Annotated in this window: 46 protein-coding genes and 4 tRNA genes (1 of these 50 running past the window's edge); 29 read left to right on the top strand and 21 right to left on the bottom strand. The window is 59.1% G+C overall.

Annotated features, from left to right (window positions below; genetic code table 11):
* The 4 genes from PMX21_RS04915 to PMX21_RS04900 all read right to left on the bottom strand — a co-directional run.
* A protein-coding gene (locus tag PMX21_RS04915) for a twin-arginine translocation signal domain-containing protein (RefSeq protein WP_271758408.1) crosses the window boundary here: on the bottom strand, positions 1-1,117 show its 5' portion. The gene continues 95 nt to the left of window position 1, outside the view; 1,117 of the gene's 1,212 nt are visible here — the first part of the coding sequence; the start codon lies at positions 1,115-1,117; the stop codon falls past the left edge of the window.
* Positions 1,117-1,380, bottom strand: a complete 264-nt coding sequence (locus PMX21_RS04910) for a TIGR03905 family TSCPD domain-containing protein (RefSeq protein WP_117848466.1) — start codon at positions 1,378-1,380, stop codon at positions 1,117-1,119. The genes PMX21_RS04915 and PMX21_RS04910 overlap by 1 nt, the downstream gene beginning before the upstream one ends.
* 128 nt (positions 1,381-1,508) lie before the next feature.
* Positions 1,509-2,855 (bottom strand): adenylosuccinate lyase, encoded by a 1,347-nt coding sequence (gene purB, locus PMX21_RS04905; RefSeq protein ID WP_055251306.1) that lies wholly within the window; start codon positions 2,853-2,855, stop codon positions 1,509-1,511.
* A gap of 555 nt (positions 2,856-3,410) precedes the next feature.
* A tRNA-Gly gene (locus PMX21_RS04900) sits at positions 3,411-3,485 on the bottom strand.
* Positions 3,486-3,782: 297 nt separating this feature from the next.
* Between PMX21_RS04900 and PMX21_RS04895 the strand changes: the two genes are divergently transcribed.
* The gene (locus PMX21_RS04895; RefSeq protein ID WP_271758406.1) at positions 3,783-7,214 is read left to right on the top strand and encodes a SpaA isopeptide-forming pilin-related protein; all 3,432 of its coding nucleotides are present in this window, start codon (positions 3,783-3,785) and stop codon (positions 7,212-7,214) included.
* Between the two features lie 66 nt (positions 7,215-7,280).
* Here PMX21_RS04895 and PMX21_RS04890 read toward each other — a convergent pair whose 3' ends face one another.
* Positions 7,281-7,499, bottom strand: a complete 219-nt coding sequence (locus tag PMX21_RS04890; protein ID WP_022094153.1) for a hypothetical protein — start codon at positions 7,497-7,499, stop codon at positions 7,281-7,283.
* A gap of 21 nt (positions 7,500-7,520) precedes the next feature.
* On the bottom strand, positions 7,521-10,697 hold the full coding sequence (locus PMX21_RS04885) for a hypothetical protein (RefSeq protein ID WP_271758404.1): 3,177 nt from the start codon (positions 10,695-10,697) through the stop codon (positions 7,521-7,523).
* A gap of 198 nt (positions 10,698-10,895) precedes the next feature.
* Here PMX21_RS04885 and PMX21_RS04880 point away from each other — a divergent pair, with 198 nt between their 5' ends.
* The gene (locus PMX21_RS04880; protein ID WP_006236202.1) at positions 10,896-11,918 is read left to right on the top strand and encodes a helix-turn-helix transcriptional regulator; all 1,023 of its coding nucleotides are present in this window, start codon (positions 10,896-10,898) and stop codon (positions 11,916-11,918) included.
* Positions 11,905-12,822 carry a helix-turn-helix transcriptional regulator gene (locus PMX21_RS04875; RefSeq protein WP_271758401.1) on the top strand — a complete coding sequence of 306 codons (918 nt, stop codon included), beginning with the start codon at positions 11,905-11,907 and terminating at the stop codon, positions 12,820-12,822. The genes PMX21_RS04880 and PMX21_RS04875 overlap by 14 nt, the downstream gene beginning before the upstream one ends.
* On the opposite strand, the gene PMX21_RS04870 is transcribed toward PMX21_RS04875, so the two are convergent.
* Entirely contained in the window at positions 12,819-15,713 is a 2,895-nt protein-coding gene (locus tag PMX21_RS04870; RefSeq protein WP_271758399.1) for a helicase C-terminal domain-containing protein, read from the bottom strand. The genes PMX21_RS04875 and PMX21_RS04870 overlap by 4 nt on opposite strands.
* Positions 15,707-16,672, bottom strand: a complete 966-nt coding sequence (locus tag PMX21_RS04865; RefSeq protein WP_271758397.1) for a D-alanine--D-alanine ligase family protein — start codon at positions 16,670-16,672, stop codon at positions 15,707-15,709. Before PMX21_RS04865 ends, PMX21_RS04870 begins: the two co-directional genes overlap by 7 nt.
* Positions 16,673-16,757: 85 nt before the next feature.
* Here PMX21_RS04865 and rlmN point away from each other — a divergent pair, with 85 nt between their 5' ends.
* Positions 16,758-17,810: a dual-specificity RNA methyltransferase RlmN gene (gene rlmN, locus PMX21_RS04860; protein ID WP_055287295.1), complete on the top strand. Its 1,053-nt coding sequence runs from the start codon at positions 16,758-16,760 to the stop codon at positions 17,808-17,810.
* 199 nt (positions 17,811-18,009) lie between these two features.
* Here rlmN and PMX21_RS04855 read toward each other — a convergent pair whose 3' ends face one another.
* From PMX21_RS04855 to rpmH, 9 genes are all read right to left on the bottom strand, one after another.
* A complete protein-coding gene (locus PMX21_RS04855; RefSeq protein WP_117848459.1) occupies positions 18,010-18,264 on the bottom strand; it encodes a hypothetical protein in 255 nt (84 codons plus the stop codon).
* A complete protein-coding gene (locus PMX21_RS04850) occupies positions 18,254-19,159 on the bottom strand; it encodes a ParB/RepB/Spo0J family partition protein (protein ID WP_198019880.1) in 906 nt (301 codons plus the stop codon). The genes PMX21_RS04855 and PMX21_RS04850 overlap by 11 nt, the downstream gene beginning before the upstream one ends.
* Positions 19,152-19,952, bottom strand: coding sequence for a ParA family protein (locus PMX21_RS04845; protein WP_022093800.1), 801 nt, complete (start codon positions 19,950-19,952; stop codon positions 19,152-19,154). Before PMX21_RS04845 ends, PMX21_RS04850 begins: the two co-directional genes overlap by 8 nt.
* A 134-nt stretch (positions 19,953-20,086) precedes the next feature.
* A complete protein-coding gene (rsmG, locus tag PMX21_RS04840; RefSeq protein WP_271758395.1) occupies positions 20,087-20,824 on the bottom strand; it encodes a 16S rRNA (guanine(527)-N(7))-methyltransferase RsmG in 738 nt (245 codons plus the stop codon).
* 96 nt (positions 20,825-20,920) lie between these two features.
* Entirely contained in the window at positions 20,921-21,490 is a 570-nt protein-coding gene (locus PMX21_RS04835) for a Jag family protein (protein WP_022093802.1), read from the bottom strand.
* Between the two features lie 44 nt (positions 21,491-21,534).
* A complete protein-coding gene (locus PMX21_RS04830; RefSeq protein WP_006236192.1) occupies positions 21,535-22,305 on the bottom strand; it encodes a YidC/Oxa1 family membrane protein insertase in 771 nt (256 codons plus the stop codon).
* Between the two features lie 29 nt (positions 22,306-22,334).
* A complete protein-coding gene (yidD, locus tag PMX21_RS04825) occupies positions 22,335-22,559 on the bottom strand; it encodes a membrane protein insertion efficiency factor YidD (RefSeq protein WP_082222962.1) in 225 nt (74 codons plus the stop codon).
* On the bottom strand, positions 22,556-22,894 hold the full coding sequence (gene rnpA, locus PMX21_RS04820) for a ribonuclease P protein component (RefSeq protein ID WP_006236191.1): 339 nt from the start codon (positions 22,892-22,894) through the stop codon (positions 22,556-22,558). Before rnpA ends, yidD begins: the two co-directional genes overlap by 4 nt.
* Before the next feature lie 20 nt (positions 22,895-22,914).
* Positions 22,915-23,049 (bottom strand): 50S ribosomal protein L34, encoded by a 135-nt coding sequence (gene rpmH, locus PMX21_RS04815; RefSeq protein WP_019127408.1) that lies wholly within the window; start codon positions 23,047-23,049, stop codon positions 22,915-22,917.
* Between the two features lie 345 nt (positions 23,050-23,394).
* On the opposite strand from rpmH, the gene PMX21_RS04810 reads away from it, so the two are divergent.
* The 12 genes from PMX21_RS04810 to typA all read left to right on the top strand — a co-directional run bounded on the left by PMX21_RS04810 (position 23,395) and on the right by typA (position 38,399).
* Positions 23,395-24,747: an ATP-binding protein gene (locus tag PMX21_RS04810; RefSeq protein ID WP_271758393.1), complete on the top strand. Its 1,353-nt coding sequence runs from the start codon at positions 23,395-23,397 to the stop codon at positions 24,745-24,747.
* A gap of 15 nt (positions 24,748-24,762) precedes the next feature.
* Positions 24,763-26,499, top strand: coding sequence for a DnaA ATPase domain-containing protein (locus PMX21_RS04805; protein WP_334204074.1), 1,737 nt, complete (start codon positions 24,763-24,765; stop codon positions 26,497-26,499).
* A 238-nt stretch (positions 26,500-26,737) separates the two neighbouring features.
* Positions 26,738-27,841: a DNA polymerase III subunit beta gene (dnaN, locus tag PMX21_RS04800; protein WP_271758391.1), complete on the top strand. Its 1,104-nt coding sequence runs from the start codon at positions 26,738-26,740 to the stop codon at positions 27,839-27,841.
* Positions 27,842-27,850: 9 nt separating this feature from the next.
* A complete protein-coding gene (recF, locus tag PMX21_RS04795; protein WP_271758389.1) occupies positions 27,851-28,957 on the top strand; it encodes a DNA replication/repair protein RecF in 1,107 nt (368 codons plus the stop codon).
* Positions 28,944-29,507 carry a DciA family protein gene (locus PMX21_RS04790; RefSeq protein ID WP_271748703.1) on the top strand — a complete coding sequence of 188 codons (564 nt, stop codon included), beginning with the start codon at positions 28,944-28,946 and terminating at the stop codon, positions 29,505-29,507. Before recF ends, PMX21_RS04790 begins: the two co-directional genes overlap by 14 nt.
* Positions 29,508-29,612: 105 nt before the next feature.
* Positions 29,613-31,643, top strand: a complete 2,031-nt coding sequence (gyrB, locus tag PMX21_RS04785; protein ID WP_117769723.1) for a DNA topoisomerase (ATP-hydrolyzing) subunit B — start codon at positions 29,613-29,615, stop codon at positions 31,641-31,643.
* A 185-nt stretch (positions 31,644-31,828) separates the two neighbouring features.
* Positions 31,829-34,537, top strand: coding sequence for a DNA gyrase subunit A (gene gyrA / locus PMX21_RS04780; protein ID WP_271758412.1), 2,709 nt, complete (start codon positions 31,829-31,831; stop codon positions 34,535-34,537).
* A gap of 300 nt (positions 34,538-34,837) precedes the next feature.
* Positions 34,838-34,914: transfer RNA gene (locus tag PMX21_RS04775), tRNA-Ile, on the top strand.
* 158 nt (positions 34,915-35,072) lie between these two features.
* Positions 35,073-35,573 (top strand): bifunctional nuclease family protein, encoded by a 501-nt coding sequence (locus PMX21_RS04770; RefSeq protein WP_138374279.1) that lies wholly within the window; start codon positions 35,073-35,075, stop codon positions 35,571-35,573.
* A 33-nt stretch (positions 35,574-35,606) separates the two neighbouring features.
* Positions 35,607-35,963, top strand: coding sequence for a hypothetical protein (locus PMX21_RS04765; protein WP_271758387.1), 357 nt, complete (start codon positions 35,607-35,609; stop codon positions 35,961-35,963).
* Positions 35,964-35,993: 30 nt separating this feature from the next.
* On the top strand, positions 35,994-36,443 hold the full coding sequence (locus PMX21_RS04760; RefSeq protein ID WP_089572580.1) for a hypothetical protein: 450 nt from the start codon (positions 35,994-35,996) through the stop codon (positions 36,441-36,443).
* A gap of 117 nt (positions 36,444-36,560) precedes the next feature.
* On the top strand, positions 36,561-38,399 hold the full coding sequence (gene typA / locus PMX21_RS04755; RefSeq protein ID WP_006235837.1) for a translational GTPase TypA: 1,839 nt from the start codon (positions 36,561-36,563) through the stop codon (positions 38,397-38,399).
* A 127-nt stretch (positions 38,400-38,526) separates the two neighbouring features.
* Here typA and PMX21_RS04750 read toward each other — a convergent pair whose 3' ends face one another.
* Positions 38,527-39,672: a DUF8173 domain-containing protein gene (locus tag PMX21_RS04750; RefSeq protein ID WP_195239984.1), complete on the bottom strand. Its 1,146-nt coding sequence runs from the start codon at positions 39,670-39,672 to the stop codon at positions 38,527-38,529.
* A 106-nt stretch (positions 39,673-39,778) separates the two neighbouring features.
* Positions 39,779-40,468, bottom strand: coding sequence for a trimeric intracellular cation channel family protein (locus tag PMX21_RS04745; RefSeq protein ID WP_226812580.1), 690 nt, complete (start codon positions 40,466-40,468; stop codon positions 39,779-39,781).
* 304 nt (positions 40,469-40,772) lie between these two features.
* Here PMX21_RS04745 and PMX21_RS04740 point away from each other — a divergent pair, with 304 nt between their 5' ends.
* Complete coding sequence (locus PMX21_RS04740; RefSeq protein WP_271758384.1) at positions 40,773-41,780, top strand: PDDEXK family nuclease; 1,008 nt, start codon at positions 40,773-40,775, stop codon at positions 41,778-41,780.
* Positions 41,781-41,962: 182 nt separating this feature from the next.
* Here the strand turns inward: PMX21_RS04740 and PMX21_RS04735 are convergent.
* Both PMX21_RS04735 and PMX21_RS04730 read right to left on the bottom strand, forming a co-directional pair.
* Positions 41,963-42,053: transfer RNA gene (locus tag PMX21_RS04735), tRNA-Ser, on the bottom strand.
* A 48-nt stretch (positions 42,054-42,101) separates the two neighbouring features.
* Positions 42,102-42,192: transfer RNA gene (locus PMX21_RS04730), tRNA-Ser, on the bottom strand.
* Between the two features lie 504 nt (positions 42,193-42,696).
* Here PMX21_RS04730 and rpsF point away from each other — a divergent pair.
* The 12 genes from rpsF to carB all read left to right on the top strand — a co-directional run bounded on the left by rpsF (position 42,697) and on the right by carB (position 57,487).
* Positions 42,697-42,990: a 30S ribosomal protein S6 gene (rpsF, locus tag PMX21_RS04725; RefSeq protein WP_006235831.1), complete on the top strand. Its 294-nt coding sequence runs from the start codon at positions 42,697-42,699 to the stop codon at positions 42,988-42,990.
* 48 nt (positions 42,991-43,038) lie between these two features.
* On the top strand, positions 43,039-43,491 hold the full coding sequence (locus PMX21_RS04720; RefSeq protein ID WP_271758382.1) for a single-stranded DNA-binding protein: 453 nt from the start codon (positions 43,039-43,041) through the stop codon (positions 43,489-43,491).
* Between the two features lie 72 nt (positions 43,492-43,563).
* Positions 43,564-43,830 carry a 30S ribosomal protein S18 gene (gene rpsR, locus PMX21_RS04715; RefSeq protein WP_006235829.1) on the top strand — a complete coding sequence of 89 codons (267 nt, stop codon included), beginning with the start codon at positions 43,564-43,566 and terminating at the stop codon, positions 43,828-43,830.
* A 15-nt stretch (positions 43,831-43,845) separates the two neighbouring features.
* Positions 43,846-44,385: a 50S ribosomal protein L9 gene (gene rplI / locus PMX21_RS04710; RefSeq protein WP_022094073.1), complete on the top strand. Its 540-nt coding sequence runs from the start codon at positions 43,846-43,848 to the stop codon at positions 44,383-44,385.
* Positions 44,386-44,603: 218 nt separating this feature from the next.
* The gene (gene dnaB / locus PMX21_RS04705; RefSeq protein ID WP_006235827.1) at positions 44,604-46,001 is read left to right on the top strand and encodes a replicative DNA helicase; all 1,398 of its coding nucleotides are present in this window, start codon (positions 44,604-44,606) and stop codon (positions 45,999-46,001) included.
* A gap of 93 nt (positions 46,002-46,094) precedes the next feature.
* Positions 46,095-47,381, top strand: coding sequence for an adenylosuccinate synthase (locus PMX21_RS04700; RefSeq protein ID WP_118260035.1), 1,287 nt, complete (start codon positions 46,095-46,097; stop codon positions 47,379-47,381).
* A gap of 118 nt (positions 47,382-47,499) precedes the next feature.
* Entirely contained in the window at positions 47,500-48,804 is a 1,305-nt protein-coding gene (purD, locus tag PMX21_RS04695) for a phosphoribosylamine--glycine ligase (protein ID WP_035136518.1), read from the top strand.
* Between the two features lie 21 nt (positions 48,805-48,825).
* Entirely contained in the window at positions 48,826-49,521 is a 696-nt protein-coding gene (locus tag PMX21_RS04690; RefSeq protein WP_271758380.1) for an NUDIX domain-containing protein, read from the top strand.
* 82 nt (positions 49,522-49,603) lie between these two features.
* Positions 49,604-51,376 carry an ABC transporter ATP-binding protein gene (locus tag PMX21_RS04685; protein ID WP_271758378.1) on the top strand — a complete coding sequence of 591 codons (1,773 nt, stop codon included), beginning with the start codon at positions 49,604-49,606 and terminating at the stop codon, positions 51,374-51,376.
* A gap of 19 nt (positions 51,377-51,395) precedes the next feature.
* Entirely contained in the window at positions 51,396-52,361 is a 966-nt protein-coding gene (locus PMX21_RS04680; RefSeq protein ID WP_006235822.1) for a hypothetical protein, read from the top strand.
* Positions 52,362-52,568: 207 nt separating this feature from the next.
* Positions 52,569-54,074: a glutamine-hydrolyzing carbamoyl-phosphate synthase small subunit gene (gene carA / locus PMX21_RS04675; RefSeq protein WP_271758377.1), complete on the top strand. Its 1,506-nt coding sequence runs from the start codon at positions 52,569-52,571 to the stop codon at positions 54,072-54,074.
* Between the two features lie 98 nt (positions 54,075-54,172).
* Positions 54,173-57,487 carry a carbamoyl-phosphate synthase large subunit gene (gene carB, locus PMX21_RS04670; protein WP_271758375.1) on the top strand — a complete coding sequence of 1,105 codons (3,315 nt, stop codon included), beginning with the start codon at positions 54,173-54,175 and terminating at the stop codon, positions 57,485-57,487.
* Positions 57,488-57,671: the final 184 nt, after the last annotated feature.

The raw sequence follows: 57,671 nt of genomic DNA, 5'->3' as shown, positions 1-57,671 counted from the left end.
TAGCTGGATAATCGCCATACTCCAAAGCGCGGTCGGGCGACAGCAGTGAGCCATAGGTCTTGGCAGAGGTGTCGATCAGGAAATGCGACGCCTGTACCTTAACAAGGTATTTATTCTTCTTGCCAGCCGCACATGCGAGCGGCTCGCGTGACAGGAAGAGGTACGGCCCTCCCTCATTACCGATATACGTGCCCATATTGCCCAGGCTGCCCACGCCACTATAGGCCGCCTCGATAGAAAACACGAAGGTATCGCCCATATATACGGCCTCGAAAGGCAAAACTGACGAAGGGAGGACCAGCTGGGCACGCTTGGTGTTGTTGCCGTCGGTCAGATCGATTGCCGTTATGCCGTAGTAGACGCCCTCGTCGTTGCGGACACGCGGCGAGATGGTCAAAATGCCGTCGCTCGCGCGCGGGGCCGATGCAAAGCGGCCCGTCGATTTGCAAATTGCCTCGGCCTTGGATTCATCAAGCGAGCGACGATAGCAAAACGAATCACTACTCGTTTTATTGCCGCCTGCCGAAGGCATTTTATACCAGATGACTGATGACCCGAACGCCGTGAACAGGGGCGGATCATAGTCCTTGCCACCTCGATCGAGCTCAACCACATCGCCAGAGAGCGAAGCGCCCGACAGATTTTGAGCGTAGAGCTTCCATGATGAATTGGCAAAGTTCATCTCAACCCACGCGAATACGCCGTCGCCGGCACGGACATCGTAGAATGCATATCCCGTGCCCTCGATAGGATCCTCGATTAATGTGGTAAGCGAGCCATCGCCCAGGTTGAGCACACCGAGTGTGTTGGCGTGCAGTGCCGATGCGGGCGCCATCATCGCCGCGGCGTAATCGCCGTCGCAGTAGTACAGCAGCGTACCCAGAGGCAGCGTCCACGACGCCGCCGGCTCAAGATCGATGTCGACTGCCTCGTACTCATCCGTAATCGAGATGATTTTGGAATCGTCCTTGATAACCTGCGGCTCGCCGGCGGCATCATCGCTGGTACCCGTTTTTTTCGAGCATCCGGCAAGCACCGTGGCAGCGCCCGCGGCAGCCCCACCGAGTACAAAGCCGCGACGCGATATTCCGTTCTTGATGTGATCGGCGATACCCATTAGGCGATCTCGGCGCGAGCGGCCTCGATAGCGCGCGTAAGCTGGTCGGCGCAGGAGGTCTTTTTCATACCGCAGGTATTACCGGCGAGAACCTCGATTACGCGATCGGCAGGAGCGCCCTCGACCAGCTTGGAGATTGCCTTGAGATTGCCGTCGCAGCCACCGGTAAACTCAACGCCCATCACCTTGTTGCCGTCATCGGAAAGGTCAAGGTGAATATTGCGAGCACACACGCCCTGAGGCTTGTAATCAAACGAAATCATGCGATCCCCTCTCAGAATGTTATTCGAGACGACTATTATCCCCGTCTTTCCCTAAATGCAACGAGGCGCTTTGCCGGCAACACACATTACCAGCAAAGCGCCCTAAAAAGCTAACGTTATGCCCGAACCTACTCGAAGCTCAGCTGCTCCAGACGATCAAAGACTGTGTCGATACGAGTGAGGAAGTCCCACGGATCAAAGATCTCGTCGAGCTTCTCCTGGCTGACGGTGCAGCGCGGGTCGGCCTCGAGACGCTCCTTAAAGGTGGGGCCGGAGACACAATCCTGTACCTCGTGCCAGGTTGCCATGGCGTTCTCCTGCACAATGGCGTATGCGTCCTCGCGGGTGATACCCGTGTCGACGAGGGCCAGCAGCACCTTGGAGGAGAAGATGAGGCCGCGGGTCTTATTGAGGTTGGCCATCATGCGGGCAGGGTACAGCTGCAGGCCGTCGATAACGCGAATGAGGCACTGGAACATGTGGTCGAGGGCGATGAAGCTGTCGGCCTGGGCGACGCGCTCGGCAGAGGAGTGCGAAATGTCACGCTCGTGCCACAGGGCGACGTTATCGAAGGCGACCTGGGCGTTGGACTTCACGACGCGCGACAGACCGCAGACCTTCTCCATGGTGATGGGGTTGCGCTTGTGCGGCATGGCGGAGCTGCCCTTTTGGCCCTTACGGAACGGTTCCTCGGCCTCGAGCGTATCGGTCTTCTGCAGGTTGCGGACCTCGGTAGCGATGCGCTCGCAGGTGGCCGCGGTGGTGGCGAGAACGCCGGCGAGATAGGCATGGTGATCGCGGCTGATGACCTGCGTGGACAGAGGATCGTGGACCAGGCCCAGGTGCTCGCAGACGTACTCCTCGACGAATGGCTCAATGGAGCTGTAGGTGCCGACGGCACCGGAGATGGCACCGAAGGCAACATTCTTGCGGGCGTCCTCAAGACGATCCAGATCGCGCTTGAGCTCCCAGGCCCAAGAGCCAAACTTCATGCCAAAGGTCATCGGCTCGGCATGGATGCCATGAGTACGGCCGGCGCAGAGCGTGTTGCGCTCCTCGAAGGCACGACGCTTGCAGATCTCGCCGAGTTTCTTGACGTCCTCGATGATCAGGTCGCAGGCCTGGGTGAGCTGGTAGCACAGGGCCGTGTCGCCCAGATCGGAGCTGGTCATGCCATAGTGAACCCAGCGGCTGGGCTTGGGGTCGCCCTCGGGAACATCGGCATCGATGTACTCCTTCATGTTGGTCAGGAAGGCAATGACGTCGTGGCGCGTGACTTCCTCGATCTCATCGACCTTCGCCTTCTCAAAGTTGGCATGGTCGCGGATCCACTGGGCCTCGTCTTTGGAAATACCGATCTTGCCGAGCTCCGCCTGGGCCTCGCAGGCCAGAACCTCGATTTCCTGCCAAATGGCGTACTTGTTCTCGAGGGAGAAAATGTGTCCCATCTCCGGGCGGGTATAGCGATCGATCATAGCGGCTCCTTTTTGGTTATTGGCACGTTGGTCGTAACCCAACCATTGTACCGTGCGCAGGTGCAAGTATGGGCAGCAGGCATTAACCTAACATTTTGCCGCAAGAGCGGCCATGGGGACATCCGCGTATTTGCTTCGCAAATACGCACCGGCTTCAGCGGCATACCGAGACCCGGGGAAGTGCGGGGGCAAAGCAGGCTGAATCTACCATTCCCGAAATCTTCCTTGCTCCATGGAGCGGGCAACGGGACGTCCGCGCGCCCGCGTCGCGGACGCGCACCGGCTGCGGCGATCTCCTCGGATTCACGGAGACGATGGGGGAGACTTTGTTGAATTGGCCGTCCCGAGGTCTTCCGCGCTCGGTGGAGCGGGCAACGGGACGTCCGCGTATTTGCTTCGCAAATCCGCACCGGCTTCAGGCGCCTGTCGGCGCCTTCGCCTGCTCGCTACAAACGCTTCGCGTTTGCTTAACGCTCGCACCCTGTCGGGTTCGAGTCCCGGCACTTTATTGAAAAAAGCACGGCACCGTGATGGTGCCGTGCTTGTGCTCTTAACTGGAGCGGGCAACGGGACTCGAACCCGCGAGTGTCAGCTTGGGAAGCTGATGCCTTACCACTTGGCGATGCCCGCATATGTGGAGGATAGTATAACGCGGTTGTCTTGTTCGATACAAGGGTGGCGATGCTTGTTTTAGCTGTGGAGATTCGTTTGAAAATCGCGTCAATTGTGGAGACGAGGACCTTTAACCTCCTATTCTCCCTATCTTCTACCTGCACTTTTGCTTGATTGTTGTATTTGAGCTCAATTTGTCAGGAATTGGGCAAGCTTTTGGTCAGGCTCCGGTACTTACCCGCATGAACCTCGGGGGTAGCCTCATCCTACGCGTCGCAGCCTCCCCGTGCGGCGCACGAGGGATAAGGAGCAGCCATGTCCAACGCACCCACGCACTCTGTCCACAGCGCAATCGCAACAGGTCCGCTGCTCCTGCTCCTCTTCCTGCTTTTCGGCTGCCTGGCACCGGGAGCCGCATTTGCCGTCGATGGCTACGACCAGCTCGGCTTCCGCACTATTAGCGATGATTGTGGGCCCTTCTTCATCGGCAAGTATGAAGCTCAAGACGCCTCAATTGCCTACTGCATGAACCAGGAGCGCCCCGGCCCCACCAAACCGGGCGGCCCATGGCTCAACTTTGATCAAGGCTGGGTGTGGCTCGACGACGAGTTCGCGGCAATCGTTTGTCACGGATATCCCACCACCACGTCGTTTGGCGGTTACCATCTTTCACCCGATCGCGCCCGCGCCGCCACCCAGCTTGCCGTATGGATGCTCAACGGCACTACCCATGTCGACGGCACCTACTCCTACACGACCGCTCAGGGTAAAACCAAGAGCGGACACTTTACCGCCGACAATGAAGTCGTGGCGGCTGCGCGGTGGCTCCACGACAGCGCAAAATCAGGAGGCATCAAAGCCGCTCCGCACCGCGCGCGACGCTATCTAGGGGCCGTATCGGGCGGCAGCAAACGTCAAGACATGCTCTATGTACTGCCGGCGGTCTCTGTTTCCTTCCAAAAGCAGTCTGCTAACACCGTTATTACCAGCGGAAACAATACCTATCAGTTTACCGGGGCAACATTCGATATTTTTGAGAGCGCCAGCGGCGCGCGTGTCGGCACCATCAAGATGGACAGCAGCGGTCGAGCGCAAGCAACACTTCTGCCCAACACGGCATACTACCTAGTTGAAACGAAGGCGCCGGCCGGCTATGTCCCCCGCCACGATCGTATTGCCTTTACCACGGGGAATGACGGCGGGCGGGTCGCCATTGATGAACAGCCCGGCACCATCAACCTGCGTATCGTAAAACTCGATGCCGCGACGAATGCCGGCCCCCAGGTGGGATCTTCACTCGCAGGAGCAGAGTTCACGTGTGTGTCGCAATCAACCCCTGGATGGGCACAAATCCTCACGACCGACGAAAGCGGTCGGGCCGCCCTCGCCAATGTCCCCTTAGGAACCTTTACCATCTACGAATCAAAAGCCCCCGAGGGCTACCTGCCATCCAACGACAGCTGGACCTATACCGTTGGAGCCGACCAGCTCGGCGATTCAGGCGTGGTCGAGATCGAATCTCGCGTTTCCGATATCCCCATTGCGTTTAACCTTGAGATTTCCAAATTCAAGGATTACGGCAATAGCGACCAATCCGGCCTGGAGCAGCCGGCGGGTGGTGTTGTCTTTGAGGTTGTCAGCAACAGCTCTCAGCAGGTTGTTGGCACACTGACCACAAACATCTATGGCTTTACCTCCACCAAAGATCAGCCCGAAGCATGGTTCGGCACAGGTAAGCGACCCGCCGGTGTCCACGGAGCCGTCCCATACGATCGTGCCGGCTACACGGTTCGCGAGGTTCCGGAAACCGTCCCCGAGGGTTTTAAACGTGCAGAGGAATGGACCGTCGGGGCCAATCAGATTTCCAACGGCGCCGAGCTTCAATATATCGTGGACAACCACGCTCTGTCGACGCATCTCCAGATTGTAAAACGCGATGCCCAAACAGGCGCTTCTGTTCCACTAGCCGGATTCACCTTCCAACTCCTCGACAGCAATCACGAACCTGTCTCACAAACTTGCTGGTATCCAGCACATAACGTAATGGACACCTTTACGACTGACGCGACCGGGACCGTCACACTGCCCGAATCGCTCGTGCCGGGCACCTATTATGTACGCGAAACCTCGGCCAAAGAGCCCTATCTTGTCGGCGAAGAGATCGAGGTAAACATACCCGCCGACATGAACCTAACTCCCGTTGCAATCGCCTCGTATTATGACCACGCCGCGACCGGAAACATCAGGATCGTTAAAACCGATGCCATAGACGGCAGCAGCCTCGCGGGCGCCGTCTTTGAGATCCGTGCCTCGGGTGATATCGTGCGCCCCGACGGTAGCATTGCCGCGCTCGACGGTGAGACTGTCGCTACCGTCACGACGGATGAAACTGGAGAAGCACGCGCGGACAACCTCCCGCTGGGACCTGGCGCCGCACGCTACGAGGTTGTCGAGACTCAAGCGCCGGCAGGCTTCTTGCCCGATCGGACAACCCATATTGTCGACCTTACTTATGCCGACCAGAAAACACCCGTTGTAGAAGCACGGCTTAACGTATCCGACGATTACACCAAGGTAGATATCTCCAAGGTCGATGCAAGCGGCGAGCAGGAAGTGGAAGGCGCACAGCTCACCTTATATGGTCCCGATAAAACCGAAATAGACTCCTGGACCTCATCCGACAAGCCACACCGCGTCGAACATCTTGCACCCGGCACCTACTCGTTGCGCGAAATGATGTCTCCGCGGACCTATGACCTTGCCGAGGAGATAACGTTTGAAATAAAAGATACGGGAGAAGTCCAATCCGTCGCGATGAAGGATGCGCCCATCGAGATCAAGGGGCAGGTCGACAAGCGTCAGGAACTTGTCCAACCTATCGAAAAGGGCCTGTTGGCTAACGGCGATGGTAAAAACCGCGCCACGACGCAAACCAATAGTGATGGGCTTTTCTCCTATACCATCGATGCTCGAAACGATTCCGCTACTTGGGTTGATGAGTTTACGATTACCGATGATCTTGAGTGCGCCAAAGACGGCACGGCGAGATTCATCTCAATCGAAACCCCCGTCGCCATCGGCGACCTCAACGGTCTGTGCAACGTGTGGTATCGCACGACGCCGTTGGACTCGACAGACGTCGATGAACCGGCGAACGCGACACTTGACGATGGACACGAAAATCCTTGGCTTGAGTCCGACGAAGTAAAAGAGAGCCTTGGTGAGGACTGTCGCCTCGTCGATTACGACGGCTGGCGCCTCTGGAAGGCGGATGTCTCGACCACGGAATCCACCACACTCGAGGCGGAAGAGCTCGACCTTACACCCAATACCGTCGTAACGGGCATTCGAATTGAATACGGTGCGGTAGCCGCCGACTTTACGACTCGAAGCGATGCGGATTCTTGGACCCGCGATGATCTCAAAGATGAGCACGACGACCTTGACGATGCCAAAGCAATCCTTGGCACAGACGCTCGGGGCGCAATCGTGCACATGCAGGCGACGTCGGCTTATACGCCCCAAACCGCACTCACCAACAGCGCACGCGTCGATCTTTGCCGCAACGGCGGCTGCGATAAACTTGAGTCACATGACGAGGACCGTGTCATTCAACGCTGTACCCTACTGCAGGACCTACCGGCAACAGGATCAGTTCCCATCGCCGCTTGCATCACCGCGCTCCTGACCTCGGGTGCCGCAGCCCTATGGTTCGCTCGCCTTAGGTCGACCCCAAAGAAGCGCTAGCGCGATGAAAAAGCGGGCGAGCCAGTCCCCTGGCTCGCCCGCTTTCAATCATGTAAATCGCCGTATCTACTCTGCAGACGAAGATCCACCATCAACGATTGCCTGCTCGGACTCAGGAATCCCATCGGCACCCGTACTCTGTTCTTGCTCCACCTCTTCGCTGATTGCGGAGGCGGGGGTCGAGCCCTTTGCACCCACGATGTAGGCAGCCCCAAATCCTAACGCAATGGCAATCAAGGTCAAAATCACGTAGACAGGCCAATGGCGCTTAATATACGAAAACACGTTGACTCCTTAGAGCTCCGTCTACGAACGGCGGATAACCTCGGTCACGACCTCGGATACCGTGGCAATGTTCGTCGGGTTGACATTGTGGGGCAGGTCGTCCTCGGTACGAGCGCAAGCCAGACGCGTGCCGTCCACGCCGGCGATGGTGAGGGCTCGGCGGCTCGCCTCGAGCGCGGCATAGGCATCGGTCTTGGCATAGGGCATCTCGAGCGCGCCACAATCGACATGGAACGACTTGCACACCTTGCTGACCAGGTTCATGATGCGGCGATCGCCCTTGAGCAGCTGCTGTTCGCCCTCGACCGTCACCACCGAAAGCCTACCGGCGCCGACGGATTCAAGATTGATGAAGAATACGCCGCGGAGCTTATCGCGATGCGAAGCCAAGAAGGCCTTCATGCCGGCGCCATCACAATCCGAGGCGCCCGTTGCCACAAACCAGATATCGTGACCGAGCAGCTCATCATCGCCCATAGAGGCGACAGCCGAGAGCATATCTTCGGAAGAAGCGCCATCGGAAGACGTAGCGCCGCCCTTCCAGCCATCGTTATCGTCCTCGAAGTTATCCCACGAACCGATACCGCGACCGGACTTCTTGGCATCGTAATCGTCTTCGACGCCCAGCCAATCACTCATGCTGTCCTGCTCGTTTTTCCTTTTACGACCGAACAGGCCACCCAGGCCGCGTTTGCGAGACTTGGGTGCCGCCGGGGCGGGAGCCGAAATGGTCTCGATCGGCTGCGCGCCCGACGCAACGGGCATAGAAGGCGCAACGGGTGCCGATGTGGGTTCGGGACCCTGGGCAGTAGCAAAGGGGTCGTTGACCTGGGCAGAGGGATCGGGAAGGTCGAACAGCGACGTGCGAGACGCAACGTTTGCCTGCTTCATAGACGGCAGCGACGGATCGGGGACCGAAGCCAGCGGAGACGAGGAAGGTGCAGGCGACGGTGCCGACGCCGGATCGGGAACATTCATCTGCGGACGCGGCGATGCCTGGGAGGAAATCTGGGCCATAAGGGAATCGACCGTTTCGTCCTGGGTGGGAGCGACATTGGCAACCGTGGCACCGGAACCACTCGGGGTCGGCATGGTGAAAATCTGCGTGGAGTAAGGCCTCGACTCATCCGTCTCGGGAGTCTCGGAAACCGCAGGCACTTCCTCCTGCTCGACCTCGGTCGAATCACCTTGATCGGCTGCCGTGTATTGCTCTTCGTCAGAGTTGGCCTCGACGGACTCGTCCTCGGCGGCATCTTGGATTTCGGCAGCATCAATGGGCTCGTCATCGTCTGCCGCGTCGCCCTGCCCATCGGAAACAGGAAGGGGCTCGGCGATTGCGGTGCCTTGCTTTTCAAACGTTATCGTGGAATCGAACTGCGCGGCATCAAACGACATGGTGCTATCGACGTGCTGCTGAGCCTCGAAAGACGTTGTTGCCTCAACAACGTCCGCTGACGTCGGTTGCTGGGACTCAAAGGACGTCGTAGCTTCGGCAGCGTCGACGGGCCCGGACTGCATAGCCTCGTTTTGCTCGAACTCTTGCGCCGCGCGCTCACGTGCCGCCTCGGCTGCCTGCTGCTGAGCGATAGCCTCCTGCTCGGCAGCCTCGCGTGCGGCAGCGCGCTTCTCCTCAAAATCGTCGACAAATTTCCTGCCCTTTGCAAGCGCACCCTTAAAGAAGCTGGAAGCGCTGGCGCCAATCGAAGAGAACGCGGATGCAATATCGGCATGGGGCGTTGCCGCGGGAATCTCGGCAGAGAAATCAGTATCGCTCTCGTAAGACACGCGCCTCGGCTGTTCAACGTAATCGTCGTCAGACTCGTCCGCAACGTCTTGCGCCGGCGCGGCGGGAGCCAAAATGTCCAGTCCTGCCGCGGGATCGATCGCGGACACCGCCTCGGGCTCGGCAACGGCAGCGGTAACCGCGGCAGACTCATCATCCGCAGTGACAACGGGCGCAGGCTCGGGCTCAAACGTCGGCTCCTCGCCCTCCTCGTAATCGAGAGTGCAGGACTCGGGAAGCATTCCGAGTGCACGGATGGCATCCGAACCAAAGCGAATGTTGCCGGCGGCGTTGCGATAGAGCTTGGGCTCGGGCTCGGCCGCGGCAGGCTCCTCCACCGGCTCGGCAGCGGGAACCTCGTCATTGAACTCTTCGGCCTGGACAGCCTGATTCTGATCCTCGGGCACGATGGCGCCAATCAGCGTCTCGTCGGCAGACGCACCCTCAAAGCCCTCAATCTGCTCGTCAAAAGCCTCGCCCTGTTCGGGCTCGGTTTGAGCGTCGGGAGCAATCGGCTGACCGAACTCGTCCTCGGCGTAGGTAGGCTCTTCGTACTCGATGGTGTTGCCGTAGTCGTTTTGCTGCTGGGCCGCGGCATACTCCGCCGCCGCGCGCGCCATTTCCTCGGCACGACGTTTCTGCTCCCCAAAATAGGTATCGAACGGAACATCGTCGGGAAACTCGTTCTCGCCCTGGAAGGGAGCAACGTTGTCCATAACGCCGAGCATAGCGGCGACAGAAGACTTGTTGCACACCGCGCCGGACGTATAGGGAAGAACGTGGCGGTTAGAGATGATGTTTGCCGCGTTGGCAAGTGCAACGAGGGAAGCGAGGATCGCGACAATCCACAGCAGAACCTTGAGCGCGCCGGGGAGCGGCAGGATACGCAGGATGGCAACGGCAGCAGGGGCAATCGTGGCAACGGGCAACAGCTTGGCGATGAGCGCACGATACGAAGCATAGGGCTCGCGGGCGAGCAGCTCAGCACGGGGAGAGTCGTAGTGTGCGACAACGACCACCGGGCGGTTGCGCGGAGACGCGAGCGGGCCCGAGGCCTTGTGGTAGGCGATGACATTTTGGCTCACGCCCGTCTTGCCCAGGCGCGAAACCACGGGGTGGCCCGTGCGCTCGAGCACGTAAAGAACGGCGCCGACAATGGCCAGCAAGGTGCCGACCAAGCCGATACCGCCGCCGATGCCCATCAGCAGGGCGCCGGCAAACGCAAGAATACCGGTAACGGCAAATGCCAATCTACTGGGCGCCGGGGCATTGAACTCCTGAACCTCGGGGTCAAAGCCGTGGTTGCGGAAGATCTGAGCGATATCCTCGGCAGCCAAGCGCTCTTCTTCGCTGCATGCCGGCGTAATGCCGGTGTTCTGCAGCAGGTGGTTAATATAGTTCTGGGTGTTCGCCATGTGCGCTCCACATCCATAATCCGACAAATAGGCCCAATGCATGCACATTAGAACCGTATATAGTCGAAAGTATACCCCGAGCGAGCGCAAACGACCGAATTCGGGCCATCTTAACGCCTCGAGCGGACAAGGATATAGCCTAATCTCCATATCGGACTAAACTCATGGCAGCAAACCACCTTCTCATGCGAGGACTCTATGACGGCAAGCGACGCGACCGCGACAATTAAAAAGGGGAATTCGGAGCCCGGTTTCGATAAAACGGCTCAGCGCATCCTCAATCTTTTCTTTGTGCTCAACAGCTCCCCCGAACCGCTGACGACCGAGCAGATCGTCTTGGATTCCGACCTGGGATATGGCTCGGGCAATATCGACTCGGATAAGCGCAAGTTTCGGCGCGATCGTGACAAACTGCTCGAGCGTGGCATCTTAATCAAGGAGGTTCGCCCCGCCGGTGCGCAGGAGACCGAGGAAAGCTCGTGGACAATCGACCGCGAGCACACGTTTGCTGCAGGCGGCCTCATCACCGCAGACGACGCCGATATCCTACTCAACGCCATCGACCAGACGCTAGCGGCCGGCTCTTCCACCTTTGCCGCGCCGCTTGCCGATATTCGCTCCAAAATTGCCTACCTCACCGGCAGGACGACGGTGGACGAAGTACCGATCCGCCGCTCTCCCACCGTCGATGCGGTATGGAGCGCCTTTGCCGAGCGATGCGCGCTGCGATTTTTATATCAGAACGGACGCGGCGAGCAGAAAGAACGTACCGTCTGTGTCTACGGCATGTTCGAACGCGAGGGCGTGGCGTACTTCTGCGGCCTCGACAATGTCACCGACGACATCAGGACATTCCGCTGCGACCGTATCGTTCGCGCATGGCGTCCTTCGAAGGCCTACGCCATCCCTGCGGACTTCAATCTCAACGACTATCTGTTCTTTGAATTCGATTTCGCCGACCGACCGCCCGTTGCAGCCACGTTCTCGTTCGCCCCTCAGACGCAGATCGATATGATCAACGGCCTCACGCGCGGGCGAGGTGAGCTCACACACACCGATGCGGGATGGATCTGGACCGTTGACGTGCGCGACCTTGAAGCCGCCGCCTCATTTTGCATGGCCCACGCCATGGACGGCATGAGGCCCATGGCCCCCAAATCGCTCAAGCAGGCGTGGAACCACCTCATTGAAAGGACGGTGCACGAGTATGCCCGTGCGTAAACTCACCAGCGAGCAGAGACTCTCGCGCGCCATCGACATCATGGAGGCCCTCTACGCCGCCGGCGAGAGCGGCATGACACGAACCGAGATTTGCAGTCGCTTTGACATCACGGGGGTGTCGCTCGACGAGATTCTTGAGATCGTCTCGACGCTCGCGGACCGAGAATCGGGCGCGCGCATCATCTGCGAATGCCGCGGCGAGCGTGTGGTACTCACCGGTGACGCCGGGCGCGTGCTACCGCTGCGTCTGAGTGCCGCCGAGGGCGCCGTGCTCAACCATGAACTTGAATCGTTGGGGATCGAGCCGCAGACGGCAGCTCGGATTCGACATGCCCTTCTGCCCGAAGAGCTCGGCTATAACCAGCGCGTCTTTGACACCGTCAACCACGGGTCGCACTGGCAGCAGTTGAGCTGTGCCATTCAGGACGGCGTTCGCTGCCGCATCTCCTATCGCTCGATGGACGATGCACGGCCACGCGAGCGCCTGGTCGACCCCTTGCGCATTACGGCAAACGGCGACCAAACATACCTGATTGCCTGGGACATCACAGTCGATGAGCAGCGCACCTATCGCATGGATAAAATCGAGGAACTCGCCTTGACGGAAGACTCCGTCGTGCCTCACGCACCGGACGTTGCATCCCTCCGCGATTCCCTTGCCCGGACACAGCGTAGCGCAAAGCTTTTGATGCCATTCGATATGGCGGAGCATCTGGACTGGGCCGGCATCACCCTAATCGAGCGCAGCGAGGCAGACACGGCAACGGTAACCGTGCATTACGGCTCCGAGCGTTGGCTACTGAGCCAGATAATCGCAGCGGGCGGAGCCATCCGCATCCTGGATGACCCCACCCTGTCAAAGCGTCTGTGCGATATGGCAAAATCCCTCGTCTGTCCGCTTTAGCGTCGCCGTTCGTGGCGTGCGCGCCACAGTTGCAGATAGTGCCCGATCTGCGCCGATTCGATGCGCTGGTAGGAGCTCGTGGGCAGCGACGTTAAGAACTTCTTTCCGTAGCCCTTCGTCACCAGGCGCGGGTCGGCCAGAATCAGCACGCCGCAATCGGTCGACGAGCGGATAAGACGGCCGGCCGCCTGCTTGACCTCGAGCACCGCCTCGGGCAGCGAATAGCGCGCCCAAGCGCGGTCTTCGCGTAGGTTACGCTCGCACGAGAGCGGGTCCGTGGGGCTCGAGAACGGCAGCTTGGGAATGATGACGCAGCGCAACGTCTCGCCGCTGGCGTCGAATCCCTCCCAAAAGGCCTTAAGAGCAAAAAGCGACGAAGTCGGCTCGTTGATAAACCGGTCGCGCAGGCGACGAGGAGATGAGTTGCGCTGCTGGCAGTTGAGCTCCAGACCCGCACGGGCCATCTTGGGCTCAACGCGGGCGTACAGGTCTTCCATGTCGCGCCGATTGGTAAACAGTGTGAGCACCGATCCGCCCATAGCAAGATGGGCGTCGACCAGCACGCGCTCGAGCGCCGTAAGATAGCTCTCGCGATCGCGCGGATCGGGGATATCGCCCGCAACGACTACAGCCATGTTCGAATCGAAGTCGTAGCTCGAGTCCAAGTGCAGCGATGAGGATGTTGAAGCACCGATGCGATCGAGGCCGACCGCGTGGTTAAAGTGTTCAAAGCTTTTGGACACCGTCATGGTCGCCGAGGCAAAGATAGCCGTGTGAACCTCGGGCAGCCACTCGGTTGCCAAGGCCTCGCCAATGTCGATGCGCTCTGCGGTCATTGACTCTCCGCCGGCACGCAACCTGCGATTGACCTGCAGCGAATACACGTAGTGTTCATCGGTGCCGTCGATGATGAGTTTGAGGTTCTCGGCCAACTCGTGCAGGCGGCGCGAGATATCGCCCAAGTCGACAACAACCTCGGGCTTGTCGGCGGCGACGGCTTGCACCAGCGCGTCGACGCACTTGTCAGCTTGTTCCAATGCATCGATGGCAGCGTAGGCCGACTGTAAGAAATCATGCCAGTCGTCAGATTCGCGCAGCTCGGGGCCAATCCATAGATTGGCATTGTCATAACCCCCACGGGCACGGCGGCCGAGCTCGCGAACGCCATCGAACACGTCGGCGATTGCCATGCTCGCGCGCGCAACCGTCGACGTCGCCTTGGCAGTAAGGCCCAGATAGAGCGTAGGGCCCTCAGAGGTTGCCAAATCACGGGAGACCTGGCTTAGCGCACCGGTGCTCGAGCCACCCAGGCGCTCAAACAGAACGCGTGATTCGTCCGCCGACACCACGCGCGCCCACTGACGGCGCGCCTCGCGCTCGATAGAATGAGCCTCGTCGATTACCCAATGACGAATCGGAGGCAAAATCCTGCCCTCGGCCGCAACATTGCGGAACAGCAGGGAATGGTTGGTGACCACCACGTCGGCATGCGCCGCACGATGGCGAGCGCCGTGGACCAAGCATTTTTCAGGGAAAAACGGGCAGAGGCGACGAGCACACTCGCGCGAGGCCGTCGTAAAGTCGGGGCGGTTGACGCTGCGCCACCGAATGCCAAGCGAGTCGAGGTCGCCATCGGCTGATTGGCAGACGTACGCCATAATGACCGCGACCGCCGTGAGCGTGTCCGCCGGATCGCGCTTGGTGGTAATCTCGACCTGGCCGCGGCTCATGCGCTCAAGCTTGCGCAGACACGGATAGTGGTCATACCCCTTGAGAGCACAAAATGACAGACCACCGTCCAGTTGCTCGGCAAGTTTTGGCAGCTCATGGTACATGAGCTGGTCGGCAAGATTGTTCGATTTGGTCGCAATACCAACCGTGATGTTGTTACGGCGTGCTGCCTCGGCAAAAGGCACCAGATAGGCCATCGATTTGCCGACGCCCGTGCCCGCCTCAATTACACGATGAGTGCCCGTGACCAGCGCATCGCGGACCTCGAGCGCCATCGCGATCTGCTCATCACGCGGCTCGTAGGTGGGATACATGCGATTGACCAGGCCACCTGGCGCATAGTCTGCCTCAATCTCCTCACGACTCGGCATCTTGAGGACCGGCAGTTCGTCGGCGTCCACCCGATCGTCGGCGCGATCGGCCTTGAGAACGTCAGCACGAGCGGCGCTGAGAGAGAAGATAGAACCAGGGTTCTGCCCTGCCAAGAATGAGAAGATAGGACGATAGGACCAAGGCACATCCGGATGCATGTCGGCTAGGCGCGCCATGAGGCCCTGAGGCAAGTCGGTGAGCGCCACGAGCAACACGCGCCATACGCCACACAGGGCGTCGACGTCGGCATTGGCACGGTGTGATACCGAGTCACAGCCAAACAGATCGGCCATAAAAGACAGCTTGTGCGATGCCAGGCGCGGAAGCGCGATGCGCGACAGCGCCAGCGAATCGATCCAGATATCGCTCACGTTGACGCCGCCTTTGACCGACTCGATAAACGAGCGGTCGAACGTGGCGTTATGTGCGATTACCGGGCAACCACCGACAAAATCGGCGAGAGCGGCTACGGCCTCAACGGCCGACGGGGCATCTGCCACATCGGCATTTGTAATGCTCGTGAGCTCGGTGATCTCGGCGGGAATCAGCTGCTTGGGATGCACGAAGGTATCGAAGCGGTCGACGACCTCGCGGCCCGAAAGACGGGCCGCCGAGATCTCGATCAGCTCATTGTCCTGCACCGAAAGACCTGTGGTCTCGGTATCGAGGACAATCACATCTTCCTCGATAAGGCCGAAGGACTGCGTTTTGGCGCGTTCGGCAAGCGTGGCATAGGAGTCGATGACAAACTGCGGCGTTCCTGACGAAACCGCGTCCTCGATTAGCATGCAATGCCCGCTCGACGAAGGCCCATACGAATCAGGCTGTCACAGACCTGCGGGAACGTCATGTCGTCGGTGTGGCGAATCTCATCCGGATACAGCGACGTATCGGTCATGCCGGGAATGGTATTGGTCTCGAGGATGACGGGGCCGTCCTCGCTCACGATAAAATCGCTGCGCGAGATGCCCAGGCAACCGAGGGCCTTGTGAGCAGCACAGGCAAGCTCCTGAGCGCGAGCGTAATTCTCGGGTGAAATCTGCGCCGGAATACGATGGATGTCCGTAGGGTCGACATACTTCACGTCCAAATCGTAGAACTCGCAGTCCTCAGGCTTGCGAATCTCGACAATCGGCAGGGCGCGCACGTCGTCCTCGCCGTACACGCCGACGGTGATCTCGGTACCCTCGATGCACTTCTCGACCAGCACTTTGTCGCCGTACTCAAACGCCTTGGCAATTGCCGCGGGCAGCTCGGAGGGCTCATGGACCAGGGAAATGCCATAGCTGGAACCGTTGACGGCCGGCTTCACAAAGCTGCGCTCGCCACAAACTTCGACGATATGATCGATATCGACTTCATCGCCCACCTCGAGCGCAAGGCCGGGGGCAATGGGAATGCCCGCCTTGGCGTACAGGAGCTTAGAGACCTCTTTGTCGGCACCGCAGGCGCTAGCAAGCACGCCCGAGGCCGTGTAGGGGATACCCAGGGTCTCCATGGCGCCCTGCATGGCACCATCCTCGCCGCCGGCACCGTGCATGGCGATAAACGCCACGTCAAAGCCGCCGGTCGCCATGGTTACCATAAAGTCATCAGCGGCCGTATCAAGCAGCTCCACCGAGGCGTAGCCGGCTTCCTTCAGTGCCACTACAACGTTCTTTCCCGAATTGAGCGAGATCTCGCGCTCAGCGGAATGACCGCCCGCCAAGACCGCTACGTGCATGTTCTCTAGGCTTTTACCCGGCATGGGCAGACTCCTCCTCTATAATTTCTGCAGCTGATACCATATTGTAGCGATACCCTCTACGTTTCCCCAAAATCGAAAGGCTTCCATGAATCCCAGGACTAAATCTCAGGACATTCGCGACTTGAGCCAAAACGATATTCGCGAGCTTGTGGCCGAACTTGGCCAGCCCGCCTTCCGCGCGAAGCAGCTCATCGAATGGGTCTTTGAGAAGAACGTTTGTTCGTTTGACGATATGACCAACCTTCCCAAGGCTTTCCGCGAGCAGCTTAAAGAGGCTTTTGCCTTTGACACGCCGACTGAACTCACCAAGCAGGTTTCCAAAGATGGCTCTCGCAAGTATCTGCTCGAGTACCACGACGGCGTTTCCGTCGAGACCGTCGGCATGCCCCGTCGTAACAAGCTTTCCGTCTGCGTTTCCACCCAGGCAGGCTGTGGCATGGGCTGTGCCTTTTGCGCTACCGGTCTCAACGGCCTCAAGCGCTCTCTGACCGCTCAAGAGATCGTCGACCAGGTACTTCATGTATCCAACGACTTTGGCGAGCGCGCCACGAGCGTTGTCTTCATGGGCCAGGGCGAGCCGTTTGCCAACTACGACGAGGTTCTCAAGGCGCTGCGAATCCTCAACGACCCCGATGGCATCGGTATCGGCGCTCGTCACCTCACTGTCTCTACCAGTGGCGTTATTCCCGGTATTCGCAAATTTGCCGACATCCCCGAGCAGTTCACGCTTGCCGTTTCTCTGCATTCCGCCATCCAGTCGACGCGAAATAAGCTCATGCCCGGTGTTAAGAAGTACACGCTGCTTCGCCTTCACGAAGCGCTTCAGCTCTACACCGAGAAGACCGGCCGCCGCCCGACCTATGAGTATGCCATGATCGAAGGCGTCAACGATACGAATCCCGAGATGCAGGCGCTCTGCGACTTCTGCGAGGGAACGCTGTGCCACGTTAACCTGATTCAGCTTAACGACATCGAGGGCAGCCCGCTCAAGCCGTCGCCGATTCATAAGGTTGAGGATCTTCAGCGTCGTCTTGAGTCCCGTGGCATCGAGACCACGATTCGTAACTCCCGTGGTAACGATATTGACGCCGCTTGCGGACAGCTGAAGCAGCGCTTCAAAGTTCAGAAGAACGCATAGGGGAGTCGCACCCCAAAACGTTTCATGTGAAACATCGAACGGCCCCGGTTACAGGAGATGCAACCGGGGCCGTTTTATTTATTGACCTTAATTTTGAATCAGCTGCTACCTGTCCCATTTTTTACGGCCAAAATAAGGGGTCCTTGCCTCGTGAATCAGACAAGGACCCCTCAAAATATGCTAAGTAATTGTTAGGTACCTAATAGCCTACATTTTCCCATTGGTTACTAACCCAACCTTGATTAATCTTGGGATTCTTCGTTACCTGAGCCGTACGCATGGCAACATCTTCTGTCATAACATCCATTTTCTTCTTGGATGTATCGACAATATCTTGCGCACTACGAAGCAAACGACCTCGAAGTTCATCGTCTGTCGCGATCTTATAGCCAGCAAAGGCACCAGCCGCGACAGTCGTCGCCAATGCAATCGCAGTTATAATCCTATTCCTCATCTTGGCCTCCTTGATCAAACTGAATCATTTCGCCAAGAATACGAGAGAGCTCTTCCTCGTCTTTAAACTCAATCTCAATCTTATTCTTTCCACGCGAGCTCTTAACACGCACGTTGGTATTAAAAACCTGACGAAGCACGCGGGCAGCCTTTTTAAAAGACTGAGGCGTTGCAGGCCTCGGCGTCTTAGGTGTCTCTCCGGCAGAAAACAACGGAGCAAGATTTTCTGTCGCTCTTACGGAAAGGCCCTCTGCAACAACCTTCTCTGCAAGTCGAATTCGAGCGTCCTCATAGGGAACTGCAAGAATCGCACGTGCATGACCAGCAGTAAGTTTGCCCTCAAAAATCATCTGCTGAACAACTTCAGGGAGATCGAGAAGGCGCAGCGAGTTTGTAATTGCAGAGCGTGACTTGCTGACTGCCTTCGACAATGCCTCCTGGGTCATACCGCTGGCATCGATAAGCTGGCGATAGCCCTTAGCCTCTTCGACGGGATTCAGATCAGAACGCTGAAGGTTTTCGATCAGAGCAAGAGCCAGCATCTCTTCATCATTAACATCTTTAATGATGACAGGCAGCTCCTCAAGACCAGCAAGCTTTGACGCTTGGTAACGACGCTCACCAGCGATGATCTCATAGCCGTTTCCATGCTTGCGAACCAAAAGCGGCTGCAAGACGCCATGTTCTTGGATTGATTCGCTCAACTCACGAAGTTCAGTTTCGTTAAAGTGAATTCGCGGCTGATTAGGGTTGGGAACGATATCCTCAATAGGTAGTTTTGTTTCAGATGCGGCATTCGAAGCCGATGCAGCCGAACCACCGGTCTCATACTCGGCCTCTGAGACCAAAGCATTGAGTCCACGTCCCAATCCGCCACGTTTCTTTACACTAGGCACGCTTGATCACCTCTTTTGCAAGGTTCATATATGCTTTTGCACCCTTATTTTGAGGTGCATAGGTAATTACCGGTTCCCCAAAAGACGGAGCTTCGGAGATTTTAACCGTACGGGGGATCAACGTCTTAAATGCCTTATCACCAAAGTACGATTGAACCTCCTCAACAACCTGATTCGATAGAGAAGTACGCGAGTCATACATGGTCATAAGCACACCGTAGGTGTCTAAGCCCTTGTTCAGACGAGATTTGACCATCTTCATTGACTCAAGCAGCTTCGTAACGCCCTCGAGTGCGTAATACTCGCACTGGATCGGAATCAAAACGCTGTCTGCTGCGGTCAAAGCGTTGATAGTAAGCAGGCCGAGCGAAGGAGGGCAGTCAATGAAAATAAAATCGAACTCGTCCTGAATCGGCTCAAGCAAATCTTTGAGGCGGGTTTCACGAGCAATTGCGCTTACGAGTTCAATTTCCGCGCCTGCAAGCTGAATTGTAGCCGGAATTACGAATACCTTTTTGCAATTTGTATCAAGAACAAGCGATTCTGCCGGCACATCATTCAACAATGCATCATAGATGCAGTGATCAAGGTCTTCTTTTTCAATTCCGAATCCACTGGTGCTGTTTCCCTGCGGATCAAAATCGACAATCAGTGTCTTACGACCCTGCTCACCCAGTGCTGCTGCAAGGTTTACAGCCGTCGTTGACTTACCGACGCCGCCTTTTTGATTGATGATTGCAATGATACGCGTGTCTTTTGCGCTCTTAGAACGCTTAACGTCGCGAAATCCCACGGTCCCTCCTGGTGTGTATTAAAGCTGTCAAACGGAGGATGTTTCACGTGAAACATTCCGAATCGATAGCAACTGCTATGTTTCACGTGAAACACTGCAAGCTGTTAGTATCCATTATGTTTCACGTGAAACATCTAGGCAAGCGGATTCTTCTTTGCCATGCCATTTGCACGAGGCAATGAAACGGATGCTGAATGACTCTTCTTAAGAACAATGAACTCCCTGTGACCCAAGCCTTCAGGCAAATCAATTGCGTCATTCAGAAGCAAAGTGAAGCCGCAAATCTTAGCTGCTGACATGCCGGAAGCAAGCTCCTCATCCGAAGGATTGCCCTTGGTGATAACAAATAGCCCTCCATCCTTCAGGTACGGAGCCGCATACTCAACAAGAATCGGTAGAGGGGCCAGTGCGCGGGCGGTTACAACGGAGAACTGCTTCTTATGGCTTCGAGCATATTCTTCAAGACGATCATGAACCGCATGGGCATGTTTCAATCCAAGAGCATGGACAAAGGAATTTACCGCATCAACCTTCTTGCCAACAGAGTCAATATAAGTAGCTTTACGATGCGTGGTTATGGTTAATGGAATACCAGGGAAGCCCGCACCTGTTCCCATATCGAGCAAAGCTCCCTCAGGAGCCTTGTTGATATAGGGGAGCAAAACAAGTGAGTCAAGGATATGAAGTACTGCAGCATCTTCTACGTTAAGAATACGGGTGAGATTGGTTGTCTTATTTGTTTCTAGAACCAAATCCAAATGCTGAATACATTTCCTCAGCTCAACATCAGTTACGCTCAAGGAATACTCTTTGCAATAGAAAGCTAGACGACTCAACATCTCGTCAGCTTGCTGATCAGTAAGTACTAACAACGAAAGCTCCTTTCTGACAAAAATCAGCGTATCGAGAACTTTTGACAAAAAAAGGGGACGTGGAAACCACGTCCCCTTAGCATAAACTCGAGTAGATTATCGAGCAACAATCACCACATGGCGATCAGGGTCAGAACCCTCAGAATGAGTATCGACGGCATCATTGCCACGAAGTGCAATGTGAACCAGTCGACGCTCGTAGGCATTCATGGGCGGAAGCGAAACACTCTTATGAGTGCGAATGGCACGCTCGGCAGCAGACTGAGCCATGGAGGCAACCTTGTCCTGACGGCGGCTCTTGTATCCCTCGACGTCCACTACAACCGGATACCTAAAGCCAAGTTTGCGGCTCACCAGCAAAGAGAACATAACCTGAAGGGCATCAAGGGTGCGACCATGACGGCCAATGAGAACAGCAAGGTCGGGAGCCGTTACATCCAAAATCAGCTCACCCTCGTCGCCCTCATACTCATCGATAGGAGAGTTGGCGGCATCGAAGTGCGAAAGGATGGAACGCAGGATGGAAATAGCAACATCGGCAATGGTGTCGAGCTCCTCATCGGTCAGCTCTTCACCAGCCTTGTAGCGCTGTGCAATCTCGGGATAATCGCCCGCGACCTGCGGGGCAACCTCCTCAAGCATATCCTCGATGATCTCTTCAGACATAACGTACTCCAAAAGTTAGGTACCTAAATAAGATTGATATCCCACTACTTCTTCTTGTGCGGGCGCGGCTTCTTCTCTCGACGAGTGACCTCAACCTGCAGCGGAGCGTTCTTAAGACGCTCCTCCTCATCGGCCTTCGCCTTGTCGATGACCTTCTGCGTCACAAAAATCTGCTGGATAACCTGCCAAGCAGACGAGACGTCGTAGTACAGCAGAACACCAACGGGAAGGCTCCAGCCCATCCAAAGCATCATGACCGTCATGACAACGGCCATCATACGCATGCTCTGAGCCTGCTGGCCGGTCTGGTTGCGCGACATATAGAGCTGCGGAATCAGGGTCAGGACGGCGAACAGGATAAGGCAAACCAGCGCAGGCAGTGCAACCATAAAGCCATCGGCAAAGGAAGCACTCGGCGTGGTGGTCAGGTCGGGCAGGATGTTGAAGAACGAGAACGTGCCGTCGTTAAAGTACTGCGGCAGGTTGCGCAGCAATGTAAACAGGGCGAACAGGATAGGCATCTGAATCAGCAGCGGCAGACAGCCAGCCATGGGGTTGAACTTGTTCTCGCTGTAGAACTTCTGCATCTCCTCGGCCTGACGCTGGGGATCGTCGGCATAGCGCTCCTGGATCTCGAGCATCTTGGGCTGCAGCACCTGCATGCGAGCCGTCGACTTGGTCGACTTGAGCATGAGCGGCGTCAGCAGCAGACGGATGATGACCACCAGGATGATGATGGACAGGCCCCAGTCGACCGCAAAGGTCTGGATGAGCTTGAGCAGCTCGAAAAGGATGTTAACGATCCAATCCCACATGTAAGTTTTCCTCCGATAGCGAGTGCCCGCTAGGGCACAGGGTCATAACCGCCGACGTGCAGGGGATTGCAACGAGCGATGCGCCTCACGGCAAGCCAGCAGCCTCTCAAAACACCGTGCTTCTCAATCGCCTGGATGGCGTATTGCGAGCACGTTGGGTAATAAATGCAGGCGTCAGGCAATAAGGGCGAAATAACCTGTTGATATATGCGAATAGGAGCGATGGCAACACGTCGCAAAACGTGATTGCTCATCGCTCCTCCCCGGCAACGCCGGCGCGCTTCATAAGCGAACGCAACGCCTTGTCCATCTCCTGCGGCGAGGAAACCCTCGTCTTGGGAGTTGCAAACAAGATGATGTCATAACCCGCAACGGGAAATCCGCAGCTGCGGGCGGCCTCGCGCATCACACGCTTAGATCGGTTACGCACGACGGCACAACCGAGTCGCTTAGCACCAACGAAGGCGACCCTTCCGGAGTCGCCTTCGCCAACCGATTCACATATGGTCATTCGAATCAGAGGGTGATTGAAACGACGCCCCTGACTGAACACATGCTCGAAATCTTGCCGAGACTTAATAGTCTTCATGCGAGATGTGTGTATCGCTGCTAGACAGTGAGACGCTTGCGGCCCTTGGCGCGACGACGGGCGAGCACGGCACGACCACCCTTAGTGGCCATACGGGCACGGAAGCCATGGGTCTTGGCACGCTTACGCTTATTAGGCTGATACGTACGCTTCATCTTAAGTTCCTCCTGCTGCATTTCGAGTGTCCGCGGGGACGCGGACGCAGATATAGACACGTGAGCTTGAAGATTGTAGGGAAATCAATGTTCAAATGTCAAGAAATCAAAGGTAAAAGGTTGCGCAGTTCACACGGTTCCCCCATAAGCACAACCGAAATTTGCGCCTCATGGCAACCTTTCACGATATTTCATCGAGTTTTCAACAGGTCATGTTGGCAATGTTGAGAACTTTTCGCCCGTTTTCCAAAGTTTTCAACAAGTTTTGAAAAGTTGTCGAAAGATGAGAAACGTTGCACGGTGAGCTACTATTTGTCCGAAACCTTTTGAAAGATTGTGAGCGGCATGTCTGACGACTTTTACACCATGGTCGATTCCGGAGACCCGGCACCCGACAACGAGCACATCACCGGCGTGCGCGAAGAGCGTGCGGAAGGCGAGCAGACGACCACGCAGGCGCCAAAAGCCATGTACGCCGCGCGTATCGCCGTCTATGACGACATGCTGTCGACACCGCGTGTGATCGTCATTGATCCGCAAGATGTCCGCACGTATTTGGAAGAGACTACCAACACCGTCTACCAGTGCATGAAAGAACAAGGTGGCCATATCTCGCTCATGGTCATCCGCGAGATTGTCGAAAACTTTATCCACGCACACTTTGCCGAGCCCATCATCTCGATTCTGGACGGCGGAGACACCATCCGCTTTGCTGACCAAGGACCCGGCATCGACGACAAGGAACGTGCTTTCGACTTTGGCGTTACCAGCGCAAACAGCAAGATGAAGCGCTATATCCGTGGAACCGGAGCAGGGTTTCCCATGGTGCAGGAGTATTTGGAAAACGCCGGCGGTGCCGTATCCATCGAGGACAACATGGGCAACGGCACCGTGGTTACGGTAAGCCTGAACCCTAAACGCGTGCAGGAAATCGAGCGTGCCGGCGGACGCGGCGCTGCCGTGCGGCCCGAGACGGAGCAGCCCACATATCCCCTGCCGGGAGCTTTTGCGCAGCAGCCCATGGCAACGCAGCAGATGCAGCCCACCGTGGGACAGATGCAGCAGCCCGGAATGCCTCCTACACAAGAACCCCAAGCGGCATCGATGTCGATGCCGCCAAGCATGCCAGAGGCCGTGCCGCTGGCGGATCAGGATGCAGCAGCAATGCAGCAGGCGACGGGCGCACCGGGTGGCCAGCAAATGGGCTATCAGCCGTACCAACAAGGATATCCATATCAGCAGATGCCGCCACTGGGGTACGGCCAGCAGTTCCCGCAGCAGTACCAGCAAGGATATCAGCAGCCGTACCAGCAGATGCCGCAGCAGCAGTACAACCCCTGGGCCCAGCAGATGCCTCCGCAGCCTTACCAACAGTGGCCTCAAAGTTTTCAACAGCAAATGCCACCGATGCAGAGTTCTCAACAACCAGCAGCTCAAATGATGTATCCTAATGCAGCAAATCAGCATGCGCAGCCACAACCGGACGTGTTCGTAAGCGATCGCGGCAACGCCGCGCTGGGCTATCTGGCGCAAAATCAAGCGTGCGGTGCAACCGATCTGGCGAGGGCGTTTGGAAACTCGGCCCCCACTTGGTCACGCACGCTCAATGACTTGGCGCAGGCCGGCTTGGTCATCAAGCATGGCCAGAAATACCATCTGACCGAACTCGGCGCCGCTCGCGTGCGAGCTCAGAGCTAAAGAACGGGGGAGACAGTGGACGAGGAAGCAAGCATCATCCTGGGGGATGCCATCGCCTTTTGCCAGCGCGACGGCCAAGATGCACGCCTCATCAACATGCTGGGGCAATCGCGCGCCATAAGCCTGACCGAAGATACGCTCACGATCGAGGCCCCCTCGCGCTTTGCCATCGCGCAGCTCAAAAAGCATCAGCCGACTATTGAGGCCTATCTGGAAGAAATCGCCTTTGCACCGATCGCGCTCGACATCGTGGCACCGCAAGGCGCCGCGACGGAATCCGCTGCCGCCACGGCGCCCGCCACGGCGCCCGCCACGGCTCCCGCTGCTTCCCCGGCGGTGCCGGCCTCCGCAGGCGACGCGTCGACGGTCGAGCACCAGCACAGCGATGTTTCCCGTGAAACCATGGCACCGTTGCCGACCGCGGCGGCGACGCCAACGAACGCGCCCGTCGCGCACATGCCCATCGCTCACGACGCAGCGGCGGGCGCGGATTCGGGCATTGCAATCAAGAACACGCTCTCGGCCGACGATTTTCGTCGCATGATGAACCAGATGAAGGGCGGAGCGCCGACTAAATCCACGCAAGCTGCGGCCCCCGCTTCACCCATGCCAGCACCGACCGTGCCGGCCGAGCAGAATACGGATGGAGCCCCGCTCGCCGCGAACTCAAAATTTACCTTTGAGAACTTTGTCTACGGCCCCGAGAACAGCCATGCCTATCGCTCGGCACTCAAGTTTGCCGCCCTCGCGGACGAGCGCGGCACATGCACATCCCTGTTCATCTATGGCAAATCGGGGCTGGGCAAGACCCATCTGCTGCTCGCCATCAAAAACGAGCTCGCCGAGAAGTCGCCCGAGATCAAGGTCAAGTATGCCAACTCCCAGGCATATCTGGACGACCTGATGACCGAGTTCGACCGTCAAAAGAAGAGCAACGCCCCCATCATGCAGGCGTACCACGGCGTGGACGTGCTCATCATCGATGACATCCAAAACATCATCGGCAAGCGCGCGAGTGTGGACTACTTTTTCCAGCTCATGGACGAGTTCATCCGCAACAACAAGAAGGTCGTCATCGCGGCAGACCGCGCCCCCAAGGACCTGAGCATGGACGAGCGTCTGACCAGCCGCTTCAACGCCGGAATGCTCTGCCTGGTCGCAGAGCCCAGCTACGAGATGAAATACAAGATCTTGCAGCGCTATTACGAGAACACCATCGTCGCCGCTCCCGAGGCGGGCGACGACTCGCTGCTGGCGGCCTATGGGGGCGACGGCGGGCATCTGACCGACGAGCACTTTAAACACATGGCCGAGGTCTCGGGCACCAACATCCGCGAACTCGAGAGCTTTTGCGAGCGCTGCGCCGGCGAGGCGGGCGACCGCGAGCGCGAGGGCGGAGAGCTCACCTTTGACGATATCGATGCCATCGCCAGCCAGTACTTCGACACATCGGCCAAAAAGATCAACGTCCAGACGGTTCAGTCCGTCATCGAAGAGCAGTACGGCGTGACACACGAGGAGCTCATCGGCCCGCGTCGCAACGCCAATATCGCCAAAGCACGCCATATCGCTATCTACCTGGCCATCGAGATGTGCGAAATGACGACCACGGCGGTGGGCGCCGAATTTGGCAACCGCAACCACTCGACCGTCAGCACGAGCTACAAAAAGGTCCAGAAGATGATCCAGGAAGACCGCACCGTCACCGAAGACCTCAAGTCGCTGCGCGATAAAATTACACTGCGCTCGTAGGGAAATAGAGACACCTGTTGAAAACTTGTCGAAACCACGGGCATAAGGTGTCTAAAACCCAACCCGCGGTGATGAAAAGTTTTGCGCAGGTTTTGAACGTGGAAAACCACCCCTGTTGCACACAGGTTGCTGTCGATTCTCTTTCTGGGTCTGACCTGCGTCTTTGGGAATAATCAACAGTTTCGTCAGTGCTATTACTATTATTAAGATATTTATATCTATAGAAAGGTATTAAAAGATGAAGTTCACCGTCAGCCAGAGCTCGCTCACACAAGCCATCGGCGTCGTTATGAAGGGTGTCGCTTCGGCATCCACCCTTCCCATCCTGTCGGGCGTGCTCGTCAAGGCGCAAGACGGCATCTTGGAATTCCAGACCTCTAACTACACCATCTCGATCCGTCATCGCATCGCGGCGCATGTCGAAGAAGAGGGCGAGATGGTTATCCCCTGTAAGATGCTCTCCAATATCACCAAGACCCTCCCCGATGCCCCGGTCACCTTTGAGCTGTCCGAGCGCCAGGTGCTGATTGGTTGCGAGAAGAGCTCTTTTAGGCTGAACACGCTCGATGCCAATGACTTCCCCGAGTTTCCGGCCTATGCCATCGAGAGTGCCGTGGAGCTGCCGACCGATATCTTGTCCGAGATGGTCGGGCGCGTATGGCGCGTCACCTCGACCGACAAGGCCCGCCCCATCCTGGGCGGCGTGCACATGAAGGTCGAGAACAACACCGTGCGTCTGGTGGCGACCGATTCCTTCCGCTTGGCCGTGTGCGATACGCAGGTTGAGACCTCGACCCTCGAGGGTTCCTTTGAGCTCAACGTTCCGGCTGACGCCTTTAACGACGCGCTGAACATCATGGCCAGCCAGGCGACCATCATGATCGGGGCTACCGACACCCAGGTCGTCTTCGAGGCCGGCAACACCACCTACGTGTCGCGCCGCATCGAGGGCATGTATCCCAACTACAGGCAGCTCATCCCCGATTCGTGCGTGACGAGTGTCAAGATCGATGTGGCCGCCTTCAATGCCGCCCTCAAACGCGTGGCCGTTATCGCGAGCGCCAACCCCGCCGTCAAGTTCGAGATCGACGTCGAGAACGGCCAGATGGGCCTGTCTTCCATCTCCAACGACCAGGATCTGGCGCAGGAGACGATCGATGTCGAGGCCGAGGGCGAGTCGGGTACCATCGCCTTCAACTACCACTACATCTTCGGCTGCCTCAATGCCCTGTCCAAGGAGAAGGAGATCACGCTGGAGCTCAAGAGCTACTCGCAGGCGGGCATCTTCAAGTCCTACGACAAGATCAACTACCTGTACCTGGTCATGCCGGTCCGCATCTAGCGCTGCGCCATGACCATGTTCGCCCGCGATCTTTCCGTCGCGCACTACCGCAGTTTCGAGAGCTATCGCCTTGCCCTGGACGAGGGCGTGACGATACTTGCGGGACCCAACGCGGCGGGAAAGACCAATCTCATAGAGGCACTGCAGCTGCTGACGAGCGGCGCCTCGTTTAGGCATCCGACCGCAGCCGAGCTCGTCCATGACGGCGTGGGCTCGTGCAAGGTCGAGCTGAGGCTCGAGGGCGACGGCCGCGTGCTTGATATGGGATTGAGCGCGGAGGACGGTAAGCGCTCGTTTAGCCGCAACGGCAAGAGGTGCTCTGCCGCCGGTGTGCGCGGGGTTCTGCCGAGCGTGCTGTTTTGCCCCGACCATCTGGACATGGTTAAGCGAGGTGCCAGTGTGCGCCGCGCCGCCCTCGATGACTTTGGCATGCAACTGAGCGCACGCTATGCCGATCTTGCGAGCACCTATGGGCGCTGCGTGACCCAGCGTAATGCCCTGCTTAAGGAGACCTGGTGCTGCCGCGAGATGCTCGGCGCGTGGAATGATTCGATTGCCCGCGCGGGCTCGGCCCTGCTCGTGCACCGGTTGGCCCTGCTCGACCGGCTGGCGGGCCATGTGCACGCTGCCTACGGGCAAGTGGCATCCGGTGAGGCTGCCAACGTGACCTATACGTCCACACTGGGGGATTTGCCCCAGGTCGAGGATCGCGAAGAGCTAAAGGGCTGGGCGTACGAGCGCATGCTGGCTGCCCTTGATGAACACGCCGACGAGGAAATTCGCCGCGGCGTGACGTTGGTGGGACCGCATCGCGATGAGATTGAGTTTACCGTGGCGGGTCGCTCCGCCCGTTCGTTTGCCAGCCAAGGACAGCAGCGAACGTTGGTGCTGGCCTGGAAGGTGGCGGAGGTGGCCGTGGCTCGCGATGTCCTGGGTACCGCCCCGCTGCTGCTTTTGGACGACGTGATGAGCGAGCTCGACGGCGAGCGCCGCGGTGCTTTTCTACGGTTGATCGGCGATGATATCCAGACGGTCATAACCACGACCAACCTGGGGTACTTTACCGATGACCTGCTTGATCGAGCCAAGGTGGTGAGCATGGGTGAGACGTGCTAATTACGAGCGCGAGAGCGAAACGGTTGCCTTCAGTGGATTTTTGAACGCAGAGCGTCAGCGCATCCTGGCGGCCGCGACGCCTGAGCGCCGCGCGCAGATGGAGGCTGCAGAGGAATCTCGCGCGGTCTATCGCGCGTGGAACGCGGTGTGCTCGGGCACGCGCGAGGGGCGGCATGTGACGGGCCTGCGCTACCTGCCCGAGTCCAATGAGCTGCTGGTATATCTCGATTCGCCCTCGTGGACGCAGGAAATGACGCTGTTGCGCGAGATCATCCGCGCGCGCATGGAGCGCGCCGGTGCGCATGTGGATGGCCTGGTGTTCAAAACCACCGCGCCCGGTCACACGCCGCCCGCTGCCAAAGAGCGTCTGCGTCCTGCCGTGGCCGAGCGCCCGCCGGCTCCGCATGCTGACCTAAGTGAGGCCGAGCGCACCGAGATTGAGCGCCAAGTGGCGCCCATCGAAGACCAAAAACTGCGCGAGGCCCTCGAGAACGCCATGAGAGCCAGTGCCGAGTGGGCCAAGGGCGTGCAAAGCAAAAAAGAGCCTTAAATCGCATCTGGTGGCCTTGTAGAGCCAAATACCCTCGTTCCCGAGGGTATTTTTTTACGATAAACTAGTAAGGCTGTACACATTTTCTTGACTGAAGGAGGACGTGTGGCAAACGAAAACGATTACGATGGCGGCGAGATTAAGATTCTCGAAGGTCTCGAGGCCGTTCGTAAGCGCCCGGGCATGTATATCGGCTCGACGAGCGCCAGCGGTCTGCATCACCTGGTGTGGGAGATCGTTGACAACTCCGTCGACGAGGCCATGGCCGGTTTCTGCACCGAGATCCAGGTGACGGTCCACGCCGACAACTCCATCACGGTCGTCGACAACGGGCGCGGCATCCCCGTCGACGAGCACCCTGTTAAAAAGATTCCGACGCTCGAGGTTGTCATGACGATCTTGCACGCCGGCGGTAAGTTCGATAACTCGGCCTATAAGGTCTCGGGCGGCCTGCACGGCGTGGGCATCTCCGTCGTCAACGCACTGTCCAAGCGCGTGGTCGTTCAGGTTCGTCGCGACGGCAACACCTACGAGATGGAGTTCTCGCGCGGCAAGACCGTCAAGAAGATGGAGGTCGTGGGCACCTCGGATTCGACGGGCACCACCGTCACCTTCTGGCCCGACGACGAGATCTTCGAGACCTGCATTTACGATTTCGATACGCTGCACAACCGTCTGCAGGAGACGGCGTTCCTCAATAAGAACCTCAAAATCGTGCTGACCGACGAGCGCGAGGCGACTCCCCACGTGGAGGAGTTTTGCTACGAGGGCGGCATCATCGACTTCGTCAAGTTCCTCAACGAGGGCAAGGACGTCCCCGAGGCCTTTAAGGAGCCCATCTATATCGAGGGTAAATCGGACCCGGACGCACCTGTGGCCAAGATGGGCGAGGTCGAGGTTTCCCTGCAGTGGAATAGCGGCTACGGCGAGAACGTCATGTCGTTTGCCAACGACATCTACACCCCCGAGGGCGGCATGCACCTTGAGGGCTTCCGCACCGCGCTCACCCGCGTGATCAACGACTACGCGCGCAAACAGAACCTGCTCAAGGAAAAAGACGCCAACCTGACCGGCGACGATGTACGCGAGGGCCTTTCGGCCGTTATCTCGGTCAAGCTGCCCGACCCGCAGTTTGAGGGCCAGACCAAGGCCAAGCTCGGCAGCTCCTATATGCGCGCGCTCACGCTCAAGATCGTGACCGACGGCCTCGCCGATTACTTGGAGGAGCATCCCAAGCCCGCCCGCGAGATCGTCAAGAAGGCGCAACAGGCCTGCAAGGCGCGCAACGCCGCCCGCAAGGCGCGCGAGGCGACCCGCCGCAAGAGCCTGCTCGAGACGGCGTCCCTGCCCGGTAAGCTCGCCGACTGCTCGGTGCGCGATGCCGAGCTGACCGAGCTCTTCATTGTAGAGGGCGACTCGGCAGGCGGTTCGGCCAAGGACGGCCGTCGCCGAGACATCCAGGCGATTCTGCCCCTGCGCGGCAAGATTTTGAACGTCGAACGCGTTGGTGACCATCGCGCGTTCTCGAGTGACACCATCCAGTCGCTGATTACCGCGATCGGCTGCGGCGTCACGACGAGTGCCGGCGACGGCGGCGACTTTGATATCACCAAGGCGCGCTACCACAAGATCATCATCATGACCGATGCAGACGTCGACGGTGCGCATATCCGCATCCTGCTGCTGACGTTCTTCTACAAGTACATGCGTCCGCTGATCGATGCCGGCTACGTCTATGTTGCCTGCCCGCCCATCTTTGGCATTAAGGTGCGCAACAAGATCCACTACGTGTATCCCAATGGACGCCAGCCCGAAGACGAGATCCTGCGCGACACCATCCAGAGTCTGGGCCTGAACCCCGACGATAACGACGAGGACGGCAAGGCCAAGGACGGCAAGATCACCAAAAAGCGCAAGGGCTATACCGTCCAGCGCTACAAGGGCCTGGGCGAGATGGACCCCAAGCAGCTTGCCTCGACGACGATGGATCCCAAGACCCGCATCCTGCAGCGTGTGTCGATCGAGGACGCCGTGGTGGCGGACCGAGCCGTGCGCGAGCTGATGGGTTCCGAGGTCGGCTATCGCCGCGAGTACATCGAGAAGCATGCACATGACGCACGATTCTTAGACGCCTAATCCCTGCGGCTTTCCCAGCCACCGCACCTTCGCCCTCAATCGTCGGTCGCGTACCCAAGTACGCTTCCCTCCTCTTTCGGGCGAATCTGTGGCACCTGGAAAAGCCGTCTCCGTGGTTGGGAACTAATGGACCACGCAAACCATGAGGAGGTAACGTGGCAGACGATATCAACAATAACGAGGGTATGGACGAGGCCGGCGATGCCGGTATGCCCGATGATCTGAAGCGCCTGCTTGCCCGTGCTGAGCAGGGCGAGGACGGCGATCCGGACGCCTATAACCCCGATGCCGATGATGATGAGGAAGAAGACGACGCCGAGCTCGAGGAGAGCTTTGGCGAAGTCGATCGCGGCGCCTCGGCCGGCGAGGATATCAACGGCGGCCAGCTCCAGATTTCGGAGTTCGGTCGCGAGATGAAGCAATCGTTCATCGAGTATTCGATGTCGGTTATCACAGCGCGCGCCCTGCCGGACGTGCGCGATGGCTTAAAGCCGGTGCACCGCCGCATTCTGTACGCGATGAACGAGAGCGGCATCTACCCCAACCGCCCGCACAAGAAGTCAGCTTGGACGGTCGGCGAAGTTATCGGTAAGTACCACCCGCATGGTGACTCTGCGGTCTACGAGGCCATGGTCCGCCTGGCACAGTGGTTCTCCATGCGCACGCCGCTCATCGACGGTCACGGCAACTTCGGTAACATCGACGGCGACGGCGCGGCAGCCATGCGTTACACCGAGAGCCGCCTGGCAAAGCCCGCCATGGAACTGCTGCGTGACTTGCAGAAGGATACCGTCGACTGGCAGCCCAACTACGACGAATCGCTCGCCGAGCCCGTGGCGCTGCCTGCGCGCTTCCCCAACCTGCTGGTCAACGGCAGCCAGGGCATCGCCGTCGGCATGGCCACCAACATCGCTCCGCATAACCTCACCGAGGCGATCGAGGCCACCTGCTACCTGATCGACAACCCCGACGCCACCGTCGACGAGCTCATGCAGATCATGCCCGGTCCGGACTTCCCCACCGGCGCCATCATCATGGGCAGCGCCGGCATTAAGCAGAGCTACGAGACCGGCCGCGGCTCCATTACCGTGCGCGCCAAGGCACACGTTGAGTCCACCAAGACCGGTCGCAGCCGCCTGGTCTTCACCGAGATTCCCTACATGGTCAACAAGGGCACCCTGCAGGAGAAGATTGCCCAGCTCGTCAACGACAAGCGCATCGAGGGCATCTCGGATATGCGCGATGAGTCCAACCAGAAGGGCATCCGTCTGGTCATCGAGCTCAAGAAGGGCGTCATTCCGCAGGTCGTGCTCAACAACCTGTATAAGTACACCTCGCTGCAGACGACCTTCGGCGCCAACAACCTGGCGCTCGTCAACGGCGTTCCCAAATGCCTGAGCCTGCGCGAGATGCTGCAGCACTACATTGACCACCAGGTCGACGTCGTTACCCGCCGCACCCGCTTCGACCTTAAGAAGGCCCAGGCGCGTGCCCATATCCTCGAGGGCTACCTGATGGCCCTTGACCATATCGACGAGGTCATTAGCATCATCCGCTCCTCGCAGACCGACTCCGAGGCCAGCAGCCGCCTGATCGAGCGCTTTGGCTTTACGCCCGAGCAGACCACGGCCATCCTCGAGATGAAGCTGCGCCGCCTGACCGGCCTGGAGCGCGACAAGATCCAAGAAGAGTTGGACGGCCTGCGCCGCGCCATCGCCTACTACGAGGACCTGCTGGCGCATGAGGAGAAGATCCTGGGCGTCATCAAGGAAGAGATGCGCGAGATCTCCAAGAAGTTTGGCGACAAGCGCCGCACCGAGATCAGCCAGGTTGAGAAGGACCTGGATGTCGAGGACCTCATCGCCGACGAGGACATGGTCGTGACCATCACCCACACCGGCTACGCTAAGCGTATCCCGGTGGCTGCCTACCGTGCCCAGAAGCGCGGAGGCAAGGGTGTGTCGGGCGTCAACCTCAAAGAGGACGATGTTATCGACGAGATGTTTATCGCGTCCACGCACGAGTACGTGCTGTTCTTCTCGAGCAAGGGCAAGGTCTATCGCCTGAAGGTGCACGAGCTGCCGGTGGGTACGCGCCAGGCGCGCGGTACCGCGATCGTCAACCTGCTGCCCTTTGAGGACGGCGAGAAGATCGCGAGCGTCATCAGCTGCCGCGAGTTCCCGGCCGACGAGTACCTGATGTTTGCCACTAAGAGCGGCATGGTCAAGAAGACCGTGATGAGCGCATATGACCGCAGCCGTCGCGACGGCCTGATCGCTATCAACCTGCGTGACGACGACGCGCTGCTGAACGTGCGCCGCGTGCGCGAGGGCGACAAGATTATCCTGGCCACCACCGCGGGCAAGGCGATCATGTTCTCCGAGGAGCAGGTACGCGCTACCGGTCGCGATACCAGCGGCGTTCGCGGCATTAGCATGAAGGACGGCGTGAGCGTTCTGGGCATGGAAGTCACTAACGGCAACGGCGATCTGTTCGTCATCACCGAGCGCGGCTACGGCAAGCGCACGCCGGTTGCGGACTACCCGGAGCAGAATCGCGGCGGCCAGGGCGTCTACACCATCCAAATGACCGAGCGTAAGGGTAACCTCGCGGCCATGAAGACAGTGGGCCCGCAGCACGAGCTATTCATCGTGACGGAGGGTGCGACGGTCATTCGCGTCAAGACCGACGAGATCAGCCAGACTGGCCGCGCTACCCAGGGCGTCAAGATGATGACCGTCGACGACAACGACCGCATCTGCGCCGTAGCCCGCATGACGGCCGCCAAAGAGAGGCCCGAAGGCGAAGCCACAGAAAACGGCTCTGCTTCCGAAGAAACCCCTGTCGATCTAGGCGACGGCAACGACATGCCAGAAGATCTCCTCGACGAGTAAGAGGCCCTGGCTGGTAGAAAATATCAGACCCCAAATATCGGCGGTCGGCGCACTGCGCGCCGACCGCTTTTTTGAAAACCTTGGGACTCGTGTTCGCCCCGGTCGCACGGCGGCATGTGAAGTCGATCGCGAGTTCCGCACGAGCCAGAGAGCACTTAATGTGCTCTCTGCGCGAGTCAGGACTGTCCGAGCAGGCGACTTCACATGCCGCCGTGCGACCGGGGCGAACACCCTTCAAAGATTTTCAAAAAAGTTGTTGACGCGCGCGTAACGACTCGTCTAATATATCCCTTGCGCGATGGACCTGTAGCTCAGTTGGTTAGAGCGTCCGGCTGATAACCGGGAGGTCACAAGTTCGAATCTTGTCAGGTCCACCATCAAAACTGTGAAGAGCCCTGGGGCGTTGCCTCGGGGCTTTTTTCTTGTCTGCGATAAATCTCATTTTGGTTTTGTGTGCTGTGCGAAAGTTTGGGTAGTATAGCTATTCAATGCGGCGGACTGCCGCGTGTTAACCGCTACGTACCGGAGGTGTTCCATGGTTCGCGTCGACATAGAGACCATCGTCATGGCCGCCGGTCCCGTGCCATCGCTTATCGTGCTTCGCGAGCGCTGCAGCAAATCGGACTCGCCCGCGCCACTGCGTTCCCTTTCCATTCAAACTGGTTCGTTTGAAGCCGCTGCCATCAGCCGCGGCATCGATAGCGGCCGCGCCGAGCGCCCGATTACCCATGACCTGTTGCTCGATACTGTTGGCGCCCTGGGTGCCAAGCTCGAACGCATCGAAATCGTTCGCGCCGAGCCGCCCGTGTTTTACGCGACGGTTGTCGTGTTGGCCGATGGCAACGAGCATAAGATCGATGCGCGTCCCAGTGATGCCATTGCCCTTGCCGTGCGCAGCAATGCCCCTATGTTTGTGGAGGACGACATCATGAATCGCCTGGGTACCGTTTCTGCCCATGCCGAGGAAGTTGACGACGAGCGGGAGTTCGAGAAGTTCGACGAGTTCGTCCATACGCTCTCCCCCGATGACTTCTAAATGTGGGGCGGCCAGGCTGCGGAGCGTTCGCTGATGGCCGGCGGTATGTCGGCTGAGGCGGCGGCCATTGCGCGCGAGGCCCAGATGCGCTCGGAGGCTTCTGAGGCGGCTCGCATTGCCTATGTGACGCAGGCCCGCACGCTTCGCGAGCGCCGCGGCTCGTTTATCAAGATGGTTGTCGTCTCCGCTCTTGTCGCGGCAATCTGCTCGCGCCTTCGTGGTACAGTTGGTGCGCTTGGGTTTTCGATCTCTACGGGCCTCGTGATCTGGGGTGTGGTCGATGCGGTAATGCTGACCAGTCAGATCAAGGTGCTCGACAAGCGCGCGGCGGACATGATGCGCGCCCGCGACGCTGCCGCCAAGATCGCTGCCGAGGCACAAGAACTGTAACGACGCCGGACTCGATGGGAAGGTCTAAAGATGGCACAGGATATGCAGGACGCCGGTAACGTCTCCGCCGAGCTCGACGCCATGGTGTGTGACCTGATTGGTGCGTTCTTGGACGACCTTGCCGCCGGCGAGAATCCGGGCGTAGTTGTGGCGATCGAGGACGCTGCTTCCAACCGATATCTGGCGGCGCTCGATGAGGACGGCGAAGAGGCGTGCCTGGAGGCGGCCACCAACTTTATCTCCGAGCACAAGATGGGCCTTAAGGACGAGGGCCTGGGCCGTATCGCCCGCTATGCCATCGGCTATACCGGCTGCGTCGAGATTGACGGCGGCTACCACGATGCTCTGCTCGTGAGCTTCTTTGAGACTACGCTCGAGAGCGGTTTTTCGGCATATGTGCTGTATGAGGGCATGGGCGCCGGCGATGGTTTTATGTGGAGCGACCCTGAACCTGCAGGTGAGGAAACCCCTCTCATCTAAAATCGCTAAAATAAACGAGTTTTCGGTAAAAGGCTCAATATTCCCGCTGAGCGTTGTATCGCTGGGCGGGCCGCATACGCGTGCCGTTTGTATATGGATAGAAGATAGGGGAACTACATGCGCGTAGACAATCTGAGGAACATCGCCATCATCGCCCACGTCGACCACGGCAAGACGACGATGGTCGACAAGCTCCTGCGTGCCACGGACGCCTTCCGTGCCAACCAGCAGGTCGAGGACCGCGTCCTGGATTCCAACGACCAGGAGCGCGAGCGCGGCATTACGATTCTCGCCAAGAACATCTCTATCGAGTACAAGGACGTCAAGATCAACGTCATCGACACCCCGGGCCACGCCGACTTTGGCGGCGAGGTCGAGCGCGTGCTGCGTATGGCCGACGGCGCCCTGCTGCTGGTCGACGCCTTTGAGGGCCCCATGCCCCAGACCCGCTTCGTGCTGCGTCACGCTATCGACACCGGCCTTAAGATCATGATCGTCATCAACAAGATCGACCGTCCGGGTGCTAACCCCGAGAAGGCCTACAACGACTGCCTGGACCTCATGGCCGACCTGGGCGCCACCGACGACCAGCTTGAGTTCGCCATGGAGCACGTGGTCTACGCCAGCGCCATGAACGGCTTTGCCCGCCTTGATCCCAACGACGGCAACATGGACATGTACCCGCTGCTCGACATGATCATCGACGACATGCCTGCGCCCGAGGTTGACGAGAACGCCCCGCTGGCCATGCAGTGCGTGACTATCGACCACTCTAACTTCGTTGGCCGTATCGGCATCGGTCGCGTGTACTCCGGCACCATCCACCAGGGCGACCAGATCCTGGTTGTCAAGAATGACGGTTCCAGCGCCACCGCTACCGTCAAGCAGCTCTTTACCTTTGACTACCTGGGTCGTACTGAGTGCCAGGAAGTCGGCGCCGGCGACATTGCCGCCGTTGTTGGCATCGACCGCACCGATATCGGCGATGTCTACACCGACCCCGAGAACCCCGTTGAGCTCGAGCCCATCGAGATCGACCCGCCGACCCTGTCCATCGTCTTTGAGGCTTCGACTTCCCCGCTCGTCGGTCGCGACGGCGACATCGTGGGCGCCCGTCAGCTCAAGGAGCGCCTGTTCAACGAGGCCGAGAACAACGTGACCATGAAGATCGAGGAGCTCGAGGACAAGAGCGGCGTCGAGGTCTCTGGCCGCGGCATTCTGCACCTGTCCGTTCTGATGGAGTCTATGCGCCGCGAGGGCTTTGAGTTCCAGGTCGGCCGTCCCCGCGTTCTGTTTAAGAAGGACGAGAACGGCAACAAGATGGAGCCTGTTGAGCAGGCCGTCGTCGAGTGCCCGGACGAGTACTCGGGCAAGGTCGTTGAGGTCTTCGGTACCTCCGGCGGCATCATGACGAGCATGGACACCTCGGGCATCGTGACGCACCTCGAGTTCAAGATCCCGACGCGCGGCATCATGGGTCTTAAGAACCGCATCATGAACGTCACCCACGGCGAGGGCGTGTTCTACCACACCTTCCTGGAGTATGGTCCTTACGCCGGCGAGATCGGTAACCGTCAGAACGGCGCCATGATCTCCATGACCACCGAGAAGGCCGTTGCCTACGCTTTGGGTACGCTGCAGGAGCGCGGTCAGCTGTTTGTTGAGCCGGGCACCGAGTGCTATGAGGGCATGATCGTGGGCGAGCGCAGCAAGGCTGGCGACATGGTCGTCAACATCGCGCGTACCAAGAACCTGGGCAACCAGCGTTCCTCGACCTCCGATATCTCCGTGCAGCTGGTGCCGCCCCGCACCTTCTCGCTGGAGGAGGCGCTGGAGTACATCGCCGACGACGAGCTGGTCGAGATTACTCCCAAGAACATCCGCCTGCGCAAGCGCCTGCTCAACGCCACCGACCGCAAGAAGGCCGCCGTCCGCGCCGGTCAGGTCAACAAATAAGCGCTGGACTTTATAGCGTCTAACAAGAAAGGGCGTCGACCGTAATGGTCGGCGCCCTTTTTGGTGCAGGGGGCAGGTTCGTTTGCGCCGCCACAAAGGTGCTTGGCATCTTTGTGGCGGTTAGCTGCTAAGCGGTGGGGAGTCCCGGCGTGTTAGTCGGCTGCTGCGGCTTGAGGCGGGCGTTGCGCCAGATGATCTGGATGATGTAGCCGAGCATAAAGACAAAGGCCACGCCGCTGATGAAGCCGCCTACGAGGGGAAGCCCTGTGAGGGCGCCTGCGGCGATGCCACCCACGGCTGCCATGGCGTAGCGGTTTTGGCTGTGTCCGACCATGCGGGCGATCGCGCACCCCGCAAAGGCGTTCGACACCAATGCGATGCCGATAACGCCGCACATGAGGGCTCCGGCAAGCGATAGACCAGCGATGGAGATAATCAGCAGTAGGACGGCGGGGACGATAGCAATCGTGCCCAGAAGACCGCTCACCCACAGGGGCGTGGGGCGCTGGTGGAGCATGCCGGCGGCGCTGGCGGTCGCGCGCGGAAAGACGAGCTCGAGTAGCAGGGCGACAAAGCAGGTGGAAAGCGCCGCGGCGACGGTGCCGCCGATGACATCGTTAACGGTGGAAGTATCCTCGTTTTCGGTGCGGTCGATCTTGAGCGCGCCGACCTCGGCTCCCGCGGCGCGCTCGGGGTCCTCGGAGACGTGCGCGTTCACGGTGCCGGTGATGTGGGCGTTCTTGCCCAGGATGAGCTTGTCGGCCCAAACCTCGACATCGCCATCGACGGTGCCATCGATGGTTACCGTGTCGCCCGCAAGCGCTGCCGACCTGGCGGAGCCGCGCAGAGCAACCGTCTCGCCCATCGCATAGAAACAGTTGGCGGTGCTACCGGTGTTGAGCACAACGTGCTGGCCGGCCACCGTGACGCTGCCATCAACCGTGGTCTTGGCGATGTCGATGGTGCGCGCCGCCAGGCGAATGGCGCCGCCTACGGTGCAGTCGCGAATCGATAGGCTCTCGCCCGCCGCGATAATATCGCGGCCGATGGAGGCATCGTCCAAGTTGAGGGCCTGGCCGGCCCAGTACAGGTCACCATCGACGCCGGACGGATTGGCGTCATTGTCGGTCGCAAGTACATTGCCTGCGGTGTCCGTGCCGGCGAACGACGCCGTGGGAAGCACGGTGATCGCCAGCGCGATGAGCGCGAATAGGATGGTGATGCGGCCCCACGCTTTACGGCGCTGGCTCGACGGGAATTGATTGCAGGGCATAGTGAATCCTTTGTTAGATACTCGGCATATACCTAACAGGGTACCCAACGCGTGGGCGCTCTAAAAGAACCTCTCGGTTGCATTTCGAAGGGTCGTGCTGTGCTGTCTACTTTTTACGGTGCAAAAAGCGCGCGATATCTTCTTCGGTGGGGCTTTTGATGTCAAAGCGCAGCGAGAGCCAGCGCAGACCCATGGTCACGACAACGCATACGACCAGCGCGGCGACATTGCTCATGATGCCACTCATAACGAGACACACATAGCTTGTCGATCCGGCGATGGCGGCGATGGCATAAAAATTAGTACGTTGGAAAATGCCCGGAACCACGCCCATAAAGCCGTCGCGCAGCATGCCGCCGCCCACCGCGGTAAAAAAGCCCATCATGATGCACACCGCCGGCGCAAAGCCGTAGACCAGCGCCTTGTCTGCGCCGGTTGCCGCATAGATGCCGACCGAGATGATGTCGAGCAGGGGAATGAGTTTTTCGGGTTTGTCAACGATTGCCGGGAAAATATAGATGATGGCCGCCGTGGCAATGGAAAGCGGGAGTGCCATCGGCTGGTTGAGGATGTAGACGTTGCCCACCTGCAGCGTCATGTCGCGCAAGAGACCGCCGCCCAGACCGCAGACCACCGCGAGCGCGACCGCGCCCACCAGGTCGAGCTTGTGCTCGCGCGCAACCAGTACACCCGAGATCGATGCGGCGACAACGGCGAACATCTCGAGCCAAAACGGAATAGCGACCATGGCATCCGAGGCATGTGAGGTAATGGTTATGGCAGCGACGACGGGCAAGATGGGGTCCTTTGGGTTACGGATTTTGACAATGCCCGTACATAGTACATGTTCGGCGCCGATTGCGATCCTATTGCTCGGTAAACGGTCGGGACTGGATGCGGGCGTGGCGTTGTTGGAATGCCGGGGGTCCAAAACGTGTACGTCAGCCTCCAAAAACGACATTTTTCGACATCTTTGGAGGGTGACGTACGCGTTTGCATATCATGCGCGGCATGCATGAGTCGATTTACTCACATCCAGTATATTTCCCCACTTCAACGGACATAAGAGTTGGGTATCGGCTCAAAGCGAGAGGTCATCAATGGATACCCCTGTTCTCATTTCGCATAAAACCGCACGGCTCGTTCATCATGCACCTCAGAATTTGGTGCAGCCTCTCGCACAACGCGACTACCAGATAGGCGCACGAGGCATCTCCACCCAGCAACGCGTTGCGCGCATACGACAGGCCCTTACCGACTGCGGCATTCCGCCCGATATGCTCAAGACTATCGACATCTCGGTTGTATTCGAATTCGAGCGAATTCGAACCAAAGGCGTCATCTGCCACATTCTTGGACAAAATCTTCCCTACGAGCATATTGACGAGTTGACGCCCGGAATCTTCATCACCGACGAAGCCTTCACCTTCGTGCTCGCTGCCGAGTGGATGGATAGGATCGAATACCTCGAATACGGCTATGAAGTTTGCGGCGATTATCGCATGGGGCTCAATCCCGCCGACCCTTATACCGAGCAACCAGCCACCGCGTCCAAGGAACAAATTACCGAGCTGCTCGATATGCACCCCGGCAAACCCGGTGCCACACGCGCGCGACTCGCACTCAGACATATCTACGACCATTCTGCCTCGCCTATGGAGACCGCTTCGGCAATTGCCCTCTCGCTCCCAACAAGCGAAGGCGGTGTTGGCATTCGAGGCATCGAGCTCAACAAACCGCTTGAAATCCCTCAACGTCTTTGGCACTGCGCCAAAGCTCGAACGCTCAAAATCGACACGCTCGTTACCTATAAGCGCAGGGAGCTCGGTATTGAATATAAGGGCGGCTTTCACGATGAGTTCGAGCGCAAGGGAGCAGATGCGGAACGAGAGGCCGTTCTCGCCCAAATGGGATATCGAATCGTTACGCTCACTTCGGCTCAGTTCGGCAGCCAGCTTGCCTTTCACCGCGCCATGAACAACATTCGCGAAGCACTCGGCATGCCTCGATGCACCGATACCGAGTACCAACGAAAGCAAAATGAACTGCGCAAGGCACTTATCCGCAACTGGAAGAGCGTACAAGGCGAAGAGACGCTTATCGAGTAGCGTCGCTCCCACGAGCCCGATCCAAACGTGTACGTCAGCCTCCAAAGATGTCGAAAATTGTCGGTTTTGGAGGGTGACGTACACGTTTTTGGTGAGGGGCGGGCTCGAATCCCTCCTCCTGCGCGTAATTGAAATGTGCCCAAAAAGAAAAAAGCCCCATTGCTGGGGCTCATACCATCTAATGGCGGAGGAGGAGGGATTCGAACCCTCGTGACCTTATACAGGCCAAACGGTTTTCGAGACCGCCGCATTCAACCACTCTGCCACCCCTCCGCGTGGGGTAAAAACAAAGCAGGCTCGAAGGCCTGCTTTGGAATTAACTGGCGGAGAGTCAGGGATTTGAACCCTGGAGACGCTTTTGACGCCTACACGATTTCCAATCGTGCTCCTTCGGCCACTCGGACAACTCTCCGTTAAATGCGAAAGTCAGTATACACGAGGAATCGCAAAGTGCAAACAGAAAAGTTGGCATTTTTTAAAACGCTTGGCCGCGTTTGGCGTTGCAGCGGGGTTTGAGATGCCAAAAAACGGCTTCCGACCAGCGTAGTTGATCAACTCAATTGTTCAAAAGGGGTATTTATAAGCGATTTGGCAATGAATTTAAAAATCTTTGGGTGGTGCTGTGGGCCACTGGTATGCATTTTGCGACCACAACCATGCGCCCGTTGACCTGCGACTTGGCTCAGCTTGTCCTCACGGCACCGTATCTTGTCCACAGATCCGTCAAGCTTTTGGTCAGCATTTGGTTGGAATGCGCATGAAACGTCGTACGAGTATGGGCATATGTGGAGGTCATGAGGTTGTAGCTGCATATTCTTGCAGCCTAGGAGGTTGAAAGATATTATTACCAAGTCTTTTCCTGCTTCAGGCGCACCTTCACGACCTGAAGCCACATTTGCCCAGAGGAGGTGACAATATGAAGGCTTATGAACTGCTGTTCTTTGTTGACCCGTCGCTCGACCCCGAGACTCGTCTCGCTGTTATGAAGCGTATCGATACCACGATCGCTGAGGGCGCTGGCAAGGTCGACTCCGTTGACGAGTGGGGCAAGCGCAAGCTCGCCTACGAGATCAACGACCTCACCGATGGTGACTACACCCTCATCAACTTCCACGCAGATCCTACCCAGATCGCCGAGCTTGATCGCGTCCTGCGCATCACCGACGCTGTGGTCCGCCACATGATCGTCCGTCGCGACGACCAGGAGTAAGACTGTCGTTTTGGACTGGGCTTGTGCCCCAAGAGGAAGTAGTGAGTTATGAGCATCAATCGAGTGAACATCACCGGTAACCTCACCCGCGATCCCGAGCTGCGCGCCACCGCCGGCGGAACCCAGGTTCTGTCCTTTGGCGTCGCCGTGAACGATCGTCGCCGCAACGCGCAGACTGGCGAGTGGGAGGACTATCCCAACTTTGTCGACTGCACCATGTTCGGCACCCGCGCCGAGGCCGTGAGCCGTTTCCTGGTAAAGGGAAACAAGGTCGCGATCGAGGGCAAGCTGCGCTACAGCTCTTGGGAGCGCGACGGTCAGCGCAGGAGCAAGCTTGAGGTCATCGTCGATGAGATCGAGTTTATGAGCTCCCGTGGTGGCCAGGGTGGCTACGATCAGGGCGGTTACGCCCCCGCAGCTCCCGCGCCCGCAGCACGTCCTGCCGCACCGGTGGCTACGCCGCCCGCGGTCGACGTCTACGATGAGGACATCCCGTTCTAGGGGTTGTTCACCTATTTTTGAGTGAGAGGCGGCTTCGGTTCGCCGAAGTTGCCAAATGAAAGGTATTTTGACATGGCTAATGATTTTTCTGCACGTCAGCCGCGTCGTAAGTACTGCCAGTTCTGCAAGGAGAACACTGAGTTCATTGACTATAAGGACACTCAGCTTCTCCGTAAGTACATGACCGACCGTGGCAAGATCAAGCCCCGTCGCGTCACTGGCGCTTGCACGCAGCATCAGCATGACATCGCCAACGCCATCAAGCGCGCCCGCGAGATGGCTCTCCTGCCGTACACCGTCCCCGTGGTTTCCTCTCGTGGCAACCGCGACCGCGGCTAAGAAGGGAGACGCATCATGAAGGTTATTCTTCTCGATGAGATCAAGGGCAAGGGCGGCGAGGGTGACGTCGTAGAGGTCGCTCAGGGTTACGCTGAGAACTTCCTGTTCCCCAAGAAGCTCGCTGTTGCCGCCACCAAGGGCAACCTCAAGCAGCTTGACGAGCGTCGCAACAACATCGCCAAGCGCGAGGCCGTCCGTCTGGCTACCGCCAACGAGACCAAGGCTGCCTTCGAGGGCAAGACGGTCACCGTTGACGTCAAGGTCGGCGACGAGGGCATCCTCTTTGGCTCCGTTACCGCCGCTATGATCGCTGATGCCATTAAGGCTCAGCTCGGTATGGACATCGACCGCAAGCGCGTCGAGCTCGGTAAGCCCATCAAGGTTGCCGGTGCCCACACCGTTGCCATCTCGCTGTACCGCGAGATCAAGGCCGAGGTTGTCGTTCTCGTCGGCGTTACCGCCGAGGAGCTCGCTGCCGAGGCTGAGGTCGAGGAGGCCGCTGAGGTCGCCGAGGCCGAGACCGCCGAGGTCGAGACTGAGGCTGCTGCCGAGTAGCATTTGCTGCAACGCAACAATCTTGTTCTAAGAAGGGCGCTCTGGGAGACCAGGGCGCCCTTTTGTTTTTTGCGCTGAGTGAGTGTCATGGTGAACGTTGCGTCGAAGTCCTATATACAGGACCGTTTATCCGTTTGGTTCGGTGATGATTGGCGGCGCGCGGCGCGTTTTGGGATCGTGGCTGATACTATGGATGCTCGCAAGCGATATGAATGAGGATGCTCATGGCATATGACGATAGGGAGACCGGGCTGACGGTCGAGGACCGCGGCTCAAAGTTGGGTCTTCCCCAAAACCAAGATGCAGAGGCCAATGTACTGGCCGCTATGCTGCTATCGCCCGAGGTGGTCGAAGAGGCCCAGGTCGAGCTGCAGCCCGATGACTTCTACCGGCCCATTCATAAGACCATCTATACCGCGATGGTCGATATGTACAACAGCCGCATTCCCATCGACTCCATCTCGCTGATCGATTACCTGCGAAGCATCAACAAGCTCGATGCCGTGGGCGGCGAAGCGTACATTTTGGAGTTGATGGGTCAGACCCTGTCGCTCGTCAACTGGCAGCACCATGCCGCCATCGTGCGTCGCGACTCGATGCTGCGTGAGCTGATCGGCGCCACCAACGAGATCAACGCGCTGGCATATAACGCCCCCACCGACACCAAAGAGGTTGTCGAGCTGGCCGAGAGCAAGCTGCTCAAGGTCACGGCACGCGAGGTCAAGTCGAGCTACAAGACGTTGACCGAGTTTATGGTCGAGGCCTATAACGAGGCCGAGGAAGTGTGCCAGGCCGGTGGCCAGGCTGCGGGCGTGCCCACGGGCTTCCCGTCGCTCGACCGCATGCTCATGGGTTTCCGTGAGGGTCAGCTCATCATCATCGGCGCCCGTCCTGCCGTGGGTAAGACGTCGTTCGCTCTGAATCTGGCGCTCAACGCTGCCGCTGCCGGTTATACCGTCGGCTTCTTCTCTCTGGAGATGTCGGGCAAGGAAATTGCCCAGCGTCTGATTTGCGCCTACGCCATGATCTCGATCAGTGACTTCCGCATGGGCCGTATTAGCCCCGAACAGTGGGCCAATATCAACGAGGCCACGCAGACCTTGTCCAAGCTCGATATTCTGATTGACGATACGCCCGGCACCACAGTGACCGAGATTCGCGCCAAGAGCCGCCGTATGCTCCATAACAAGGAGAAGGCAATCATCATCCTGGACTACCTGCAGCTGGTGAGTCCTCCGCCGGGACGCCGCTCCGAGAGCCGTACCGTCGAGGTTTCGGAGATGTCGCGTGGTCTGAAGATCATGGCCAAGGAGCTCAAGATCCCGCTCATCGCGCTGTCGCAGCTCTCGCGTCAGGTCGAATCCCGTACCGGCAAGCGCCCGCAGCTTTCCGACCTTCGTGAATCGGGCTCCATCGAGCAGGACGCCGATATCGTTATGTTCTTGGACCGCTCCGCCGACGAGGCCGAGGCCTCGCGCGACGATCGACCCGACGAGGGCGTTACGCGTATCGTCGTGGCCAAGAACCGTTCGGGCCCGATCGGCGACGTCGACCTGATGTTCCTGCCGGCATCCACCAAGTTCTATGAGCTTGATGGGGCACATGCCGAGGAGTAGGACAGGCGCCCGTTGCACGGGTATACTGGGAATGTTTTGTGCTTCTGCGTGCCGGCGTGGCGCGTAGACAGGCCATGAATGTAAGGAGTAAACATGCCGTCAACCGTTTTGGTCGGTGCCCAGTGGGGCGATGAGGGCAAGGGTAAGATTTGCGACCTGGTCGCCGGCGACTTCGATGCCGTCGTGCGCTACTCGGGCGGCAACAACGCCGGTCACACCATCGTCGTCAACGGCAAGAAGTACGGCCTGCACCAGGTGCCCTCCGGCATCATGTATTCCGACCACGTGTCGGTGATCGGTAACGGCTGCGTCGTCAACCCCAAGGTTGTCCTTGAGGAGATCGACATGTTCGAGGCCGACGGCATCACCACCAAGAACCTCAAGATTAGCGGCAACGCGCATGTCATCATGCCGTACCACATCGATCTGGATGGCGCCTTTGAGCAGAAGCTCGGCAAGAAGAACATCGGTACCACCAAGCGCGGTATCGGTCCGTGCTATCAGGACAAGATGGCCCGCATTGGTCTGCGCATGCAGGACATGCTGGACGAGACGCTGTTCCGCGACAAGCTGGAGACCGCTCTCGCCCGCGTGAACCCCGAGCTCGAGCTCATCTACAACCTGCCCACCTACACCGTGGACCAGATTTGCGACGAGTACCTGCCGATGGCCGAGCGCCTGCGTCCCTACATCACCGAGACGAGCCTGCTGCTCAACAACATGATTGACGAGGGCAAGGACCTGCTGTTTGAGGGCGCCCAGGCGACGCTGCTCGACATCGACCACGGTACCTATCCGTACGTGACGTCTTCCAACTGCACCGCCGGCGGCGCCATCACCGGCTCCGGCGTCGGTATGAAGAACGTCGACCGCGTACTGGGCGTCATGAAGGCCTATATCACCCGCGTCGGTTCGGGCCCCATGCCCACCGAGCTTTCCTATGAGTCCGAGGCCGGCCACACGCTGACCGAGGAGGGCTATGAGTACGGCGTGACCACCGGTCGCCGTCGTCGTTGCGGCTGGTTTGACGGTCCTATCGCCAACTATGCCTCGCGCGTCAACGGCCTCACCGACATCGCCGTGACCAAGCTCGACGTGCTTTCGGCCTTCGACACCATCAAGGTGTGCGTGGCCTACGACGTCGATGGCGAGCGTTACACGAGCGTGCCCGAGCATCAGGTGCGCTTTGAGCATGCCAAGCCCATCTACGAGGAGCTCCCTGGCTGGAAGTGCGACATCACCGGTTGCCGCAGCTTTGACGAGCTGCCGCAGGAGGCTCAGGACTACGTGGCGTTTATCGAGGATCTGGCACACACCCGCGTGACGTTCATTGGCGTTGGCGCTGGTCGCGAGCAGATCATCAACCGATTCTGGAAGTAATCGGGACTATTTGGTTATTGCGATATACCCCTTTGCAGCCCAAGCGGGCGGCCGAGGGGTATATTTGCTTGCAAAGGGCTCGCGCGGAGCGAGCCGTTAATCCATAGAGGAGGCACCCTTGAAGGCGGACACTCAAACCATCGACATCCTGTTGTTGGGCAGCGGCGGCCGTGAGCATGCTTTGGCAGCTAAGCTCGCGGCATCACCGCGCGCCGGCAAGCTCTACATCGCGCCGGGCAACGGCGGCACCGCGAGCTGTGGCGAGAACGTTGTTCTCGACGACTGCGATCCTGCGGCCGTGGCGGCGTTTGCTCAGAGCCACGGATGCGGACTCGTGGTAATTGGCCCCGAGGCTCCGCTCGTGGCGGGCGTGGCCGACGCCGTGCGCGCGGCGGGTATTCCCTGCTTTGGCCCGGGTGCCGAGGGCGCCCAGATGGAGGGCTCTAAGCTGTTCTCCAAGCAGCTCATGGAGCGTGCGGGCATTCCGACGGCAGCCTATGGTTCGTTTACCGACGAGGCTTCGGCTCTCGCCTACGTGCGCGAGCAGGGCGCCCCGCTGGTCGTCAAGGCCGACGGCCTTGCCGCGGGCAAGGGCGTTATCGTGGCGACCGAACTTGAGCAGGCCGAGGAAGCCGTACGCGAGTGCTTTGGCGGCACCTTTGGCGATGCCGGCAACACCGTGGTTATCGAGGAGATGCTGACCGGCCCCGAGTGCTCGCTGCTGGCCTTTACCGACGGCAAGACCGTGCGCCCCATGGCCACCTCGCAGGACCACAAGCGCGCGCTCGAGGGCGACAAGGGCCCCAACACCGGCGGCATGGGTGTCTACAGCCCGGTGCCCATCGTGACTGACGAGGAGCACGCCACCATGGTGAAGGTCATGGAGCAGACCGTGGCCGAGCTCGCTGCCGAGGGTATCGACTACCGCGGCTGCCTGTACGGCGGCTTTATGCTCACGCCTGCCGGCCCCAAGGTGCTGGAGTTCAATGCCCGCTTTGGCGACCCCGAGACGCAGGTCGTGCTGCCGCGCCTTAAGAACGACCTGGTCGAGGTCATGCTGGCTTGTGCCAACTGCGAGCTCGACCAGATTGAGCTCGACTGGCGTGACGAGTGGGCCGTGGCCGTTGTCCTGACGAGCGCGGGCTATCCCGGCAGCTACGAGAAGGGCAAGGTCATCACCGGTATCGCCGATGCCGAGGCCATGGAGAACGTGACCGTGTACCACGCGGGCACTGCCGTGGTGGACGGTCAGCTCGTGACCAATGGTGGTCGCGTGCTTGCCGTGACCGCTCTGGGCGACACGTTCGAGAACGCTCGCAACCTTGCTTACGAGGCCTGCGAGAAGATTGATTTTGAGGGCAAGACCCTGCGTCACGACATCGGCCTGCGCGCGCTGCGCGGCCGCGACGCTTGGGATGCCTAAAATCCGAGAGGAATGAGACGGATGGTCGAGAAGAACGAAGAGCTCGTGGACGCGCAGATTGTCGAAGAGGACAGCCGCATGTATGGGCACGCCGAGGGCGAGCCTGGTGGCGAGGTCGCTGACGAGCCGGCGCTGGTGCTGGGCGATGACGACCCACACGATGCCGAGCTGCACGAGAAGATTCTTTCGGAGGAGTGCGCCTGGAAGGGCAAGATCCTCGACGTCCACCGTCTTGAGGTTGAGCTGCCCAACGGTCACCGCGGCGCCCGCGATATCGTTCGCCATCCGGGTGCGGCGGCCGTTGTGGCACTGACCGAGAGCGGCAAGATCGTACTGGTGCGTCAGTACCGCACCGCCATCGACCGCGTGACGGTCGAGATTCCCGCCGGCAAGCTCGATCCAGGCGAGGACCCGCTCGATTGCGCCAAGCGCGAGCTGCATGAGGAGACGGGCTTTAGGGCTGGTCGCATTCGCTTTTTGACGTCGATTGTCACGTCCTGTGGTTTTTGCGATGAGATTATCCACATCTACTTGGCTACCAAGCTCGAGTTTGATGCGCCCAACCCCGATGATGACGAGTTTGTCAACGTGGACCTGGTGCCGCTGCATGAGCTGATCGACGCCGTACTCGACGGCAAGATCGAAGACGCCAAGACCGTCGTGGGCGCCTTGGCCTGCGACAGCATCGCACACCGCCTTGGGGGCACGGAGCTTTAACGAGTGGGGATAGCCCTGGGACAAGTACTACTGATTGCTTTGTCCCAGGGCCTTACGTTGCTGATATTTCTTTGAGGATCACATGCTGAAGAGGTTTCTTTCGTATTACGAGCCCCAGATGGGGCTTTTTGTTGCTGATACTGTTTGTGCTCTGGTGCTTGCCGCCATTGACCTTGCTTTTCCTATTATTCTGCGTAATTTGACCGGTGGGCTATTTACTCAGGGTCAGGCTGCCATTATGCAGGCGCTCGGCATGATCGCGGTGGGCTTGGTGCTGATGTATGCCGTCCGCTGCGGCTGCCGCTACTTTGTGAGCTATTGGGGCCACGTGATGGGCGCGCGCATGGAGTCCAAAATGCGCGAGGACCTGTTCGACCAGTATGAGCGCTTTAGCTTTGCGTACTTCGACCGCAACAGCTCGGGTGACATGATGAGCCGCGTGGTCAACGACCTGTTCGATATCTGCGAGGCGGCGCATCACGTACCCGAGTGGATCATCATCTGCGGTATCGAGATTATCGGCTCGTTTGTGATCCTCTTTACCATCGCTCCGGTGCTGGCGCTTGCCATGGCCGTGGTGACGGCGGCGTTTGCGGTCGTCATGTTTTGGCAGAACATGCGCATGCGCGAGGTCTTTAGCGACAACCGCAAGAAGATCAGCGGCATTAATGCACAGCTGCAGGATTCTCTGGCGGGCATGCGCGTGGTCAAGAGCTTTGCCAACGAGGAGACCGAGCGTGCCAAGTTCCGTGCCTCTAACGACCGCTACCTTTTGTCCAAGGAGAACATGTATCACGCCATGGGCGTCTATACCGCGACGTATGGCCTGCTCTCGGGTGTGCTCTATGTGATCGTGGTGCTGCTGGGCGGCTGGCTGGTCGCCAAGGGACAGCTGCAGGCGGTCGATATGGCGACCTTTGCACTCTATATTTCGCTGTTCTGCACGCCGCTTGAGACGCTCGTCAATTCGGCCGAAACGTATCAGAAGGCTATCGCCGGCTTTAAACGTATGGACGAGGTGCTCTCGACCGCGCCGGATATCCAGGACAAGCCGGGCGCTACGGATCTGCAGGTGACTGCTGGCGCCGTGGAGTATCACGACGTGTGCTTTAACTACGAGGATGTCGAGCTGGGCGAGGGCTATGCCGACGAGCGTCCCGTTATCGACCATATGGACCTGTCCATCAAGCCCGGGCAGACCATCGCTTTGGTTGGCCCTTCGGGCGGCGGCAAGTCCACGACCTGTTCGCTGCTGCCGCGCTTTTATGACGTGGCTACCGGATCCATTAGCATCGACGGTCGGGACGTGCGCGATGTGACGCAGCAGAGCCTGCGCCGCGCCATCGGCCTGGTGCAGCAGGATGTCTATCTGTTTGACGGCACGATTGGCGAGAACATCGCCTACGGCAAGCCGGGCGCTACGGCAGAAGAGATCGCCGAGGCCGCCCGTCGCGCCAACATCGATGCCTTTATCGAGTCGCTTCCGCAGGGCTACGACACCGTGGTGGGCGAGCGCGGCAGCCGTCTTTCGGGCGGACAGAAGCAGCGCGTTGCCATCGCGCGCGTGTTTCTCAAGAACCCCAAGATCCTGATTTTGGACGAGGCGACGAGTGCTTTGGATAACGAGAGCGAGGAGGCGGTGCAGGAGTCACTCGAAGAGCTGGCACGCGGCCGCACCACGATTATCATCGCCCACCGTCTTTCGACCATTAAGCATGCCGATGAGATTGCGACCGTTGAGCATGGTCGCGTTGTGGAGCGTGGCACGCACGAGGAGCTTCTCGCCCGTGGCGGCACCTATGCCCGTTACTATCGAATGCAGTTCGAAGGTGCGCGTGCGCACGAGCTCGACTGATTGATATGACAGGAAGTTTATGGCTGACAAGAACCCTTTGACTCCGGAAGAAGTGACGGAGTTATTCTCCGAAATCGATGCATCCGGCGTCTTGGATCCCACGCTCGCCAAAAAGCGTACCGAGCGCATGCGTGAGAAGGAGGCTGCGGCCAAGCGCGGTGACAAAGCGGCGCTAGCGCAGCTGCGCAGCGAGGACCGCGCGAGCCAGGCAAAACATATCGACCCGCTGTCCGAGGACGATCCTTCGGGTTCGCAGGTGAGCCATACCATTACGAAGACTGCCATGGCCGTGGTTATCGGCATCTTGGTGCTGATCGTGGGCATGCAGATTGGCTACGGCGTGATGCGTCGCCTGAATACCGCCAACCTGTCCGAGAGCGTTTCGGTCGATACCGTTTCGACGGCGCTGAAGGGCGGCCTTGAGTGGGGCAACGGCTTTACGCAGTTTCCGCTCGACTTTACCGTCGATGAAGCCGATGAACGCACGGGCACGGTCGAGGTGACGGTGTTGGACACATCGTCTGCCAACGAGCTCGAGCTGCTGTCCAACGGGCAGATCCAGGCCGCGGCGCTTGCGACCAACGCGCTGCTCAACGATAAGATCGACCGCGTGGTGTATAACGTTCACGCCTATATCGACGAGGATAGCAACATTCAGCACGATTCCTTCTTTGGCATGTTCCCCGCGCGGGGCCACCAGAGCGCCATTTTGACGTTCGTGTGGACCAAGAGCTCATCCAACGCCACGAGTATCGACTGGAAGATGCGCATCGTGAGTATGGATGACACCATCGCCGAACGCATTCAGAAGCAGGTGAACTCGGTGTCGTCGTTGATTGAGGACCCGGTGGTTAGCCAGACCAAGATTGACGAGGAAAAGGCCGAACGTGACCTGGAGCATCGTCTGCATGGCCGCGAGATTTTCCGCGGTGGCAAGCCCGATCGCACACCGTCCGAACTGCTGGAACAGGACAAGAAAAAGTAAGACGCCATCATCCCGCGTGAGCCACAAGCCCCGCGGGATGATTTTTTAATCCCCGTCCCAGAGAAATCATTATGCATAGAAAGTCATAATTATCATTTCGTAAACATTTCGATGAAATTAACGCCATGAGGCATGCTTGCGGTTACAATACCGCGAGGCCTAACTACACACCTTTAAGCCGGTCCTGTGAGACCGGGAAGGAGAATTATGGCGAACAACCATACCGCGGGCGCTGCCGCCCGCACCTTCGCGCCCAGCGAGCTTTGCCAGCGTATGCTGGCCAAAACCAGCAAGGGCACCTGCGGTCCCTGCATCCTGTATCTTGAGGATGGGACCATTTTTTATGGACGTGCATGCGGCGCCGAGGGCACCGCGACCGGCGAAGTCTGCTTCAACACCTCACTCGAGGGCTACTTTGAGGTCATGACCGACCCGAGTTATGCCGGCCAAATCGTAACCATGACCTATCCGCAGATCGGCAACTACGGTATCGACGAGACCGACGTCCAGTCGGCCTTCCCCGGCGACGCCGTGCGCCCTGCGAGCGCTCCGGCTATGAGCGGCATGATCGTTCGCGACATGTGCACCACGCCTTCTAACTGGCGCTCGGCCGTCAGCGTGCCGGAGTATCTGCGCGCCCACGGCATCGTCGCTATCGAGGGCGTCGACACCCGCGCTCTGGTGCGCCATCTGCGCGACAATGGTTCCAAGATGGGCATTATCTCGACCGAGATCTTCGACGTCGACGAGCTTGCCGAGCGTCTGGCCGCAGCGCCCACGCTGGTAGGCGAGAACCTGGTCAAGACCGTAAGTTGTCCCGCGCCTCATGAGTTTGTGGCTGCCGACCTGCCTGCCACGCATGACTTTGCGCTTTCGGCTGCCGCTCCTGCCCGTCACAAAGTGGTCGCCTACGACTGCGGTGTGAAGCGCGGCATTCTGGAGGGGCTGGTCCGCGCCGGCTGCGACCTTACCGTCGTGCCGTGGGACACGCCCGCGAGTGAGGTGCTCGACATGAATCCCGACGGCGTCTTTTTGTCCAATGGCCCCGGCGACCCCGACGCCGTGGTGGAGACCTACGAGCAGGTGCAGCAGCTGATCGGCAAGGTGCCGGTCTTTGGTATTTGTCTTGGTCACCAGATGATCAGCCTGGCCTGCGGCGCCCAGATGGAAAAGCTTAAGTTCGGTCACCGCGGTGGCAACCAGCCGGTTATGAACCTGGTAAGCCGCCGTGTGGAGATCACCGCGCAAAACCATGGCTTTGGCCTGCTGTTCCCCAGCTTGGGCAAGCTTGTCCCCGAGCTTTCCGGCGGCGAGACCGAGCATGCGGCCGATGGAGATCTGCGCGTCTGGGTGCGCCGCGGAATCGCGCCGGTCGTGATGAACGAGCGCTTTGGCCGCATTCGCCTAACACATGTGAACCTCAACGACGGCACCGCCGAGGGCATCCAGCTGCTCGACGCCCCGTGCTTCTCGGTCCAGTATCACCCCGAGGCCTCGCCTGGCCCCACCGATGCCCACTATCTCTTTACCGCCTTTACGCGACTCATGGACGGCGAGGAGAACTACCTGGACATCGACACCGCGAAGGACCGCCTTGCCGGCTGGAATTTTGCCGACGAGGGTTCCGCCGTTCTACCGAACGGCGGACCGGTCGACGCTGCGGCTGCATCTGGCACATCATCTTGCCGTTCTGCTTCGGACGCGCGGGCATAAGCCCAGCGCGCCCTCGCATCACGGCAACCTGATGCACCAGCTGCACCCTCGCTGACTTTTCCAAAACATTGAGTCAGCCTCTCTAGGAGGTTTTAAACATGCCGAAACGTACTGACATCAAGCGTATCCTCGTTATTGGTTCGGGCCCCATCGTTATTGGCCAGGCCTGCGAGTTCGACTACTCCGGCGCCCAGGCCTGCAAGGTGCTCAAGGAGGATGGCTTTGAGGTCATCCTGGTCAATTCCAACCCGGCGACCATCATGACCGACCCGGGCTTGGCCGACCGCACCTATGTTGAGCCTATCACCGCCGAGTTTATCGAGCGCGTAATCAAGAAAGAGCGCCCGGACGCGCTGCTTCCCACGCTGGGCGGCCAGACCGGTCTGAACGCCGCCGTCGAGCTGGCGAAAGACGGCACGCTCGACAAGTATGGCGTCGAGATGATTGGCTGCGACCTGGCCGCTATCGAGCGCGGCGAGGACCGCAAGCTCTTTAACGAGGCCATGGCCGAGATTGGCCTGGAGGTCGCGCGCTCGGGCTATGCCTACAGCGTGGCCGACGCCGAGGCTATCGCCGAGCGCGTGGGCTATCCCTGCGTACTGCGCCCGAGCTTTACCCTCGGCGGCGCCGGCGGCGGCATCGCTCACACCCACGAGGAGCTCGTCTCCATCGTGAGCCAGGGCCTGGAGCTTTCGCCCGCCCACGAGGTGCTGGTCGAGGAATCCATCGAGGGCTGGAAAGAGTATGAGATGGAGGTCATGCGTGACCACGCCGGCAACGGCATCATCGTGTGCTCCATCGAGAATCTCGACCCCATGGGCGTGCATACCGGCGACTCCATCACCGTGGCGCCGGCGCAGACGCTCTCCGACCTTGAGTATCAGCGCATGCGCGTGGCCTCGCTCGCCATTCTGGAGAAGATCGGCGTCGAGACCGGTGGCTCCAACGTGCAGTTTGCCGTGAACCCCAACACCGGTCGCTTGATCGTCATCGAGATGAACCCGCGCGTGAGCCGTTCGTCCGCGCTAGCCTCCAAGGCCACGGGTTTCCCCATCGCCAAGGCCGCCGCGCGCCTGGCTGTGGGCTATACGCTCGACGAGATCGTCAACGACATCACCAAGGCCACGCCCGCCTGCTTTGAGCCCACGATCGACTACTGCGTGGTCAAGGTGCCGCGCTTTGCCTTCGAGAAGTTCAAGGGTACCGACCCCACGCTTACCACGCGCATGAAGGCCGTGGGCGAGATCATGGCGATCGGCCGCACCTTTGAGGAGGCCTTCGGCAAGGCCATGCGTTCGCTGGAGGACGGGCATCAGGGCATTTGTGCCGGTGGCAAGGAAGGTGCCGACAAGCTGAGCGACGATGATCTCGCTCAGGCCGTGACCACGCCGACCGAGCACCGCATCTTCTTTGTGGTCGAGGCCCTGCGCCGTGGCTGGGACATCGCTCGCATCCATGCCATCTGCGGCATCGATCCGTGGTACCTCAACTGCATCAACGATATGGTGCAGGTTCAGGAGAGCATCCGCGGTCTGCGTGTGGAGGATATTGACGCCGACGCGATGCGCCTACTCAAGCAGTACGGCACGAGCGACGCCGAGATTGCCGCGCTGACCGGCTCGGACGAGCGCTTTGTGCGCGCCTACCGCAAGGGTCTGGGTGTGGTTCCCAGCATGAAGACGGTCGATACCTGCGCTGCGGAGTTCTCGAGCGCCACGGAGTACCACTACAAGACGTACGAGAACATCTACCGCACGAGCCCGGATGCCAAGAAGTGCGTTGCCCCCGACGAGACCACGCCGGCGGACAAGCCCAAGGCGATGATCCTGGGCGCCGGCCCCAACCGCATTGGCCAGGGTATCGAGTTCGATTACTGCTGCGTGCACGCGAGCTACGCGCTGGCGGCCCGCGGCTTCGAGACCATCATGGTCAACTGCAACCCCGAGACCGTCTCGACTGACTACGATACCTCGGACCGCCTGTACTTTGAGCCGCTCACCTACGAGGACGTCATGGATGTCATCGATGTTGAGCGACCCGACGGCGTCGTGGTGACGCTCGGCGGCCAGACTCCGCTTAAGCTGGCGCGCATGCTCGAGGAAAGCGGCGTGAACATCATGGGCACCAAGCCCGATGCCATCGACTTTGCCGAGGACCGCGAGCGCTTTGCCGCCCTGCTCGACAAGCTGGGCATTATGTATCCGCCGGCGGGCCAGGCAACCTCGTTTGAGGAGGCCGAGGCCGTCGCCGCGCATATTGGCTACCCGCTGCTGGTGCGTCCGAGCTACGTGCTGGGCGGCCGCGGCATGATGATCGCCTACGATGCCGAGCATCTGCGCGATTATATGGCCGAGGCTGCACGCATTAGCCCCGACTACCCGGTGTATCTGGATCGCTTCTTGGAGGGTGCGATCGAGTCCGACGTCGACGCCCTGTGCGACGGCGAGGAGGTCTACATCGGCGGTATCCTGGAGCATATCGAGGAGGCCGGTATTCACTCCGGCGACTCTGCGACCTGCATCCCGCCGTTCAGCTTTAGCGAGAGCCTGCAGGCAAAGCTCCGCGAGACCACGCGCCGCATCGCGATGGCGCTGGGCGTGCGCGGCCTGGTCAACGTACAGTACGCCATCAAGGGCGAGACCGTCTACGTGATCGAGGCCAACCCGCGTGCCAGCCGCACTGTGCCGTTTATCTCCAAGGCCACCGGCGTGCCGCTCGCCAAGTGTGCCGCACGTATCATGGCGGGCGATTCCATCTCGAGCTTGGGCCTGCCGAGCGACGAGCGTCAGCTGGACTGGTTCTGCATGAAGGAAGCCGTTATGCCCTGGGGTCGTTTCCCGGGCGCCGACGTTATCCTGGGTCCCGAGATGAAGTCGACGGGCGAGGTTATGGGTATCGCCAAGAGCTATCCCGAGGCATACGCCAAGACGCAGCTGGCGATTGACTACAAGCTGCCCGACCCGAGCGCCGGCAAGGTGTTCATCAGCGTGTGCGACCGCGACAAGCGTCATATCCTTTCGGTCGCGCGTATCCTGCGCTACCTGGGCTTTGATATCTGCTCCACCGAGGGTACGGCGCGCGTGCTGCGCGGCGGCAACGTGACCTGCGAGGTCGTGGAAAAGATTAGCGGCCCGCACGACGGCGAGCGTCCCAACATTGGTGACCTCATCGCCGATGGCAAGATTGCGGTAATCATCAACACGCCGTACGGCCCGGGCTCGCGTGGCGATGGCTACCTGCTACGCACCGAGGCCGTCCGTCGTGGCGTGACCTGCGTGACGGCGATGTCTGCGGCCAACACGTACGTGAGTGCCATCGAGGCCGTGCGCGAGGACGAGCAGGGTCACGGCAGCGCCAACGACATGGGCATGGACGTCATCGCCCTGCAGGACCTGCCGCAGTACACGGTGTAGTTGACCTGGCCGGCCGGGGCGGGAGGGGCCGAGATTTCCCCCTTTCGCTCCGGCTGCAAGCAGAGTCGCTCAGGAGGAAACTCGGCCCCTCCCGCCCCGGCCTGCGGTGACTTGGTTGCACCGTGTGCTGCCGAAGGGGCTTTGCGCGATGACTAGGGCTGAATAAAAAGTGAGTGTGGGATCA

It is taken from the genome of Collinsella aerofaciens, from assembly GCF_028209885.1.
GTDB classification, from domain to species: Bacteria; Actinomycetota; Coriobacteriia; order Coriobacteriales; family Coriobacteriaceae; genus Collinsella; species Collinsella aerofaciens_BA.
This window is presented reverse-complemented; position numbering and strand designations above follow the sequence as displayed.

Coding starts and splice junctions, on each gene's coding strand:
- PMX21_RS04810 (WP_271758393.1), top strand. CDS start 23,395: ATGTCTGACGACTTTTACACCATGGTCGATTCCGGAGACCCGGCACCC.
- PMX21_RS04865 (WP_271758397.1), bottom strand. CDS start 16,672: ATGCCGGGTAAAAGCCTAGAGAACATGCACGTAGCGGTCTTGGCGGGC.
- carA (WP_271758377.1), top strand. CDS start 52,569: ATGGCGAACAACCATACCGCGGGCGCTGCCGCCCGCACCTTCGCGCCC.
- PMX21_RS04690 (WP_271758380.1), top strand. CDS start 48,826: ATGGTCGAGAAGAACGAAGAGCTCGTGGACGCGCAGATTGTCGAAGAG.
- PMX21_RS04835 (WP_022093802.1), bottom strand. CDS start 21,490: ATGTCTGAAGAGATCATCGAGGATATGCTTGAGGAGGTTGCCCCGCAG.
- PMX21_RS04685 (WP_271758378.1), top strand. CDS start 49,604: ATGCTGAAGAGGTTTCTTTCGTATTACGAGCCCCAGATGGGGCTTTTT.
- PMX21_RS04880 (WP_006236202.1), top strand. CDS start 10,896: ATGACGGCAAGCGACGCGACCGCGACAATTAAAAAGGGGAATTCGGAG.
- PMX21_RS04720 (WP_271758382.1), top strand. CDS start 43,039: ATGAGCATCAATCGAGTGAACATCACCGGTAACCTCACCCGCGATCCC.
- PMX21_RS04875 (WP_271758401.1), top strand. CDS start 11,905: ATGCCCGTGCGTAAACTCACCAGCGAGCAGAGACTCTCGCGCGCCATC.
- PMX21_RS04770 (WP_138374279.1), top strand. CDS start 35,073: ATGGTTCGCGTCGACATAGAGACCATCGTCATGGCCGCCGGTCCCGTG.
- dnaB (WP_006235827.1), top strand. CDS start 44,604: ATGCTCATGGCATATGACGATAGGGAGACCGGGCTGACGGTCGAGGAC.
- PMX21_RS04765 (WP_271758387.1), top strand. CDS start 35,607: ATGGCCGGCGGTATGTCGGCTGAGGCGGCGGCCATTGCGCGCGAGGCC.
- gyrA (WP_271758412.1), top strand. CDS start 31,829: ATGGACGAGGCCGGCGATGCCGGTATGCCCGATGATCTGAAGCGCCTG.
- rplI (WP_022094073.1), top strand. CDS start 43,846: ATGAAGGTTATTCTTCTCGATGAGATCAAGGGCAAGGGCGGCGAGGGT.
- PMX21_RS04870 (WP_271758399.1), bottom strand. CDS start 15,713: ATGCTAATCGAGGACGCGGTTTCGTCAGGAACGCCGCAGTTTGTCATC.
- PMX21_RS04885 (WP_271758404.1), bottom strand. CDS start 10,697: ATGGCGAACACCCAGAACTATATTAACCACCTGCTGCAGAACACCGGC.
- PMX21_RS04830 (WP_006236192.1), bottom strand. CDS start 22,305: ATGTGGGATTGGATCGTTAACATCCTTTTCGAGCTGCTCAAGCTCATC.
- rnpA (WP_006236191.1), bottom strand. CDS start 22,894: ATGAAGACTATTAAGTCTCGGCAAGATTTCGAGCATGTGTTCAGTCAG.
- PMX21_RS04700 (WP_118260035.1), top strand. CDS start 46,095: ATGCCGTCAACCGTTTTGGTCGGTGCCCAGTGGGGCGATGAGGGCAAG.
- rpsF (WP_006235831.1), top strand. CDS start 42,697: ATGAAGGCTTATGAACTGCTGTTCTTTGTTGACCCGTCGCTCGACCCC.
- carB (WP_271758375.1), top strand. CDS start 54,173: ATGCCGAAACGTACTGACATCAAGCGTATCCTCGTTATTGGTTCGGGC.
- PMX21_RS04855 (WP_117848459.1), bottom strand. CDS start 18,264: ATGAGGAATAGGATTATAACTGCGATTGCATTGGCGACGACTGTCGCG.
- rlmN (WP_055287295.1), top strand. CDS start 16,758: ATGAATCCCAGGACTAAATCTCAGGACATTCGCGACTTGAGCCAAAAC.
- PMX21_RS04910 (WP_117848466.1), bottom strand. CDS start 1,380: ATGATTTCGTTTGATTACAAGCCTCAGGGCGTGTGTGCTCGCAATATT.
- PMX21_RS04760 (WP_089572580.1), top strand. CDS start 35,994: ATGGCACAGGATATGCAGGACGCCGGTAACGTCTCCGCCGAGCTCGAC.
- rpsR (WP_006235829.1), top strand. CDS start 43,564: ATGGCTAATGATTTTTCTGCACGTCAGCCGCGTCGTAAGTACTGCCAG.
- purB (WP_055251306.1), bottom strand. CDS start 2,855: ATGATCGATCGCTATACCCGCCCGGAGATGGGACACATTTTCTCCCTC.
- yidD (WP_082222962.1), bottom strand. CDS start 22,559: ATGAGCAATCACGTTTTGCGACGTGTTGCCATCGCTCCTATTCGCATA.
- PMX21_RS04740 (WP_271758384.1), top strand. CDS start 40,773: ATGGATACCCCTGTTCTCATTTCGCATAAAACCGCACGGCTCGTTCAT.
- rpmH (WP_019127408.1), bottom strand. CDS start 23,049: ATGAAGCGTACGTATCAGCCTAATAAGCGTAAGCGTGCCAAGACCCAT.
- PMX21_RS04750 (WP_195239984.1), bottom strand. CDS start 39,672: ATGCCCTGCAATCAATTCCCGTCGAGCCAGCGCCGTAAAGCGTGGGGC.
- PMX21_RS04895 (WP_271758406.1), top strand. CDS start 3,783: ATGTCCAACGCACCCACGCACTCTGTCCACAGCGCAATCGCAACAGGT.
- typA (WP_006235837.1), top strand. CDS start 36,561: ATGCGCGTAGACAATCTGAGGAACATCGCCATCATCGCCCACGTCGAC.
- recF (WP_271758389.1), top strand. CDS start 27,851: ATGACCATGTTCGCCCGCGATCTTTCCGTCGCGCACTACCGCAGTTTC.
- dnaN (WP_271758391.1), top strand. CDS start 26,738: ATGAAGTTCACCGTCAGCCAGAGCTCGCTCACACAAGCCATCGGCGTC.
- PMX21_RS04680 (WP_006235822.1), top strand. CDS start 51,396: ATGGCTGACAAGAACCCTTTGACTCCGGAAGAAGTGACGGAGTTATTC.